This window comes from Streptomyces narbonensis, assembly GCF_014649015.1.
Classification (GTDB): domain Bacteria; phylum Actinomycetota; class Actinomycetes; order Streptomycetales; family Streptomycetaceae; genus Streptomyces; species Streptomyces narbonensis.
Map to the genome: position 1 here is coordinate 57,672 of NZ_BMSF01000021.1, position 48,031 is coordinate 105,702.

The window sequence follows — 48,031 nt, forward strand, 5'->3', positions numbered from 1 at the left end:
GCTACGACAGCCACGACGTGCACCCCGAGTGGTAGCAGCCGGCGGAAGCCGAGGGCGATGCCGATCACTGCGCCGAGCGCGGGATCCGAAGGTCGAGCAGCCGGTCCAGGACTGCCTGCCGGCCCGGCTTGTCGCGGCGCATTTCCTTCCCGCCCCTTCACCCTGTTCGTGAAGGAGGCCGCGGCCGCCGGCGCCTGGCGCGATTGACGCGAGGGAAGACCGGCCACCACGGCCCGTGCGAAGAGGCCCCCGCAGTCACGACACGCGGGGGCCACACCACCGGAAGAACCGGACCCACGATCCATACGCACCACCGGTCCATCCATCCGAACCACCCGGTGCCGGGCCTCGGCACGCCGGAACCGAAAGCCCGGGATGGGACCGCCAGGAGCACCCCGTCCGGCGGTCCTGGGGGTACGCGATCGCTGCACACGAACTCCTTCGACGAGGCGATCACACTGCCGACACCCTCTACCCGCGCTTGCTTTTATAGCGCGCCTGCAATTATTGTCGAAGCACCTAAGGAGCTCACTCAAGCAATCGTAGAAGGTCGAGCCATGCCTCTCGCACTCCTCGCACTGGCCGTCGGTGCCTTCGGAATCGGCACCACCGAATTCGTGATCATGGGGCTGCTGCCCGAGATCGCCGCCGACTACGGCGTCACCATCCCGACCGCCGGTCTCCTCGTCACCGGATACGCGCTCGGCGTCGTCCTCGGCGCGCCCCTGCTCACCGTGCTCGGCAACAAGGTCAGCCGCAAGCGGATGCTCATGCTGCTCATGGGCCTGTTCGTGCTCGGCAACGTCCTCTCCGCCGTCGCCCCGAGCTTCGGGCTGATGCTGACCGGCCGCGTCGTCGCCTCGCTCGCCCACGGCTCGTTCTTCGGCATCGGGTCCGTCGTCGCGGCCGAGCTGGTCGCCCCGGACAAGAAGGCCGGGGCCATCGCGACCATGTTCACGGGGCTCACCGTCGCCAACATCGTCGGTGTGCCGCTGGGCACCTTCATCGGGCAGGCCGTCGGCTGGCGCACCACCTTCGCGATCGTCGCCGCGCTCGGCGTCGTCGGGCTCTTCGGCATCGCCAGGCTCGTTCCCGCCACGCCGCGCCCCGCGGGCGCCCGACTGCGCCGGGAGCTGACCGCCTTCCGGAACCCGCAGGTGCTGCTCGCGATGGCGATGACCGTGCTCGGCTTCGGTGGCGTCTTCGCCGCGATCACCTACATCGCACCGATGATGACCGAGGTCGCCGGATACTCCGAGGGCGCCGTGACCTGGCTGCTCGTCCTCTTCGGCGTCGGCATGTTCCTCGGCAACCTGATCGGCGGCCGGTACGCCGACCGCGCCCTGATGCCCCTGCTGTACGTCACCCTCGGCGGGCTCGCGACCGTCCTCGCGCTGTTCACCGTCTTCGCCCACCAGAAGGTCCTCGCCGCGATCGCCATCCTGCTCGTCGGGGCGCTCGGCTTCGCCACCGTGCCGCCACTGCAGAAGCGGGTCCTCGACCAGGCCCACGGCGCTCCGACGCTGGCCTCAGCCGTCAACATCGGCGCCTTCAACCTCGGCAACGCCCTCGCCGCCTGGCTCGGCGGCCTCGTCATCGCCTCCGGCTTCGGTTACACCTCCCCGAACTGGGTCGGCGCCGTCCTCGCCGCCGCGGCCCTCGGCCTCGCCTTCTGGTCCGCCGCCCTGGAGCGCCGAGCCCCCGCCGCGTCGGCATCGCCGGCCGAGACCGCCGCCGGCGCCGACTCCGCCGCCCGTATCCCCGTACATCACTGACCTCCCCCGCTCCCCGCTCCCCTCCCTTCCCCCACTCCCCCCTCGGTCCCAGGAGAAGCACCTTGAGCACCACCATCACGACCACCGCCCCCGCCACCGCCGTCGCCCCGCTGACGACCGCCGACGCCGAGGTACTGATCACCTCCGCCCGTCGCGCCGCCGAGGCGGCCGGGGTCGCCGTCAGCGTCACCGTCCTGGATGCCGGCGGGCACCTGCTCGCCTTCCGTCGTGACGACCGGTCGGTCCTGATCTCCGGCGAGACCAGCACCCGCAAGGCCTACACCGCGCTCCAGCTGAACGCTCCGACCGCCGACCTGGTCGACCTCGTCAAGCCCGACGGGCCGTTCCACTCCCTGCCCACCGCGCTCGACCGACCGCTGCTGTTCATCGCCGGCGGCATCCCCGTCCACCGCGACGGCCGGCTGATCGGTGCGATCGGAGTCGGCGGCGGCGCCCCCGAGCAGGACCACGGCTTCGCCTCCACCGCGCTCGCCGAGCTCTCCCGATGACGACGACCCGCACCACCCCCGCCACCCGCGCCCCGCACCCTCACCCCCGCACGAAGTGAAGGAAGACCCGCACACCATGGCCCCCTCCACCACCCCCGCCGTCCCCACCGTCAAGCTCAACAACGGCGTCGAGATCCCCCAGCTCGGCTTCGGCGTCTTCCAGGTCCCCGACGACGAGACCGCCGCAGCCGTCACCACCGCGCTCGAGACCGGCTACCGCAGCATCGACACCGCCGCGATCTACGGCAACGAGACCGGCGTCGGCCGCGCGCTCGCCGCCTCCGGGCTGCCCCGCGAGGAGCTGTTCGTCACCACGAAGCTGTGGAACGCCGACCAGGGGTACGACGCCACCCTGCGCGCCTTCGACGCCGGCCTCGCCAAGCTCGGCCTCGACTACGTCGACCTCTACCTGATCCACTGGCCGACCCCCGCCCGCGACCTCTACCGCGACTCCTGGCGCGCCCTGGAGCGCCTGGCCGAGGAGGGCCGGATCCGAGCGGCCGGCGTCTCCAACTTCCAGCCCGGCCACCTCGCGCGGCTGACGGACGGCGCGAAGCTGGTCCCCGCCGTCAACCAGGTCGAGCTGCACCCCGGACTGCAGCAGGCCGAGCTGCGCGCGTTCCACGCCGAGCACGGCATCGCCACCGAGGCCTGGAGCCCGCTCGCCCAGGGCGCGGTCCTCGACGACCGGGTCATCGGTGACCTGGCCGCCCGTCACGGCAAGTCCCCCGCCCAGGTCGTCCTGCGCTGGCACCTCCAGCTGGGCAACATCGTCATCCCCAAGTCGGTGACCCCGACCCGGATCCGCGAGAACCTCGACGTCTTCGACTTCGCCCTCACGGACGAGGAGATGGGCGCGGTGGCCGCGCTCGACCGCGACCTGCGCACCGGCCCGCACCCCGACGAACTCAACTGACCCGCACCCGCGCAGCCCGTCCCACCCCACACACCCGCTCACCCTCACTCCCACCCCCACCCCCACAAAGGCACTGTCATGTCGCTCAAGGAATTGCTTCCCGGCCGTCTCGGCTTCGGCACCGCCCCGCTCGGCAACATGTTCCGCGCGATCCCCGACGAGGAGGCCCGCGCCACCGTCGAGGCCGCCTGGAGCCACGGCATCCGCTTCTACGACACGGCCCCCTTCTACGGCGCCGGGCTCGCCGAGAGCCGGCTCGGCGAGGTCCTGGCCACCAAGCCGCGCGACGCGTACATCCTGTCCACCAAGGTCGGCCGGGTCATCCTCGACGAGCACGAGAACACCACTCGCGAGCTCGGCGAGAAGGGCGGACTCTTCGAGCACGGCAACCCGAACAAGATCGTCCACGAGTGGACCGCCGAGGCCACCGAGCGCTCCGTCGAGGACAGCCTGAAGCGCCTGGGCACCGACCGGCTCGACATCGTCTGGGTCCACGACATCGCCCAGGACTTCCACGGCGACCAGTGGCTCCGGAAGTTCGAGGAGGCCCGCACCGGCGCCTTCCGTGTCCTGTCCCGTCTGCGCGACGAGGGCGTCATCAAGGCCTGGGGGCTCGGCGTCAACAGGACCGAGCCCATCGAGCTGACGCTCGCCCTCGACGAGCCGCGCCCCGACGGCTTCCTCCTCGCCGGCCGCTACACCCTCCTCGACCACGAGCACGCCCTGACCCGCCTGCTCCCCATGGCGCAGGAGCAGAACGTCGACATGGTCGTCGGCGGTCCGTACAGCTCGGGCATCCTCGCCGGCGGCACCCACTTCGAGTACCAGCAGGCGCCCGCCGAGATCGTCGAGCGCGTCGACCGGCTCAAGGCCCTATCCGAGCGGCACGGCGTGAGCATCAAGGCCGCCGCGCTGCAGTTCTCCCTGGCCCACCCGGCCGCCGCCGCGGTCATCCCCGGCGCCACGCGCCCGAGCCGGATCGCCGAGGACGCGGCCGCGCTCGCCGAACCGATCCCCACCGCCTTCTGGACCGACCTCCGCGCCGCGGGCCTGGTCAGCCGGTCCGCCCCGCTCCCCTCCCCCGACCGGCAGCTGTGACGCCGACGCACCGCACGCCCCGGACATGCGTCGAGCCTGTCCGGGTAAGCGTTTCCGTGGGGGCTCCCTACCTGTCCGGGGAGCCCCCCGCGATCGGCGCTCGCCCACCAGGATGAGCAACGGCCGGTCCACGGCTCCGCCTGGTTCCGCGGCGCCACGGACCACCCGACAATGAGCCCGCTCTCGTCCTCCTCGTCCTCCCGGGTCTCCGGGAGGCAGTCCCCGATCAGGAGCCGGATGACCAGTCGTCTGATCCTTCGATGCCGTCCCGCCCTCGTCGTCGCGGCGCTCGCCATCCTGGTCGCGGTCTCCCCGTCCGCCGCTCCGGCCTCACCCACGCCGGCACGAGCACCGGCACCACCGCCGGAGCCTCCACCCGCCCCCGGACCGCCCCCCGCGTCCCCCTTCGATCCCGCACCCGCCCGGGCCGCCCTGGAGCGCCTCCTGCCCTCCGTGGCGGCGCAGTTCGAGCTGGTCCCGCTCGAGGAACCCGCCTCCGGCGACTACTTCGCCGTCTCCGGAACGGCAGGAGCGATCCGCGTGAGCGGCACCTCGCCCGCCACCCTCCTCACCGGAGCCGGCTGGTACCTGGAGCGGATCGCGGGCGTCGACATCGGATGGCCGGGCGACAGCCTCGGCCGGCTGCCCTCCACGCTCCCCGGCGTCGCCGGCACCCTCACCCACAAGGCAGTCGTGCCGCACCGCTACGCCCTGAACGACACCGACGAGGGGTACTCCGGCGCCTACCGCGACTTCGCCTCGTACCGCCACGACATCGACCTGATGGCGCTGCACGGAGTGAACGAGGTCTTCGTACCGACGGGTGCCGAGTACGCGTACTACCGCGCGCTCCAGCGGTTCGGCTACAGCGCGGCCGAGCTGCGCGACTGGATCCCTGCCCCGGCCCATCAGGGCTGGTGGCTGCTGCAGAACATGTCGGGCTTCGCGGGACCGGTCTCGGAGCAGCTGATCGAGGCGCGCGCGACGCTGGGGAGCAGGATCGCGGGACACCTGCGCTCGCTCGGGATGACCCCGGTCCTTCCGGGCTTCTTCGGCACTGTCCCGCCGGACTTCACCGCCCGGAACCCGGGCGCGGTCACGGTCCCGCAGGGCAAGTGGGTGGGATTCGCCCGGCCGGATTGGCTGGACCCGACCGGACCCGTCTTCGAGCGGCTGGCGGCGACGTACTACCGGGAACAGCAGCGGCGGTTCGGGAACAGCGACATGTTCAAGATGGACCTCCTGCACGAGGGGGGCACCCCTGGGACGGTCGACGTGGCGGGAGCCGCCGGGGCCGTCCAGCGGGCGCTGGAGGTCGCGCACCCCGGCGCCGCCTGGGTCATGCTCGGCTGGCAGCGCAATCCCTCCCCGACTTTTCTGAGCGGGGTGGACCGGAGCCGGGTCCTCGTCGTCGACGGCCTCTCCGACCGCTACGACGGTCTGGACCGCGACACCCAGTGGGGCGGTACGCCGTACGCCTTCGGCTCGATCGGCAACTTCGGCGGCCACACCAGCCTGGGCGCCAACACCGCGGTGTGGGGCGACCGTTTCCACTCCTCGCTGTCCGCGCCCGGCAGTTCGCTGCGCGGCATCGCCTATCTCCCGGAGGGCACCGGCGGGAATCCCGCCGCGTTCGACCTGTTCACCGAACTCGCCTGGCAGCCGGGCCCCGTCGACCACCGGACGTGGTTCGCGGAGTACGCCGCCCGCCGGTACGGCGGTGCCGACCCCCACGCCGCCGCCGCGTGGGAGCAGTTGCGCCGCGGCCCGTACAGCATGCCGTCCGGCACGTGGAGCGAGCCGCAGGACGGCCTCCTCGCCGCGCGGCCGAGCCTGACGGCGGCGAAGGCGGCACGCTGGAGCCCGGCCGCGATGCGCTACGACGCCGCCACCGTGGAGCTCGCGCTCGCCGAACTGCTCCGGGTGGCACCGGAGTTGCGGACGACGGACGCGTACCGCTTCGACCTCGTGGATGTGGCACGGCAGGCGCTGACCAACCGTGGCCGCGTCCTGTTGCCGCGCATCAGGTCGGCGTACGAGGCCAAGGACCCGGCCCGGTTCCGGGAGCTGGTGGCAGAGTGGAACTCCCAGGCGGAGCTGCTCGGGCGGCTCGTCGCCTCCGACCGGCGGTTCCTGCTCGGCCCGTGGCTCGCCGAGGCCCGCGCCTGGGGGGCCGACCGCGTCGAACGCGACCGGCTGGAGTACGACGCCCGCTCGATCCTCACCACGTGGGGCGACCGGGTGCCGAGCGAGTCGGGCGGCCTGCACGACTACGCGAACCGCGAATGGGCCGGCCTCGTCCAGGACGTGTACGCGCCGCGCTGGGCCGCGTACTTCGCGAGTCTCGACACGGCGCTCACGAACCGCACGGATCCGAAGGCCATCGACTGGTTCGCGCGGGACGACGCCTGGGCCCGCGGCCACAAGAAGTACGCGACGACGCCGACCGGAGACCCCGTCGTCCTGGCCGGGGAGGTGCTGGCGGCCCTGTGGGGGTGACCGTCGGGGCACCTCCGAGAGTACGTGCCTGGGGGCACCTCCCAGCGGTAGCTGGGGGAACGCCGCGGGGCAGACGGGAATGTGACGACACCCCCTAGGGTGTGGGGGTGTTTCCCCGAACCCCCCTCGCGAGCCCGACCCTGCCGCATGCCGCCCCCCTCGCGAGCCCGACCCTGCCGCATGCCGCCCGCCTCGCGAGCCCTTCCCTCGCCGACGCCGCCCTGCTCGCCCACACCGAGCAGGACCGCGCGTGGCCCCTCCTGGTGTGGGCTCCGGGACCGGGCGTGCGGATGGTGTCGAGCGCGGTCCTCGGCGGGGGCATCGGGGAGCGGGCCTGGGTCCTGAACGCACAGGTCCCGCCCGGCTACGGCCGGCTCGACCCCGTCGACCACCTCCGGGAGCTGGCCGCGGGGGCCGGGCTCGCCGGGCCCGGGGTGGGGCTCATGACGGCGGCCTCGGTCGAGGACCGGCGGTACGCGGCGGACGGCGGCGCCGAGGCCGTGGTGACGGCCGGGATCGGGGTACGTGGCTGGGCGGCCGCACCGGGGGCCGGCGGCGTCGCGGCCCCGCGCCCGGGGACGATCAACATCATCGTGTCGCTGCCCGTGCCGCTCACGGACGCTGCCCTGGTCAACGCTGTCGCCACCGCCACCGAGGCGAAGGTGCAGGCCCTCGTCGAACTCGGCGCGGACGCCTCGGGCACCCCGACGGACGCCGTCTGTGTGGCCGCGCCCTCGCCTGCCGGATGCGACCCGGACGCGGCCGAGGCCTTCGCCGGACCGCGCTCGCTCTGGGGCGCACGGCTCGCGCGCACCGTGCACCGCGCCACGTACGAGGCCTGCGCCGGTCTGCTCACCCCGTAGGGGGGGTGCCGCCCCCCTGGAGGGCGCCCGGCGGCATCAGCCGTGCGAGAGCAGCGCCGCCGTGAGTTCCGCCGCGCGCCGGTGCCAGAAGCCGGCGCCCCGGAGCATGGCGTGGCCGCCCGTCGGCATCGGGATGCCCGCCGCGTCCGCGCCCGCGGCGCGCGCCCTGCGAACGAAGTCCCAGGACTCGCGGGCCGAGGTGACGCGGTCGGTCTCGTCGTGCAGGAGGTAGAGCCGGCGGCCGCCGAGGTGGTCGACGGGCTCGCCGGCGGGGCACCAGGGTGCGAGGGCGACGACACCGCGGACGGCCGGGTCGGCGGCGGCGCTGAGTGCGGCGCGGCCCCCCATGGAGTGGCCCAGGAGCACGACGGGCACGGGACCGACGCGTTCCCGGAGCCGTACGAGGGCGGCCTCGGCGTCCCTGGCGGCGTCGGCCCGCTCGCCGTTCCAGCCGCGGTGGCGGTAGCGCACCTCGGCGACCAGCACGTTCCGGTCCCGGACCGCGCGGGTCACGGCGCCGACGAAGGGCCGCATGCGCAGCGCGGGCAGGTTGAGGGCGGGTGGCGGCTCCGGCCCGTCGGCCCGGCCGCCGTGGAGCAACAGGACCGCCGCGGCGGGAACCGTCGGTGCGCTGCGGACGAGCAGGGTGCCGGGCTCGGTCGGCCTCGCGCGGCAGCCGGTGCCCCGGGTCACCGGAAACCCGCGCTGCTCGGGCGGAGCGCGTGTCCGGATCGCCGCCACGCCATCGGGTACCTCCAGGAGTCGACCGTGTGGGCCGCAGTCTGTCATCACGGCGTCCCTGGTGTCCCGACGGGCCCGGGTGGAGCGGGGCAGGCGACCGTGCCCGGCCTGACGGAGAGGGAGAGTTTCGGGGCGGTGAGGAGGCCCGGGATCTGGAAGTCCTGGGCGGTGCCGACGATCCGGTCGAACTTGGCGTAGCGCGCCTGGATGCCGAAGCGGTGCTGCGGGCTGTCCAGCGGGTTGGCGAGGTACGCCCCGGCGGCGTCCTTGACCGTCTTCACGTCGGCGCCGTTGACGTTGAGGTCGACGATGCCGTCCATGTCGAGGACCCCGGTGGCGCTGCGCAGGTCGAGGACGGTGTTCTTGGTCCGGATCTCCCACGAGCCGGGGTCGTCGTCGCCCAGGGTGAGCATGAGCGTGTACGTGGCTCCCGCGATCTGCCGGCGCTGGCTGATGCACAGGCCGTTGATCACGCCGTCCGCGAAGCCCATGCGGAGCACCCGGACGGTGCCGGTGGTGCCGTCGGGCCGGGCGACGGCCTGGTCGACGACCGCGGCGCCGTACTGCGTCCCGTACAGGCTGCTGGTCGTGAAGTCGACGGGGCGGTCCTGGATCCGGAGGCCGACGGCGAGCGCGCCGCTCGCCAGCGCGGACCCGAGGCCGGCCGCCACCAGGAGGGCGGGCACGGCGACGGCGAGCGAGCGGCGCCAGTGGGTACGCCCTTCCGGGAGACGCCGGTGACGGGGACGGGGACGGTCGGAGCTCACGGGACGGTCACCGTGATGGTCCCGGGGAGGTGGACGGGGTTGTCGGTGGAGTCGAGGGCGGCGTGGTCGTCGACCGTGCGGATGGCGTAGATGTCGCCGACGAAGTCCTCGGCCCCGGCGGTGAGGGGGATGAGCGAACCGAAGAAGTCGAGCAGCCCCTGCACCCCGCAGATCTTGACGAGGACCCGGACGCAGACGTTGGTGATGTTCCCCCACATCGTGGTCGTCTCGGGCTTCCCCGTGCTGTCGTAGCCGCCGAGGGAGCCCTCGTTCGGCACGTCGATGGTGACGGTGTGCCCGGCGGCGCGCTGGGTCACGTTCATGTGCGAGCGGATCTTGAGCTTGGTGAAGGTGTACTGGGTCGTGGTCCTGGTCGTGCCGTCGGAGAGCCGGATGGTGACGTTCCGGTCGACGGTCATCGAGACGGCGACCATGCTCGCGATGGTGACGTGCAGCGGGTCGGGCGCGGGAAGGAAGGGCACGCCCAGCGGCGCGGGCGCGGCGGCGGTCCGGCCGGCGGCGCTGCTCGGCTGCCCGGACCAGACGGCCGTGGCCACGGCGAGGAGGAGGGCGGTCGTCACGGCGAGGAGCTTGGTGGGTGCGCGGCGCGTCATCCTTCCACCGCCTCGCGGCGCGGGCGCTTGGCGCCCCAGCCGACCGTCATCGAACCGCCGAGGACGCCGAGGGACATGCCGAGGAGGAACCCGCCGAGGTTGGAGACGACGAGGGACACGACCGCGAGGACCACGCCGATGAGCCCGAAGGTGTAGCGCTGGCCGGGCAGGGCCAGTGGGATCAGACCGCAGAGGATCATGCCCCCGCCGACGAGGTAGCCGGCCACTCCCCCGAATCCCGTGCTCACGATCAACTGGAGGGAGCTGAGGGAGAACTTGAGGACGGTCCATCCTCCGGCGATCAGCCACAGCCCGCCCCAGAAGGGCCGGGTTCGCCGGAAGGCCCGGAACCACCGGACCCACCGCCCGCACCGCTCCCTGGCCACCCCGGCCACCTGGGCCACCTGGGCCACCTGGGCCACCTGGGCCACCCTGCCCCTCCAAGTCCCCCTGGCCACCCGAGTCGCCCTGGCCACCCTGCCTGCCCAAGTGCCCCTGGCCACCCGAGCCACCCTGCCCGTCCGAGTCACCCGGCTCAGCACGTCGTGGCCGATCCCGCGACGACCCTGATCTTCAGGTCCGGCAGCACGAGCGCCCCCGCCATCTCGGCGTCGTACGCGGTCGCGTTCAGCCCGTGCAGGGTGATCGAGCTGCCTCCCTCGCCGCCCGCCGAGCCGAGGCCGAACCCGCCGGGCAGCGCGCCCGTGAGCGGCTTCCCCGCGACGGTGACCTGGTCGGCGGACTGGCCGAGTACCGCGTTCTGGAGGGTGGTCGGCCCGTACGCCTGCAGTTCGGTCGCCTGGATGTAGAGGTTCGACGCGTCGATGTCGGTGGTGAACGTGCCGGGCGGTGCGGCCGTCACCTTCTGGCCGCCCGTCAGGAGCAGCGAGTACGGGACCCCCGCGATCGTCTGGTGGACGATGCCGCACAGTCCGGCGAGCCCTGCGCTCGCGAATCCGACGCGCGCCATCGCGGTGTTGGTGGTCGTGCTGCCGTCCGGACGCCCGACGGCAGGGGTGTTGACGATGGCCCCGAAGCCGGAGCCCTCGACCCCGTTGGAGGTCAGGGTGAAAGGCTGCCCGGTGACGCTGAAGTTGGCCGCGAGCGCGCCCTGTGCCAGCGCGGTGCCCAGCAGACCGACGGCGAGCGCCGAGGGCACGAGGGCCAGGGCGCCGCGCCCCCAGCGGGTGCCGCGCCGGGTGCCGTCGGAGGCCTCGGCGAGCATCCGGGCGTTCCACTCGGTGACGGCGCGGGTGCTTCTCGCACGCGCCCGGCCGACGGGCGGGCCGAGACGGGTCGTCAGGTGATTCATACGGATCCGCTCCCCACGGACTCGGAGGGTGAGGGCAGGCGCGTTCCGGCGCCCGTCCGCGTACGGCGGAGGAGGCCGCCGCCCCGCTTCGGGGCGGGCTTCTCCGGCAGCCAGGCGAAGGCCATGGAGCCGCCGAGGACGGACAGGAACATGCCGAGGAAGAGCCCGCCGAGGTTCGACAGCGGGAAGGAGGCGACTCCCGCGATCACCGCGATGACACCGGCGGTGTGGCGCTGACCGGGGAGCAGCAGGATGAGCAGGGCCATCGCCATGAGGACGACGCCTCCGGCCATGCCCGCGATGCCGCCGACGCCGACCTGGAGGATCTTGCCGAGCGGTGCCATCGGCAGGAAGAAGATGACGAAGCCGCCGGCCCCGGTCCAGAGGGCCGCCCAGAACGGCCGGGTACGGCGCCAGCGGCGGAAGGCCGGGCGCGCGCCACGAGCGGCGGGACGGGAGACATCGGGGACGGGAGCAGGAGCTCCGGTCGGCTCGGGCGGCGGTTCGGCGGTCATGGGCCCTCGCAGTCGGGGGTCGGGTGGGGAGGAGAGGAGGGGAGGGGAGGGATGCCGGGGATCCGCGCCCCCGAGGGACACGGACCCCCGGCGATGTCGGTCCAGCCTCAGGCCGGCCTGAGGCCGGCCTGAGGCCGGCCTGAGGCCGGCCTCAATGCCGACGTCATGCCGGCGTCAGGCCGGCGTCATGCCCGACGGAAACCGGACTCGGGCCGGACGCGGGCCGGACTCAGCAGGGCTTGTCGCCGTGGGCGACCGCGATGGCGAGGTCCGGCAGGGTGATCGCGCCGGAGATCGTCGCGCCGTTGGCGTCGGCGTTGAGGTTCTTGATGTCGGTCCGGCCGCCTGTGGCGTCCAGGCCGAACTGGCCCGGCGTGCCGTCGCTGATGCCGGTGCCCTTGATCCCGGCGCCGTCGGCGGCGGCGCCGATCACGTTCGGGGTGGTGTCGCTCGCGTTGAGCGTGGCCGTGGCCGCCTTGAGCGACTGGGCGTCGAGGACCAGCTTGTTCGCCTGGAGCCCGGCTCCGGCGACGAGCTGGTCGCTCGTGAGCGGGGTCGCCGCCGCCGGTGAGGAGATGTTGAGCGACCAGGTGCCGAGGCTGCCGATGACCGGGAGGTTGACGGACTGGACGGCATGGACGCAGATGCCGTCGAGGCCCGCCTTGGCGATGCCGACCTCGGCCGCGCCCTTGGCCCCGCCGGCGTCGATGGTGTGCATGACCGCGCCGATGCCCTGCGGAGCGGCGACGGTCTTCGAGCTGAGGGTGAAGGGGACGCTCGTCAGCGAGAGGTTCGCGGCGAGCGCGCCCTGGACCATCGCCGTGGCCATGGCGGCCACGGCCGCGGTCGCGGGCAGGGCGAGGAACACCGATCGGCGCCAGCGGGTGACGCCTCTGTTCTCGCCTCGTCTGATCTCTTCCTGCATGTGAACTCCCACCGTCGTCCCGCACCGTCGGCACGGGGATGTGAACCCGGCAGCCGTGCGTCCCGCGGCCGGAAGGCCGGGAACGAATGACACTCCGGTGCCGCCTGTTCGAGAATTGGACAGTTATAGAGGAAGTGTCAATACTCTGGACAATCCCAAGGAGAAATCCGGCTGGACTAGGCTGACCCGATGGCACGGTTCAGGGAGACGGTCCGGACACTGCTGCGCGAACGCCTCCTGGACGCCGCGTACGAGGCGGTCGCGGAGCGCGGTTTCGACAAGCTCCGGATGGCACACCTCGCCGGCGCCGTGGGCGTCAGCCGGCAGACGCTGTACTCGGAGTTCCCCTCCAAGGAGGCGGTCGGCGAGGCCCTGTTCCAGCGTGAGCTGGAGCGCTGCCTGCTCGGCATCCAGCAGGGCCTGGACGCGCACCGGGACGACCTGCGCGCCGCCGTCGAGGCGGCGGTCGGCTTCACGCTCACGCTGGCCGGACGGAATCCCCTGGTCAGGGCGGTCCTGACGAGCACCGGGGAGGACGGCCTCCTCCCCTACCTCACGACCCGGTCAGCGGCCGCGTTCGAGACCGCGACGGCGATGGCCGACGCGTACGTCGCGGAGGTCTGGCCCGGCGTGGACCCGGTCGCGCGCGAGCTGGCCGTGGACGCGGCGGTCCGGCTGACGGCCAGCCACATCGTCCAGTCCACGGCGTCACCCGAGGAGTCGGCCCGCCGCGTGGCGGACACGGTGGTACGCGTCGCGCTGAGCACCGGCCGGGAGAACCTCGCGCCCACCATCCGGTAGACCGGCTCACGGCCCCGCCCCCTCCACCAGCCCCTGCCATCGCTCCAGGACGGGCCGGTTGTCGAGCCCCGGTGAGGCCGAGACGGGGAAGGCCCGCAGACCGACCCGCCCCTCGACGCGGCCGAGTTCCCCCCAGCCGTACGCCCGGGAGTCGTCCGAGAGATCAGGGTTGTCCCCCAGGTAGAAGAACGCCCCCTCGGGCACGGCCCGCAGCTCGGCCCGCGCCGACCGCGTTCCGTCCGGACCGCAGCAGGCGCCCGTACGGTGAACCTGCGCGGCCCACTGCGAGGCCACCACCCGGTGGACGGGCCCCCGACCCCGCTCCTGCAGGAGGACCTCGAAAGGCCGTTCCGGCGAGGAGCTGATGGCGACCCGGTCGCCCGGCAACCCGATCACCCGTTTGATGAGCAGCGCGTCCCGGCCGGTAGCCCGGAGCAGGACGACGTCGAAGCGGCGCGCCTCGCCCGCCGAACGCGGCGCGACGAGCACGCGGTCCCCGTCCTGGAGGGTCGGGGCCATGCTGGTGCCGTCGACGCGGACGCCCAGGGACGTGACGGCCAGCGCCGCGAGGAGGCAGAGCAGGACGCCGGCACCGAGGACGGCCCCGGCCGCCCGGCGCGCGTTCACCGCGGGAGGGTGGCGTCCGGGGTCCGGGCGGCGCCGGACCGGTCGATTTCGGTCATGGCGGGACGGTAGGCCCGGCGACGGACGGCGGCTGTGACCGTACCGCTCACGGTTGTTGACCGCCTTCACCCACCCCTCTCTCCCCCTTCGCCCACCGCCGTCGACCGCCTTCACTCACCGCCGTCGACCAACTTCACCCACCGCCGTCGACCAACTTCACCCACCGCGCGCCCGGTAGGCCCGAGGCGTCTCGCCGGTCCAGCGCCGGAACGCCCGGTGGAACGCGCTGGGTTCCGAGAAGCCGAGCCGCCGCGAGAGCAGCTCGATGGAGACCCGGCCGCCGGCGAGTTCGGCGAGGGCGTGGTCGCGGCGCACCTGGTCGCGCAGCCGTTGGTACGTGGTCCCCTCGGCGGCCAGTCGGCGGCGGAGAGTCTGTGGGCTGACGGAGAGCCGGTCGGCGAGTTCCTCGGGCGTCGGCACCGGCCCCGCGGGCAGGGCTCCCCCCATCAGGTGCCGTACGCGGCCGGTCACCGTACTGCCGTAGTCGGCGCAGACGAACACGTCGACGGGGGCCCGGCGGAGGAAGAGCCTGAGGGCCGCCGCGTCCCGCAGGACGGGTTCGTCGAGGTCGGCCCGGTCGAAGACGGCCGCCGTCCGCCGGGCGCCGAAGACGCAGGGCGCCCCGAACAGGAGGACGTACTCCTGGGCGTGCCGGGGCTCGGGGTAGGCGAACTCGACGCGCCGCAGGCCGATCCGGCGGCGGATGAGCCAGCTCGCGAAGCGGTGGGCGACGAGGACGGTGGACTCGGCGCCGAAGTGGAGCGGGTCGTCGTACCCGGCGACGTCGAACTCCATCCGGGCCTCGTCACCCCCGCCCGGCTCGACGAGCCGGAAGCGCGGGCCGGACGGGAAGAGGGCGTAGAAGGCCTGGCTGCGCCGGAGCGCCTCGCGCAGGTCGCGGCTGCCGTGGACCACGGCGTGGCCCATCATCGCGAAGGTCCCGACCTTGCTGGGCGCTGCGCCGAAGCCGATCAACTCGTCGTCGAGGATGGCCCACAGCAGCCTCACGAGCTGCCCGAACTGTTCCGCCGGCACCCTGGCATGGGCGTCGCCGAGCAGTTCTGAGGGCAGTCCCGCCCTGGCGAGGAGCGGCGCGGGGGCGACCCCCCGCCGCTCACCTCCCAGCAGTACGGCCCGTACGTGGTGGGCGCTGACCGTTGACACTTTCACCGCAGGGTGTCCATGTTCCGACACTCTACTAAGAACTGTAAGGCTCCCGAAGGGGCAATCCTGTGAACGGGGCACAGGTCGCACCCGTACCGTCGGGTGCCAACACACCAGTACGTGAAGGAAAGAGGGGCAGCACATGAGCGGAGTGGCACGCAGGACGGTGGTCTCGGCGGCCGGTGCGGCGGGCCTGGCGGCGGCGCTCGCGGCCTGCGGTGGCGGCGGCACCGAGGACAAGGGCACGGAGGAGCAGGCGGGTGGCACCCTCGCGCGGACGGGGGACATCCCGGTGGGCGGCGGCAAGGTCATCGCCGGTCAGGGCCTGGTGATCACGCAGCCGAAGGCCGGCGAGTTCAAGGCCTTCTCGTCCAAGTGCACCCACGCGGGCTGCGCCGTCAGCGGCGTCAAGGACGGCGCGATCGTGTGCCCGTGCCACCAGAGCCACTTCGACATGTCGGACGGCAGCGTGAAGTCCGGCCCGGCGACCTCCCCGCTGCCGCCGACGCCGATCCAGGTGGTGGGCGACGAGATCAGCTTCGGCTGACGGCACCCCCGGCTGACCCGTCGGCGGACCCTCCGACAGGCCTCCCGACGGGCCTCCCGACGGCCGTCCCGGCAGACCCCTCGCGCCCGGTGCGCCGGGGGGCCTTCCAGCAGCCCAGCACCTCGTCCGTCGTCGTGATCGTGGCGACGAGCGCGAGGGTGTTCCGGATCATCGCGGGGGTGTAGTCGGCGGGCACCCCCGCGATCGCGTCCCCGGGCACGACGACCGTGTAGCCGAGGTTCACGGCGTCGAAGACCGCGTTGGGCACGGCCACGTTGGCGGAGACGCCGGTGACGATCAGCGTCCGGCAGCCGAGGTTGCGCAGGAGCGCGTCGACGTCGGTGCCCGCGAGCGGCGAGAGCCCGTGCAGGCGCCGGACCACGATGTCCTCGTCCGCGACCTCGATCGGTTCGGCGATCCGCACGGCCGTACTGCCGCTGTGCTGCTGCACCGGCAGGCGGGCGGCGGCCCGGAAGAGCCGCGCGTTGGTGTTGGCGCCGCGTCCGTCGGGGCGCCGCTCGGCGACGGCGTGGATCACCTGTACGTCGGCCCCGTGCGCGGCGGCGACGAGCCGCGCCACGTTGCGCAGGGCTCCCGACGAGCGGGCCGCGGTGGCGAGTTCGGGCAGCGCGCTCTCCGGGCCGACGACCCCCCGCTGGCACTCGACGGTGAGCAGCACGACCCCGCCGTCCGGACGGATCCACTCCCCGAGCCGCTCTTTCGCACTCTCGCCCATGGTCTCCCCTTGCCTGTGCGCCGATGACCCTCCATGCTTTCTGACGTCTCATCAGAAATCCAGAAGGGTGCGGACGATGACCGTCGCACAGCGCCATGGACGCCGGATCATGATGACCCCGGCCGAGCTCGATTCCTTCCTCGCCGAACAGCGCACCTGCCGGGTGGCGACGGTGTCGGCCGATGGCCGTCCGCACGTGAGCGCCCTCTGGTTCGCCTGGGACGGCCGGTCACTGTGGCTGTACTCGCTGACGCGCAGCCGCCGCTGGTCGGAGATGCGCGCCGATCCGAGGATCGCGGTGGTCGTGGACGACGGCGAGGAGTACGGCGAGCTGCGGGGCGTCGAGCTGTCCGGCACGGTCGAGTTCATCGGGGAGGCCCCCCGTACCGGCGAACCGTTCCCCGCGCTCGAAGCACCCGAACAGCTCTTCGCCGCCAAGAACTTCGGCCTGGACGCGATGCCGCACGACGGCCGCCACGCCTGGGCGAGACTGACCCCGGACGCCATCGCGTCCTGGGACTTCCGGAAGATCTGACGGCTGGGCTTCACACGTTCGTGCGGTAGGTCATGAACCAGTGAGTGTCGAAGTAGCGGGCCATGGTGAAGGGGTGGTCCTTCTCGACGAGGATGCGGCAGACGAACTCTGCGGTCGAACAGTCGAAGGGGACGTTCTCGCCGTCGTAGGTCTGGACGGTGACGGGCCAGAGGTCAGGATCTCCGTCGTCGATCCGCCAGCAGTACAGGTTCTTGTGCTCGGTGCCCGCCCAGACGAGCAGGCCGTCCTCCTTCCAGTCGGTCCAGGGTTCCTGGTTCAGATGGAGGTACTCGTCGAAGGCGCCCTCCCCGAACGTCTCCACCATGCGTTTGAAGTCGCGGGGAAGACGCGTGCCCGTGCGCGTCTCGACCTGCGCCCAGTCGACGTCCGGTCGCCGGGGCGGCAGGACCCAGCCGGTGATGCCGATGAGCCGCTCGACCCAGTCTTCGTCCTGGCGGGCGATCCCCGCGGACAGTGCTTGTTCCTGTCGCGGGGTGGCCGCCAGCATCGGCACGATGTCGCCCTGCGCATCCATTGCCGTACCCGCGCCGAGCCACTGTCCCCCATCGGCCCAGGCCACTACCGTCTCGGCACGGTCTTCGAGGAGGTCGAGGAGGTCGAGGAGATTCGCGCCATGAACCTCGCTCACGCCCGGGGCCATGACGCCGTCCAGGACCAGGGCCCGTGGTTCCCCGTGAAGGGAAGCCAGCTTCTCGACCAGCGCGTGCGGGTCGATGTCCTGCGAGAGGTGCAGAACCCCGCTCGGCCGGGGGACCCGGTCCAGCAGGTTGGCGAGCATCGACTGAGTCAACTCCATGGAGGACAGCAAAGCGCACCCCACTGACAAGGGCCCGCGATCCGACTCCTACGAGGATCGAACAGGCCGTGGCCGTCAGCTCCCGAGAGGCTCGGCCGCCGCCAGCAGTGCCGCGACGACCGCCCGTACGGAGGGTCGGCGGCCCGCGTCGGCGCGCCAGGTGGCGTAGATGTGGCGCCGCACCTGCTGGCGTACGGGCACGAACACGACCCCGTCCGGCACCGGGCGGCCGAGCCGGGGCGTGACGCACACGCCGAGCCCGGCCGCGACGAGCGCGAGCTGCGTGTGGTGCTCCCCCGCGAGGTGCCCGATGCGCGGCTCGATGCCCTGTGAGCGCAGCGTGAACATCAGCCAGTCGTGGCAGAACTCGCCCTCGGGCCAGGACACCCATTCCTCGTCGGCGAAGTCCTCCAGGTCCACGGCCTCCCGCCCGGCGAGCCGGTGCCCTGCGGGCAGCGCCACGTCCGCCGAATCGTCCAGGAGGTGCGCCCGCTCCAGGCCGCCCGGCACCGGTGACCGCTTGTTGCTCCAGTCCAGGACCAGCGCGAGGTCCGCGTCGCCGCGCAGCACCGCTCGCACCCCCTGCTCGGGCTCCAGCTCGGTCGTCCGGACCCGCAGGTCGGGGTGTCCCTCGCGCAGAGCGGCGAGCGCGGCCGGGAAGAGCCCCCGGGCGGCCGTCGGGAAGGCGGCGGCCCGCACCTCGCCCACCACCTGGCCCCGCTGGGCCTCGATGTCGGCCTGGGCCATCTGGACCTGGGAGAGGATGCGGGCGGCGTGCTCGGCGAGGAGCAGCCCGGCGTCGGTGAGCCGTACCCCGCGCCCGTTCTTGGCGAGCAGCTGCTGCCCCACCTCGCGCTCCAGTTTGGCGAGCTGCTGGGAGACGGCCGAGGTGGTGACGTGCAGCCCGTCGGCCGCACCGCTGACCGAACCGTGCCGGGCGACGGCGTCGAGGGTGCGCAGGCGCTCCAGATTCAACATGTAAGCGATACTAAGGGAAGGGGTCGACCAATTCTCGCTTATTCTACGAGGTCGGGCCCCTCACCCTGAGTGCATGAGCCCCGCAGCCCCGCCCTCCGCGCCCCCCTCCCCCCTCGCCCGCACCTCACGTCGGCTCGACTGGCGCGTCCGCTTCGGCGTCCTGGCCCTCATCTGGGGCTTCAGCTTCCTCTTCATCAAGGTCGGCACGGAGGGCTTCGCCCCCTTCCAGGTGACGTTCGGGCGGCTGCTGTTCGGTACGGGGGTGCTCGCCGTCGCGATGGCGGTGAAGCGCGACCGGCTGCCGCGCGGCGCCCGCGTCTGGGGCCATCTGACGGTCGCGGCCTTCCTGCTCAACGCGCTGCCGTTCTCGCTCTTCGCGTACGCGGAGCTGACGATCCCGTCGACCCTGGCGGGCATCTGCAACGCGACGACACCGCTGTGGGGCATGCTGCTCTCGCTCGTCGCACTCTCCGAGGACCGCCCGACCCGGGTCCGCGCCGCCGGCCTGGGCATCGGCTTCATGGGCGTGCTGACCGTCCTCGGCGCCTGGCAGGGCTTCTCGGGGCTCGACGTGACGGGCACGGCAATGGCCCTCCTGGCCTCCTTCAGCTATGCGGTGGGGTGGATCTACGTCCGCAGGACGCTGAGCGACACGGGCGTCTCGCACCTCTCGCTCGCCGGCTCGCAGGTGGGCCTCGCGACGCTCCAACTGGCCGTGGTCACACCCCTGTTCACCTCGATGCCGGAGTCGGTGGAGGTCGTGCCGCTGCTCGCGGTGATCGCGCTCGGCGCGCTCGGCACGGGGTACGCGATGCTGCTGCAGTACGGCGTCGTGGCGGAGGTCGGCCCGACGACGGCCTCCATGGTCACGTACTTCATCCCCGTCATCGCCACGGCCGCGGGCGTGGCCGTCCTGGACGAGCAGCTCACGTGGAACACCCCGGTCGGCGCCGTGATCGTCCTCGCGGGAGCCGCCCTCACCCAGACCAGGACGTCCCGCCGCACGCCCACGACGACACCGAAGACCCCGACCCTGGCATCGCCCGCACCCTCGGGCCCGCCTCCGGCCCCGACGCCGGCCCCGACGCCGGACCCGGCCCCCTCGACCGACTCCCGCACCACACGCCAACCGGCGACGCACTCCTGAACAAGGCCCGCCCCGAACCAGGCGACCAGGCATCCCCCTTGCCTGCCTACCCATAGCTCCGCGCGGGCGCAGGCCCCGCCGCCCGGGCGATGGCCTCGGCGATGGCCTCGACGTCACCGACGGCGAGGCCCGAGACGGTGACCCGCACGGCGGGCCCCGCGCTCATCCGGAAGCGCGCGCCCGGGGCGACGGCCCAGCCGTCGGCCACGAGGCGCGACACCGCGCCCGTCTCGTCCGCGACCGGCACCCAGACGTTCATGCCGCTGAGCCCATGGGCCTCGACGCCCCGCCGGGCGAGTGACCTCACCAGCCCGTCGCGCCGCTTCCCGTAGGAGCGGGCGACGGCGACGGGGTCGACCGCCCCGGCGGCCCACAGGTGGGCGACGGTCCGCTGGAGCAGCCGACTGACCCAGCCGGGGCCGAGCCGCTGCCGCCCGAGGACCCGGTCGACGGTCTCCGCGTCCCCCGTGAAGGCCGCGATCCGCAGGTCCGGCCCGTACGCCTTCGCGACCGAGCGCACGAGCACCCAGCGTTCGGCGACCCCGGCGAGGGGATGGAGGGGCTGGGCGACGATTCCGTGCCCGTGGTCGTCCTCCACGAGCAGGACGTCGGGGTGCGCGGCGAGGACCCGCCGCAGCTCCGCCGCCCGCTGCTCGGTCAGGCACGCGCCGGTCGGGTTCTGCGCGCGGTCGGTCACGATGACCGCCCGCGCCCCGTCGCGGCGGATCGCCCGCTCGACCTCCCCCGGCAGCGGCCCCTCGTCGTCGACGGCGACGGGCACGGGCCGCAGCCCGAGCGCCGGCACGAGGTCGAGCAGGCTGCCCCAGCCCGGGTCCTCGACGGCGACGGCGTCCCCGGGCCTGAGGTGCACGGCGAGCACGCGCTCGATGGCGTCGAGGGAGCCCGAGGCGACGCCGATCGGCCCGGCGGGCACGCCGTCGGCGTCGAAGGCGGCCCGCGCGAGCCGGCCGAACTCCTCGTCGACGGGGGCCTCTCCGTACATCCCGGGCTTCTCGGCATACCACCGCGCGACCTCGGCGAAGGCCTCGCCGAGCGGCGGGAGCAGCGCGGGGTCGGGGCTTCCGTTGCTCACGTCCCGGACCCCGGCGGGGGCGTCCACCCGGAGGGAGCCGCGCGCGGTCGTGGCGGGCCGCGGCCGCACCCGACTGCCGCGCCGCCCGTCCGTCTCGATGACCCCGCGCTCGCGCAGGGTGCGATAGGCGGCGGCGACCGTGTTCGCGTTCACGCCGAGCGTCAGCGCCAATTCCCGCATGGGTGGCAGCAGTTGGCCGGGCTCCAGGGCGCCCGTACCGACGCCGCGCTCGATGCTGGCGGCAATGTCCGATGCGCGACGACCTTCGATCCGATACTCTCCTAGCACAAACCACATTATGCACTAGTGCAATGGAGTACGCAATGACCGCCCCGGCCACCACCGACACCTACGCGCCGACCGAGCGGACCGTCCCCACCCGCTCCCGGGAGAGGGCCTCGTACGACAAGGCGCTCGTCCACTCGATACTCGACGAGGCATACGTCTGCCACCTCGGTTTCGTCCGTGACGGCGCGCCGGTCGTCCTCCCGACGCTGTACGGCCGCGTCGGCGAGCGCCTGTACGTCCACGGCTCCACCGGCTCGCGCCCGCTGCGCGCCACGGGCGACGGCGTGAAGGCCCCCGGCCTGCCCGTCTGCCTGACCGTGACCCACGTCGACGGCCTCGTGCTCGCGCGCTCCGCGTTCCACCACTCCCTCAACTACCGCTCCGTCGTCGTCCACGGCACCGCCCACCAGGTGACCGACCCGGAGGAGCTGCGCACCGCGCTCGACGCGCTCGTCGACCACGTCGTCCCGGGCCGCTCCACCGACTCGCGCCCGGCGAACGCCAAGGAGCTCGCCGCCACCGCCGTGATCCGGATCGACCTGGACGAGGTCTCGGCGAAGGTCCGCACCGGCGGCCCCAACGACGACGCGGAGGACCTCGGTCTGCCGTACTGGTCCGGCGTGGTCCCGGTCCGCACGGTCAACGGCACCCCGGTCCCGGCCGACGGCCTCGACCCGGCCGTCACCCTCCCCGACTACCTCTCCGCGCTCTGAGAGACACGGCACGACAGGAGCACCCCCGATGCTGATCCACCCCTGGGACGCGGCCCACGACGAGGGCGAGTGGCGCGACTGGCTCTCCCGCCACGACTTCGGCCAGCTCGCCGTCAACGGCCTGCCCGGCGACCCGCCGTGGGTGCAGCCGATGCACTTCCGGTACGAGGACGGGCCCGGCCCGCACGGCCGCGTCCTCGCCCACCTGGCCCGCCCCAACCCCGTCTGGCACGCCCTGGAGGCACAGCCGACGGTGCTCCTGAGTGTGGTCGACGACTACGTCTTCGCCCCGGGGACGTGGACGGCCCCCGAGGGCGCGCCGCCCTCGCACGGGACACCGACCTCGTACTACGCGGCCGTCCAGCTGCGGTGCACGGCGCGCGTGGTCGACGCCCCGGCGGAGAAGGCAGAGCTCCTCAACCGCCAGGTCGCCCACTTCCAGCCGGACGGCGCCACCGCCCTCGCGGTCCCCGGTGAGGCGCCGTTCGGCCGCCTCCTCTCCGGCATCCGCGTCCTGGACCTCGAAGTGACCGCGGTCCGGGCCAAGTTCAAGTACGCGGGCAACAAGCCCCGGGACGTGCAGGACCGGATCGCGGACCGCCTGGCGGAGCGCGCGGGCCCCGGCGACCTCGCCGCTCGGGCGCACCAGGTGCGGCGCCGCACCGCGAACTGACGGCTGCCGGGGCCGCACGGGCGCCCGGCAGCCGACGGCCCTACACGGCCACCGCTTCGCCCTCCGCCTGCGCCGGCCGCTCCACCCGCCGGCGTACCACCGCCGTCCTCGCCTCGGCGAGGGCGAGGCCCGTGACGGCGGCGAGCAGCAGCAGGGTCCCGAGGACGATCGCCGCGGTGAGCCGCTCACCGAGCAGCGAGACGGCGATCAGGGCGGCGCTCACCGGCTCCAGGAGCATGATCACGGAGACGGTGGCGGCCCGGACGACGGCCGCCCCGGCGAAGTAGAGCGCGTAGGCGAGGGCGGTCGGCACGGCCGCCACGTACAGCAGCAGGAGCACGACCCGCACCGGCGATCCGGTGTGCGGTACGAGTCCCTCCGCGACCGCGAACGGCAGGAGACCGACCGCTCCGATCGCGAAGGCCCAGGTGGTGGTCCCGAGGGCGTCCGTGGCGCCGCCGTCGCGCCCGAGCCACCGGGTGAGGAGGGTCATCGCCGCGTAGCCGGCCGCCGAGACGACCGCGAGGGCCACGCCGGCCGGCCGCACTTCGGCGGCCCCGCCCCCGAGGACGAGGACGGACAGTCCGGCGAGCGCCCCGGTGGCGGCGAGGAGCCCGCCGCGGCCGAGGCGTTCACCCATGGTCAGCCGGGCGCCGACGGCGATGAGGACCGGTCCGGCCCCCAGGGTGACGACGGTCGCGACGGCGAGGCCGGTGTGCTGGACGGCCGCGAAGTAGGTGCTCTGGAAGACGGTGAGCCCGATCCCCGTGCCGAGGATGCGGGCCGTCCGCCGGCCGCGCGGTTCCGCGGCGGTGCGCGCGACGGCGCGGCGGGGCCGCAGGGACAGCGCGCCGAGCAGCAGGACGAGCCCGCCGACACAGCGCCAGAAGGAGAGGGCCAGCGGGCCCAGGTCGCTGATCCGGTAGATCAGCGAGGCGGCGGCACCGGCCGTGCCCCAGGCGATCCCGGCGACGATCAGATAGAGCAGGCTCCGCCCGACGGGCAGGGCGGATTCCGAGGAGTTCGGCACGTGACTTCTCCGATGAGGAAGAGGGAAAGGTGGTCGCTCGGCCCCGCGCGCGGACAGCGACGAACCGCCCGGGGGCGCAGATCCGCCCACCGGGCCCGGTCCTCGTCAGGAGATGTCGCCGCGCGCTAGGAGGCGGACGGCGGCGGCGAAAGTACGGTCGCGTGCATGAGCGGCACGTTAGGAGCCGGCCCGCCCTGCCGACAACTCCTTTTCGTCCCGCCCGTCGGCTGCCTTCGCGCCGTCGCCCCCGGAGGCCGCGACGGGATCGGACGGCGGTGCCTTCGGCGTCGAGGACTGCGCGATGAAGGCGCCGACCAGGACCAGCGCTCCGCCGAGGATCTGCGGCGCGTCCAGGTGCTCGCCGAGCAGCACCCAGGCGAGGACGGTCGCGACGACGGCCTCCAGGCAGGCCACGACGCCCGCGACCTGCGGGGAGAGCCGACGGACCGAGATGACGCCGGTGACGTACGCGAGGACCGTGGCGATCAGCACGATCCAGCCGAGCAGCAGCCACGCGGGCACGCTGTTGCCGTCCATGTCGGCGCTGCCGCCCAGGATCGCCCAGTCCATGCCCCAGGGCCGGGCCACCACCGTGAGGACGAGCGCGCCGATGAGCAGCCCGTACGCGATGACGCCGAGCGGATCGGCCTGCTCGGCCTCGTCGGAGCCCTGGTCGGAGAGGACGAAGTAGCCGACCTGGCAGCAGGCGGCGGCGAGGGCGAGGAGCAGACCGACGAGGTCGAAGCTCAGCCCGGACCAGACCTGGACGACGCAGGAGAGGCCGCCGACGGCCAGGACGACACCGAGGGCGGCGGCGCGGGTGACGGGCCGGCGCTGGACGAAGCGGACCCAGCCGAGGACGAGCGCCGGGGCGAGGTATTCGATGAGCAGCGCGACGCCGACGGGGATGCGGGAGATCGAGGCGAAGTAGAAGGCCTGGACTCCGGCGACGGCGAGCAGGCCGAAGCCCACGAGGAGGGCGGGTTTGCGCCGCAGGAGGTCCCGGTGGCGCCAGGCCACGGGCAGCATGACGAGGGCGGCGCCGGCCACCCGGAGCCACACCACGTGGAGCGGGTCGAGTCCCGCCTCGATGAGCGGCTTGGCCGCCACTCCTGAACCACCGAATGCGAAGGCCGAGGCCAGGGCAAGTCCCAGGCCGGCGCTTCTCCCCTGAGACGCGTGCATCGGGCCATCATGACAGGGCGCGGTCAGGTGCGTAACCCCCGTTACACCTGTTGAGACGGCTCCCCACCGAAGGCGCCGTCTCGACCACGGATCCGGGGTTCGGCGGGGCCGCCCATCTCCCCGCCCGCGCCTGCCTCGATCCCCCCACCAGTGCACATATCGCCGCTCACACGTCCCGTCGGCGCGTCGATGCGCGCGAGCAGGGCGCCGGGATCGACACCGGCCCGCCGCAGCACCTCGACGGCCCGGTTCTCGGGGTCGGCGACGACGCCGGCGAGCAGGTCGAGCCCGCGGGCGCGTTCGTCGCCGCGCCCGGCGGCCCGCCGGAAGGCGCACTCCAGGGCGGCGGCGGCAGCCGGCGACCAGCCGAAGGCCCGACCGTCGTCACCCCGGGACGCACCCCGGGCCACACCCCCGGCATCACCGCGGGACTCGACCTCACGCGCGGCGGGCAGGAGACGCCGGGCGGCCGACTCCTCGACCGAGCGCTGCCAGCGCAGGCCGTAGCCGATGGATCGCTGGGCGAGATAGCCGAGGACGCGGGCGAGCTGGTGGCCGCTCTCGAAGACGGCGCCGACGTCCGGGTCCGACTCGACGAGCGCGTGCAGGAGGTGCGCGGTGTCGATCTGACGGTCCCCGTCCCGGAGGGCCCTGCGGCGCGCACCCGTCACGGCCGTCGCGAGCGAGGGCGTCAGGAAGGAGGCGAGTTCGGCGCGCGGGGCGGCGGGCTGCCGAGGCGGCTGCGGGAGGGGAACGGGACGGTGCACCCTTCCACCTCATCAGGCCGGGGCGACCGGAACATCACCAGGGAGAAGCATGTCCGCATCCCACCGGAGTTGGGCACACGCGCACGGTTCCTCCTCCTTACGAAGGAGATTGCCCGCGTTCGCCTCCGGGGGCGCGCGCCGCCTTGCATTGCGCCCCCTGTGCAACCGCAGGCCCGTTGCCGATCGTCCTCCGGTCGTGTTCTGGATGGTGGCCCTGCTCGCGCGCGACGGACGGCAGTACGTGTACCGGGTGTACGCACCCCGGGAGGCGCTGCCGGCCGATCTGTTCTGGGCCGCGTTCCACTGCCACGAGGAGGACGGGGGGCCGCGCGCCTCCGACTGCTTCGACTCGGCCGAGATCTGGTGGATCGGCGACGGCGCGGGGCCGACCGCCGCAGAACTGACGGTTCATCAGTATTGAATGTTCGCGCCCACCCGGCTACGTTCCGCGACACCGGAAGCAGTTGGCACGCCTGAAGGGGTGGTCGCAATGGCCGAAGTCAGCGCGGAGGCACGGATCGAGGCGCCGGCCGGGAAGGTCTGGGCGCGCCTGACGGACTTCCCCTCGTACGGCGAGTGGAACGCCACGCACACCAGCTTCCCGAGCGGCGGCCCGGAGACCCTGGAGACGGGCGCCACCTTCACGGAGAACATGAAGCTGATGGGCTTCCCCGCCGAGGTGCTCTGGACGGTCGAGGAGCTGGAGACGGACCGTGCGCTCGCCATCCGGGGCAAGGGGCCGATGGGGGTGATCGTCTCGACGCGCTACTCGCTCGCGGCGGACGGGGAGGCGACGACGGTCCGGATCGAGGGGGAGTTCACGGGCGCGGCGGTCTCCCTGATGGCGGGAAAGCTCAAGGACTCGGCGACGGCGGCACTGACGGAGTCGCTCCGCAAGCTCGCGGGCCTGGTCGCCTGACGAAGACACGAGCCGGGCCGCCCGGCCGAAGGCCTTCGCCCAGCCGCCCGACCGAGACACGAAGGGCCCCGCGGCACACGCCGCGGGGCCCTTCGTCGCCCACTCCCGCCGCTCCCCTCAGTCCTCGTCGGCGAGGATGAGGTACAGCTTCTTGCGGGCTTCGTTGATCACGCCCACGGCCTTCTGCCGCTGCTCGGGGCTGCCGGTCTTCCAGACCTGCCCGAAGGCCTCCATCAGACCGAAGCCGGCCTGCCGGATCTCGTTCACGGCATCCCAGTCGACACCGCGCCCGGCCTCCTCCCACGGGGCCTCCGGGCCCTCCTCGGCCTCGGCGCGCCCGGAGTCGGTGAGCGTGAACAGCTTCTTGCCACCCTCGCTCGCGCTGGTGATCAGCCCCTCGTCCTCCAGCATCTGGAGGGTGGGGTAGACGGAGCCGGGGCTGGGCTTCCAGGCCCCGTCACTGCGCTCGCCGATCTCGCGGATCATCTCGTAGCCGTGCATGGGGCGGTCCTTCAGCAACGCCAGGATCGACGCGCGCACGTCACCGCGCCGCGCCCTCCCCCGACCGCCACCGCGACCACGCCCGCCCCCGAAGGGGCCACCGCCGCCGAAGCCGGGCCCGAACGGCCCGAACGCGGACCGCCGCCCCTCGAAGTCCCCACGAGGTCCGGGGCCGCAGGCCCCACGCCCGGCTCCGTGTCCGTTTCCGTACTCGTGTCCATGTGAACGCATCGCAACGCTCCTTCCATCGGGTTTCCATCGTCGAACTGTCGCGATGCCTCAACGATATATCGGAACTGTTCACCGAGCAAGAGTCGATACCCGGCTCTCTTCGCAGGAGGGCCCGATGACGGCCGGGCCGGCCGCCCCGCGCCTGGCATGATCACGATCATGACGACGGCCCCGCTGAGCCCCAGCGCTCCCCTCTACGCACAGCTGACCTCCCCCGACGCGGCGAGCGACGTCCTCGTCGCGGCCCTCGCCGAGTGCTGGACCGAAGTGAGCGACGCGGGCGGCGCAGCCGGCTTCCCCTTCCCGCCGGTCGATCCCGCCGAGGTCGCCGCCGAGGTCGACCGCCTCGTCACCGGTCTCGCCCCCGCGACCAGTCGCCTCGTCGTCGCGACCCTGGACGGAGCCCTCGCGGGCTGGCTGAACCTGCGCCGCGACCCGGATCCCCTGGTCGCACACTGGGGCACGCTGCACCACGTCCAGACCCGCCTCGGGGTACGTGGACGGGGCATCGGAGCGGGCCTGGTGCGGCAGAGCCGGGTGATCGCCCGCGACGAGATGGCCCTGGAGCAGCTGAGGCTCGCGGCACGCGGCGGTGTCGGCCTGGAGGAGTTCTACGGCCGCCTCGGCTGGCGTGAGGCCGGCCGCTGGCCCGGTGCCCTCCGGCTGGCCCCCGGCGACGACCGCGACGAGGTCCTCATGGTCCTGTCACCCCTGTGACGCCGTCCGCCGCCGGCCGGCGTCGCGCGCGGACCGCTCGTACGGCCCGCACCACCCGCGTGATCCCCCACCCCAGCAGCCACGGCAGCACGGTGATGCCCAGGACGTACACGAGGACGTATCCCACGAGGTCATCGGTGCGCTTCGGCTGATCCAGCGGCAGCACCATGGCGATCGCGGAGACCGTCACCGGAAGCAGCGGCACCAGTACGGACCACAACCGCGCCCGCAGGCCGGGCCGGAAGGCGCACCACACCCCCATCCCGCCCATGACGAACGGTCCGAACGGCACCCACAGCACCACCGGAACGAAGAACAGCACCCACCACTCGTCCGAGTACCCGAACATCATCGAAGCCCCCCCGTACGCCGACGTCCCTGCTCCCCGCTCCCCGCTCCCCTCCGCCGGTCCGCACTTCCGGGGTCCACGGTTCCCTTCGGGGGACGCAGGACGGCCCGGTCCAGTTCTCCGCGATTGGCCTTGGTCCGCCTGTTCGCGCACCTTGTACGGTCGGCGGCATGCGGATCCGAATCGTCGACGCCTTCACCGACCAGCCCTTCTCCGGAAACCCGGCCGGAGTCCTGCTCCTCGACTCCTTCCCCGAGGACGCCTGGCTCCAGAAGGTCGCGGCCGAGGTCAACCTCTCCGAGACGGCCTTCGCCCACCCCCTGCCGGCCGGCGGCGAGGCGGACTGGGCGCTGCGCTGGTTCACGCCGACCACCGAGGTCGACATGTGCGGCCACGCGACCCTGGCCACGGCCCACGTCCTGCACACGACGGGCACGGCGAGCGGCACCGTCCGCTTCGCCACCCGGTCCGGCGTCCTGAGCGCCACCGCCGCGGCGGACGGCACGATCACCATGGACTTCCCGACCTCCACCCTCGCGCCCCTCCCCGTTCCCGACGGCCTGGAGAAGGCACTCGGCACCGAGGTCGTCGCCGTCCACGACACGGCCGCCCACGTCGGCGACCTCGTCGTCGAAGTCCGTGACGAGGCCACCGTGCGCGCCCTCGCGCCGGACTTCGCCGCCCTCAAGGGCCTCTCCTCGCGCGGAGTCATCGCCACCGCCGCCGCGGAGGACCCCGACCGCGGCTATGACTTCGTGTCCCGCGGCTTCTTCCCCGCCGTCGGCATCGACGAGGACCCGGTGACCGGCAGCGCCCACACCGCGCTCGCCCCCTACTGGTCGGCCCGCTTCGGCCGCGACGAGCTCACCGGCTTCCAGGGCGGCGCCCGCACGGGCCTCGTCCGCACCCGCCTGCGCGGCGACCGCACCCTGCTGACCGGCCACGCCGTGACGGTCATCGAGGGCGACCTCCAGGCCTGACGACAGCGAAGCGAGGAACGAAGGAATGAGCGGCGTACGGCACAAGCCGCACGCCCCTCACCAGTCACCGCCCCGCATCCCCGATGCCCCGGGCCGCGTCACCCCGTGGGCAGCCAGCCCACCTTCCCCGCGAGCAGCCCGTATCCGACGAAGGCCACGATGTCGAGCAGCGCGTGTGCCACGACCAGCGGCCCGACCCGCCCCCAGCGCCGGTAGAGCAGGACGAAGACGACGCCCATCACGACGTTGCCGATGAAGCCGCCGATCCCCTGGTAGAGGTGGTACGAGCCGCGCAGCACCGAACTCGCGACGAGCGCCGCCATCGGCGTCCACCCCAACTGCCCGAGTCTGCGCAGCAGGTAGCCGACGACGACGACCTCCTCCAGGACGGAGTTCTGCACCGCCGAGAGGATCAGCACCGGGTACTTCCACCACACCTCCGGCAGCGACTCCGGCACCACCGTCAGGTTGAAGCCGGTGGCCCGCGCCGCCAGGTAGAAGGCGAGGCCCGCGCTCCCGATCCCGGCCGCGACCAGCGCCCCGCGCCCCAGGTCGGGCCAGGGCCGGGTCCGGTCGAAGCCGATGGCCCGCAGCCCGGCCCCCTCCCGCAGCAGCAGGTGGGCGACGAGGACGACCGGCACGAGCGCCGAGGCGATGCCGAAGAGCTGCCAGGACAGGTCGAGCCACGGCCGCCCGGGAGCGTACGAACCGTTGAGCGTCGCCGCCTGCTCCTTCAGCGACCCGGGCCGGGTCAGCGAGCCGATGAAGCTGATGAGGGACGACAGCGCGCTCGCGCCGAGCGAGAGCGCGAGCACGATGAGGGTCTCGGAGCGCAGCAGCTTCCGGGGCAGGCCTCCGGGGGGCAGGGAAGCGTCCCTCACGTCTTGCTCCGACACCACACCTGTCTCCGCTTCCCCGTCGTGGGCCCATGCCGTTGTTCCGGCGGTCTCGCCGGCCGGGGTCGCCCCGGCCGGCCTCGACTACCTTGACATGATCACCCATGCGCGGGGGCTCCGCCCCGGACCACCACCAGACGTCAGCCGATCCCCACGGGCCAGGTGTGCACGGGCTCCCCCTCGTGCATGAGCGTCCGGTACCGGCGGGTGGTCGCGGCGAGCGCCGCCTCCCGGTCGAGGCCCGAGTCCAGCGCCTGGTGGAAGGTGTCGGCCTGCCAGGAGGCGCCGTTCACCTTCCGCAGACAGCGCTGCTCGATCACCCCGAGGTAGAAGTCCCGGTCCGCCGGCTCGATGTGCCAGGCGTCGAGCCCGGCGGCGGCGAGCGGCAGCAGTTCGTCGAGGACGAGCCGTACCGCCGGCAGGGTCGCGACGCCCCCGGCGCGCCCCGCCCGGGGCCAGCGCAGCTCCGCGTCGATGCCGTGGCGGCAGGCCGTGTCGAAGTTGGCCTCCGCGTCCTCGAAGGCCATCCGCTTCCAGACGGGCCGCGGTTCGTCGGCGAGCGAGCGGACGAGCCCGTAGTAGAAGGCCGCGTTCGCGATCACGTCGGTCACGGTCGGCCCGGCGGGCAGGACCCGGTTCTCGACCCGCAGGTGCGGGACGCCGTCGACCCAGCCGTAGACGGGCCTGTTCCAGCGGTAGACCGTGCCGTTGTGGAGGACGAGCTCCTGGAGCTTCGGGACGCCTCCCTCGTCGAGGACGAGCAGCGGGTCCTCCTCGTCGCAGATGGGCAGGAGGGCGGGGAAGTAGCGGAGGTTCTCCTCGAAGAGGTCGTAGACCGAGTCCACCCACCGCTCCCCGAACCAGGTGCGCGGCCGGACGCCCTGGGACTGCAGCTCGGGCGGCCGCGTGTCGGTGGCCTGCGTGAAGAGGGGCGGCCGGGACTCGCGCCACACCTCACGGCCGAAGACGAAGGGCGCGTTGGCGCCGAGGGCTATCTGGACGCCCGACACCGCCTGCGCGGCGTTCCAGACGGCGGCGAACCGGGCCGGTGTGACCTGGAGGTGGAGCTGGACGGAGGTGCAGGCGGCCTCCGGCACGATCGACTCCGAGGTGCACTGAAGGCTCTCGACCCCGTGGATGTCGAGGATGAAGTCCTCGCCCCTGGCGGCCAGGATCTGGTTGTTGAGGAGCGTGTAGCGGTCGGCGGCCGACAGGTTCTCGAAGACCAGGTCGCTCTGCGCGAGCGTGGGCAGTATGCCGATCATGACGACACCGGCGTCGAGTTCCGCGGCCTTGCGGTCGGCATATCCGATCCCGGTCCCGATCTCCTCGGCGAGCCGGTCGAATACCCTGCCGCCGAGCCGGTGGGGAGCGATGTTCACTTCCAGGTTGAACAATCCGAGTTCCGTCTGGAAATCGGAGCTCGCGATCCTTTCCAGGACCGGTGCGTTGAGCATCCGCGGCAGCCCGTCGGCGCCGGCGAGATTGAGTTCGATCTCCAGTCCCATGAGATTGCGGGGCCGGTCGAACCTCTTCTCCGCCAGCAGCCTCGCGAGCCCCGCGAGACACTGCTGGAGCTTGCGCCGGTACTGCTGCCGGTCGGCCGGGCCGAACCCGTCCGCGTCGACCTTCTCCCCCATCGAGCCGTCCCTCCCATGGTGGGCGGCCGCGGCGACGGCCGCGCGTCACGGACCATGATGCCCACCTCTCTGATCGACAACGCCTGCGGATCCGGGCCGTCGGCGGATAGGCTGGAAGGAGCTCTCCGAGGGCACTTACCGAAGGCATGACACGGTCGACATATACCAATGTCCTATTGTCCCTTGACAGGGGATCAGAATTCAGCCGTCCGACTCGGCGAGGACGACGCAGGTGAGCACCGCGCGGCCGTCATGATTCCGCTTGAACAGCCCATGAAATAAGGCCTGATGAGGCCTTGCCAGGAATATCGGCGCCGTCTAGCGGAAACACTCTGTGAACACGTGTCGTATAAACTCCGCGGACGAGGCAGAGTGTTGGTGCCCGGTCATGGACCCATGACCCCATGGCCCCTCTCTGGCCGCGCCGCCGACAGCGCCGTCGTACCTGCCCACGCATCACCGTGTCTCCTGAGTGAGAGGCGACCCACCATGCTCCGACCCTCCCCGGCCCCTGCGCCGGCCCTCCGCAGCGTCCTCACGGCCCTCGGCTCACCGACCGCCGTCCGCGAGGCCCGAACGCCCGCCCTGCGGGCCGCGCAGGGACCGCTGAGCCCCGAACTCCCGCTGCCCGTACACGTCCTCGGCGCCCCAGGAGCACCCGGACAGTGGCCCCGCACCCGGCTCGCCGGCTGGCGGTTCCTGATCCGGAACGGGGAGCGGGCGATCGCCGCCGCGGACACCATGCTCACCCCGGACGGCTGGACCTTCTCGCACTTCTTCGAGGGGCCGTACGTCACAGCGACGGAACGGGCCCTGCTCCAGGCCGAGGCGCTGCCCACCCCGTACCAGCCCCGGCTGCTCTCCGTACCCGAGCTCTACATGCTGACGCTCTGGCTGCACACCGAACCGGAGGCGGACGGCACGACCGACGCCCCGGCCGCGGCCGACCTCCTGGTACCCCTGGCCCCCGCACCGCCGGGGATCGCGGCCCACCGGCCCTACCAGGTCGCCGACCTCCTGCCCGTGCTCAGTACGCGTCTCGCGCCGCCGCCCCTCCTGGGCTCGGCGGCGCCCGCCTGATCCACCCTGCCCGGCCCGCCCCGTGACCCGACCGGGTCACGGGGCGAACTGCTGTCCGAGGACCATGCCCGAACGGTGTTCCCGAACAGCTCTCCCGGACGGACTAGCCCGCCTGGGCCACTCCGAACCACCCGAAGAGACCGTGCACTTGACCTGAACCGCCCCTGCGGGTGATGCGTCTTTCCCGGAGAGGACGAGCTGCCGCGAAATACCTGCGGAAGGCCGTCCGTGGAGCAAGACTGGGACCGGAACCGAACCGACCGACGGGGGCGGCGATGAGCGCGAAGAGCCGCAGGACATCCACCACGACGCAGCGAAAGAACCCACCCATGTGCCAGCACCAGCCTGCCTGTCCCACCGCCGACTCCAACGACCGGGAGGCGGCCCGACTGATGGCACACCACCCGGAACAGGGCTGGAGCCTGCTGTGCAATGGTGTCCTGCTCTTCGAGGACACCGGTGAACTGCTGCCGGACGGGCAGATCATCGCCCCTCACAGGGCACTGACGGCGGGACAGGTGACGACCGCCGCCTGAGCGCGTGCGGAGAGCCGTACGAGGGAGAGAAGCGCCGAGGGCCGGCCCGGAGGAAGATCCTCCGAACCGGCCCTCGGCCGTGCTCAGCGAGTGAAGCTCACCCTCACTGGTCGTACTCGTCCATCGGCGGGCAGGAGCAGACCAGGTTCCGGTCGCCGAAGGCGCCGTCGATGCGGCGGACCGGCGGCCAGTACTTGTCGGCGGCCGAGACACCGGTCGGGAAGACCGCCTCGTCGCGGGTGTAGGCGTGGTTCCACTCGCCGCCCAGCGCGGCCGCGGTGTGCGGGGCGTTGTGCAGCGGGTTGTCGTCGGCGGGCCACTCGCCCGCGCCGACCTTCTCGATCTCGGCGCGGATCGCGATCATGGTGTCGCAGAAGCGGTCGAGCTCGGTGATGTCCTCGGACTCGGTCGGCTCGATCATCAGCGTGCCGGCCACCGGGAAGGACATCGTCGGCGCGTGGAAGCCGTAGTCGATCAGACGCTTGGCGATGTCGTCGACCGTCACGCCCGTCTCCTTCGAGATCGGACGCAGGTCCACGATGCACTCGTGGGCGACCAGACCGGCCGGACCGGTGTAGAGCACCGGGAAGTGCGGCTCCAGGCGCTTGGCGATGTAGTTCGCCGCGAGCACGGCGACCTGCGTGGCGCGCTTGAGGCCCTCGCCGCCCATGAGGCGCACGTACGACCAGGAGATCGGCAGGATGCCGGCGGAGCCCCACGGGGCTGCCGAGATCGGGCCGACGCCCGTCTCCGGGCCGGCCGTCGGCTGCAGCGGGTGGTTCGGCAGGTACGGCGCGAGGTGCGCGCGGACGCCGACCGGGCCGACGCCCGGGCCGCCGCCGCCGTGCGGGATGCAGAAGGTCTTGTGCAGGTTCAGGTGCGAGACGTCGCCGCCGAACTTGCCCGGCTTGGCGAGACCGACCAGCGCGTTGAGGTTGGCGCCGTCGACGTACACCTGACCGCCGGCCTCGTGGACCTCGGCGCAGATGTCCGCGACGTGCTCCTCGAAGACGCCGTGCGTGGACGGGTAGGTGATCATCAGCACGGACAGCTCGTCGCGGTACTGCTCGATCTTCGCGCGCAGGTCCGCGACGTCGACCTCGCCGTCGTCGGCGGTCTTGACGACGACGACCTTCATGCCGGCCATCACCGCGGAGGCGGCGTTGGTGCCGTGCGCGGAGGAAGGGATGAGGCAGACGGTGCGCTGGAGGTCGCCGTTGGCACGGTGGTAGGCGCGGACGGCCAGCAGGCCGGCCAGCTCGCCCTGCGAACCGGCGTTGGGCTGGATCGACACCTTGTCGTAGCCGGTGACCTCGGCGAGGCGCTCCTCCAGCTCGGTGATGAGCGTGAGGTAGCCCTGCGCCTGGTCGACAGGGGCGAAGGGGTGGATCTGGCCGAACTCGGGCCAGGTCACCGGCTCCATCTCGGTCGTCGCGTTCAGCTTCATCGTGCAGGAGCCGAGCGGGATCATGCCGCGGTCGAGCGCGTAGTCGCGGTCGGCGAGCTTGCGCAGGTAGCGCAGCATCGACGTCTCGGAGCGGTGCGCGTGGAAGACCGGGTGGGTCAGGTACGCGTCGGAGCGCAGCAGACCGCTGGGCAGCGTGTCCTCGGCGGCGGCGTCCAGGGCCTCGACGTCGCCGTCGACACCGAAGGCGCCCCAGACGGCGACGATCTGCTCGCGACCGGTGGTCTCGTCACAGGAGATCGAGACGAGGTCGGCGTCGACGCGGTGGAGGTTCACGCCGGCCTCGCGGGCGGCGGCGACGACCTGGTCGGCCTTGCCGGGCACACGGACGGTGAGGGTGTCGAAGTACGAGCCGTGGACGACGTCGACGCCGCCGGCGGTGAGACCCGCGGCGAGGATCGTGGCGTAGCGGTGGGTGCGGAGCGCGATGCCCTTCAGCCCGTCCGGACCGTGGTACACGGCGTACATGCCGGCCATCACGGCGAGGAGCACCTGCGCGGTGCAGATGTTGCTGGTGGCCTTCTCGCGGCGGATGTGCTGCTCGCGGGTCTGGAGGGCCAGGCGGTAGGCGCGGTTGCCGTCGGCGTCGACGGACACGCCCACCAGGCGGCCGGGCAGGGAGCGGGCGTGCTTGTCCTGGACGGCCATGTAACCGGCGTGGGGGCCACCGAAGCCCATGGGCACGCCGAAGCGCTGGGTCGTACCGACGGCGATGTCGGCCCCGAGCTCACCGGGCGAGGTGAGCAGCGTCAGCGCGAGCAGGTCGGCGGCGACGGTGACGATCGCGCCGAGCTCGTGAGCGGCGTCGATCAGCGGCTTGATGTCCCGCACGGCACCGGAGGCACCGGGGTACTGGATGAGCACACCGAAGACACCGCGCTCGGCGATCTCGGCGGGGATGCCATCGCTGAGGTCGGCGACGACGACCTCGACACCGGTCGGCTCGGCGCGGGTCTCGATGACGGCGATCGTCTGCGGCAGGGCGTCGGCGTCGATGAGGAAGACGCCGTTCTTGACCTTGCCGACGCGCCGGGCGAGCGCCATGGCCTCGGCGGCGGCGGTTCCCTCGTCGAGCAGGGAGGCACCGGAGGTGGGCAGACCGGTCAGGTCGGCGACCATGGTCTGGAAGTTCAGGAGGGCCTCGAGGCGCCCCTGCGAGATCTCCGGCTGGTACGGCGTGTACGCGGTGTACCAGGCCGGGTTCTCCATGACGTTGCGGAGGATCACCGGCGGGGTGAAGGTCCCGTAGTAGCCGAGGCCGATCATCGGGGCGAGGACCTGGTTGCGGTCGGCGAGCGTGCGCAGCTCGGCCAGCACCTCGGCCTCGGTCCGCGCGGCCGGCAGGCCCAGCGCCTCGGCGTTCTTGATCACGTCCGGCACCGCGGCGGCCGTGAGCTCGTCGAGCGAGCCGTAGCCGACCTGGGCGAGCATCTTGGCCCGCGCCTCGGCGTCGGGCCCGATGTGCCGCTGCTCGAACGGGATGCCCTGCTCGAGCTCGGAGAGCGGAATGCGGTTGGCGGTCATGTACGGAGGCCTCCTGGTCGTCACGACCTGCGAGGGGCACCACGGCGCGGGTACCCGGACGGCCTCCCCCTCTGTCATCTCAACCTGAGAGTTTCACCGGCACGCCTTGCGGCACGCCGGCTTTCACCGTCGGTGAGAGCGCATGCCGTCGGACACCGCTCTGCTTTCCAGAGTGACCTCGTCCGCGCGGTACAGGGGCCTGAGAGATTCCGGGGAGGATTTGCTCCTTCGGCGCCCTCCGAAAGGTTTCTCCGGGGGACTCTCCCGCACAGGGTCGACAGCCACAGCCAGCCTACCAGCGCGGTTGCGGCTCCTGTCGCTCAAGTGGCCGACATCCCACTTGTGCACTTTGGTAGAGGTGTAGAGCAGTTGCGACCAGTTGGAGGGACCGTGCAGACCGACATCGATCCGCGCAGCCTGATCGGCCGCAAGGCGTTCGACCGGAACGGAAACAAGATCGGAACCGTGGACGAGGTGTACCTGGACGACGCGACCGGCATCCCGGAATGGGCCGCGGTCCGCACCGGCCTGTTCAGTCGGGACGCCTTCGTCCCCCTGGCACCGAGCGACCTGCTCGCGGACGGCCTCCACATCCCCTTCGAACGCGCACTCATCAAGGACGCCCCTGACTTCGGAGTGGGCCGACATCTCTCCCCGGAACAGGAACTCCAGCTCTACCGCCACTACAGCCTCACGCTTCCGCCCCCGACCCCCCAGGACACCGACTTCGGCCGCCTGGCAGGCCAGGAAGGCACCTGAAGCCCAAAGCCCTCTCCGCGGCACGGGAGCGCGACCACACCCTGCCCCCTCGGGCCGGGCACGCCCGCAGCCGGCGCGGCACCCCACCACGGAAAGCCCGCACCTCCGCCCACTGCGGGCAGGAACCCCAGCCCGGCCGCAAGGCCGGGCACACCCACCACCCCGCACCGGCCCACCGCCCCGTCAGGCCCCCGCCGGGCACTCCTTGCGCACCAGGGGCAACGGCTCCGAAGGCTCCAGTTCCGGATCGTCCACCGAGAACGTCCGCACGCGCCCAGGCGCCGACCAGGGCTCCTCGAACCGCACGGTGACGCGCCCGACCCCGCTCCCCTGCACCCACCCCGCCCCGTGCACCGCGTGCCGCACGTCGTGCCCGGGCGCCCACCGCCGCTCCACGGCGAGCTCCACGGCCCCACCGGGTTCGGGCTCGCCCGCACCACCACCGCCCTCCACCGGCTCCCCCGCGCCGGCCTCCGCGCCCGCCGCCCGCTCCTCCTCCGCCTGCGCGAAGAGGTCCTCCTGCGTGTAGTCCGCGAGCCCGCTCACGCCCACCCCGAGCAGCCGGACGCCTCCGGTCGTGTCGACCGCCTCCAGGAGCCGCCCAGCGGCCTCCCGGACGACCATCGGGTCGTCCGTGGGCCCCCGCAGCGTCTCGGACCGGGTCAGCGTCGAGAAGTCGTACCGCCGCACCTTGAGGACGATCGTCCGCCCCGAGTGCCCCGAGGCCCGCAGCCGGGCCACGCACCGGTCGGCGATCCGCTCCACCTCGGTCCGGATCCGCACGCGGTCGTGCAGGTCGACGTCGAAGGTGTCCTCGACCGACACCGATTTGGCGTCCCGCTCGGCCACCACGGCCCGATCGTCGTACCCCTGGGCCATCCGGTACAGCGAGGCCCCGTGCGCCCGCCCCAGCAGCCGCACGAGCTCGTCCTCGCCCGCCTCGGTCAGGTCGGAGACCGTGGTCATACCGGCACGCCGCAGATGCTCACCGGTCGCCGGCCCGACCCCGGGCAGGATCCGCACCGACCGAGGCCCGAGCAGCTCCCGCTCGGTCCCCGGCTCGATGAGCACGAGGCCGTCCGGTTTGGCCTCCTCGGAAGCGATCTTCGCGATCATCTTGGACCCCGCGAGCCCCACCGACCCCGTCAGCGCCGTGGTCGCGAGGATGTCGGCCCGCAGCCGCTCCCCGACGCCCCGCGCGCCCGCGCTGTCGTCGGCGAGGCCGCCGGCCTCCAGGTCCACGAAGGCCTCGTCGAGGCTGAGCGGCTCCACGAGCGGCGAGAGCCGGCCGAGCAGCTCCATGACCTGTTCGCTGATCGACCGGTAGAAGGCGAACCGCGGGACGAGATACGCGGCGTTCGGCGCGAGCCTCCGCGCCTGCCCCATCGGCATGGCCGAGTGCACTCCGAAACGGCGCGCCTCGTACGAGGCGGTGGCGACCACTCCACGCGGCCCGAGACCGCCGACGACCACGGGCTTTCCGCGCAGGCTGGGTTTCGCCGCCTGCTCGGCGGCGGCGAAGAACGCATCCATGTCGAGATGCAGGATCGTCGGCGCGGCTCTCACACTTCCGATGCTGCCCCATGCCACTGACAACGGGACCGGCAACCACCCGAAGAACCCCGAGAACCCCGGAAACCCCAGCAGCCGGAAGAGCCGCTCACCCCGCCCCGGTGCGAGCGACAGCAAGCAGCGCCCTCTCAGGGGCACCCCGAAGAGGCCCCCTCAGGAGCGCCCTCAGACCGCCTTGTCCCGCCGCCGCCTGGCCAGCTCGTCCCCCGGGTTGTGCCGGACGAGCGTCTCGCCGGTGTCGACCCGCTCCCCGTGCAGCTGGGAGAGCGCTGCCTCCACGTCCCGCCAGACGACCCCGACGGCGATGCCGAAGACGCCCTGGCCGCCCTGGAGGAGGTCGACGACCTCGTCGGGCGAGGAGCACTCGTAGACCGTGGCGCCGTCGCTCATGAGCGTCATCCGCTCCAGATCCCGGAAGCCCCGGGCACGCAGGTGCTGCACGGCCGCACGGATGTTCTGCAGGGCCACCCCGGTGTCGAGGAAGCGCTTGACGATCTTCAGGACGACGACGTCGCGAAAGCTGTAGAGCCGCTGGGTCCCCGACCCGTACGCGGGCCGCACGCTCGGCTCCACGAGCCCGGTGCGCGCCCAGTAGTCCAGCTGGCGGTAGGTGATGCCGGCGGCCGCGCAGGCCGTGGGGCCGCGGTAGCCGATCACGTCACCCGCCGGGCCGGTACTCGCGTCCGCTCCGAAGTCGCCCACACTGCCGTGAAGCGGATACGGACCGGACTCCCCGGACACGCGTCCGAGCGAGCTCCCTGCCGTACCGTCCGCGCTGCTCATCACGCCGACCCTCCGTCCTTGACCTGCCCACACGAAGGTAGGCAGTCACTCGGGGTGCGTCAACGATCGCCACACTCGGCACGCCGAGTGATAATCACCCTGAGAGTGGTTTGCCGTGTCTCTCCCCGGGGAAAGGCTACTCGAATGCTCTGACGGCACCCCGCGAACGGCTCGTACGGCCGACCGGACGGCCGGCCGCGCGAACGGCCTCGCAAGCGGCCTTCGGCCGCACGACTCACTGACTGTTGGTCCCGAAGTCCTCCGGTGAGATCTGGTCGAGAAACTCGCGGAACTTCTCCACCTCGTCCTCCTGCTCGTCCGGAATCGCGATACCGGCGTCGTCCAGCACACCGTCACTGCCGTAGATCGGCGTTCCGGTACGCAGGGCGAGTGCTATCGCGTCGGACGGCCGGGCGCTCACCTCGACGCCGCTGGCGAAGACCAGCTCGGCGTAGAAGACCCCGTCACGCAGATCCGTGATGCGGACCTCGGTGAGCTCCTGCCCCACGGCCTCCAGCACGTCCTTGAACAGGTCGTGCGTCAGCGGCCGCGGAGGGGCCATCCCCTGCTGGGCGAAGGCGATCGCGGTCGCCTCACCCGGTCCGATCCAGATGGGGAGGTACCGATCGCCTCCCACTTCCCGCAGGAGCACGATCGGCTGGTTGGAGGGCATTTCCACCCGGACACCCACAACGTCGAGCTCGTTCACACAGCAACCCTAGGACGTGCCCGACCTGTTTGGATAGTCGGGGCCCGTCCAAGATCACTGGAGCCGGATGCCCAGAGCCGTCTGCACGAAGGCCGCGTGGAGTCTCACGGAAAGCTCGGCGAGCTCCTTCGCGGTGGCCTCCGCATGCGCTCTGGTCTGCGGATTGCGGTGCCGGCGCAGCGGCGCGACCATCTGTTCAAGGAGCCCGGCCTCACGGTCCGCGGCCGCCTTGACGCCCCTCAGGTGACGGGGTTCGAGACCGAATCTCCCCAGATCCGCGACAAGTCTGGCGACGGTGACGGCCTCCGCGTCGTAGCCGCCGCCCCGCACCTCGGCGAGGAGACCGAAGGACTCCCACTCGGTGAGCTCGGCCTCGGTCACCTCGGCTGCGGCAAGCAGCTCGGCCCGGCCGATCCGGGCAGCGGTGGGCCGCTCCCCGTCCTGCTCCCAGGGTCCGTCGAGCAGCTCCCCGCGGCGCCCCGGCGCCGGAAGACTGACCTGCTCGCCCCGGGCGAGAGCGTCGAGATGCTCACGGATGACCTTCAGCGGAAGATAGTGGTCCCGCTGCATCCGCAGGATCTGAGCGAGCCGCTCCACATCCTGCGGGCTGAACTTCCGGTACCCGGACGCCGTCCGCCGGGGCTCCACGAGACCCTCGGCCTCCAGGAACCGGATCTTGGAGATCGTCACTTCGGGAAACTCGTCGCGCAGCTGGTTCAGCACCGTGCCGATGCTGACCAGCCGGTCGCCCTCGGTGGCGGTGCCGGATCCGGCACCGCCCGTCGGTGTTCGCAGCATGGACCTTCCCTGAAGGCTCCTCCGAGGCGTCACACGCCCCGCTGGCTCGAATAGAAGACCAGCCGGTACTTGCCGATCTGCACCTCGTCGCCGTTGGACAGCACGACCGACTCGATCGGCTCACGGTTGACGTACGTGCCGTTGAGGCTGCCGACATCGGCGACGGTGAAGCTGCCGTCCTGCGCCCGCCGGAACTCGACATGACGCCGGGAGACGGTGAAGTCGTCCAGGAAGATGTCGCTCTGCGGGTGACGGCCGGCCGTCGTCAGCTCTCCGTCGAGCAGGAACCGGCTGCCGGAGTTCGGACCCCGGCGCACCACGAGGAGCGCGGAGCCGAGAGGCAGGGCCTCCACGGCCGCGAGCGCCTCCGGGGACAGCGACGGGAGCGCGTTCTGGCCGGTGACCTCCGCGTCGTACGCCTCGAGCCCCGAGATGGAGATCGTCGACGTCGTCTCGGACGCACGCTCGGCGGCGACCCCGCCCCGAAGCGGCGTGCCGCAGTGGGAGCAGAAGCGGCTGTCGGCCGCGTTGCGGTGACCGCACCTCGTACACACCGGCATGGACGCATCCTCCTGCCGCGGCATCCCCGCGGAGGTCTGTGTCGCGTACGGGTCGGGCGTGAACCCTCCACCCGTACTTGAGGTTGATGGTTCCCCGAAACCTATGCGTGCGGCCCCGGCAGGGTCAACAGACGACGCGCCCTGCGCGCCCGAAATGTCACCGCCCTGACCGCCGACCTCATCGCGGAAGAGCGGACGCTCGCCGCTCTGCTCCTCGCTCTGGGCGTGGCGCGACGCGCGGTGCTTGGCGTTGCCACCGTCCTCGCGTCCGCTCTTGCCGAACAACTTCGAAAAAAAACTCACGGGCGATTCCCCTTGACCGAAACAGACCCGCCCGTGGGGCAGGACGAACCGAAATCCCTCACACCTGCCGACCCGGACACCTTCACAACGTCCGTATCCTCCGGACAGTTTCCACCACGCACCACCGTTGTGGTGCGCCGACCCCCCGCAACGTCATGCCCTTGTCGCGGGACCCTCTCGTCCCCCGTCTCACTGCGAGGACGACTGAGCGTAGTCAGGCCGCTTCGCGGGTCGCAAGGCATCGACGACGATCTTCGCCGACCGCTCCACCGTGGCTGTGGCCTGCTCCTTCTCCAGGGTCTGCACGACACCGCCGGGGATGTTGAGCGCGGGCTCGAGATCCTCCGGCTTGCCGATGACCTTGAAGACGTACGGAGCGGCCACCTTCGTTCCATCGATCCGCATGTCATCACCGCCACCGGTGAAATAACTGTCCGCCACCACACGCACACCGTTGACCTGGATCGCCTCGGCACCCGCCGCGCGCAGCTCCTGGATGGCGTCGAGCAGCATGTCGGACTCGACGGCCCCCGTGGGGTCACCGACTGTCAGGGTGATTCCCGGCCCCTCGGCGGCGACCGTTCCGGCCAGGACCCCGAGCTGCCCCTCCTTCTCCTGGGTCTGCTTCCGGGCCTCCTCGGCCTGGTCCGAGCTGGACTCCAGCTCGGTGCGCTGCTTCTCCAGACGCGCCTTCTCGTCCTCGAGGCGCTGCGTGCGGTCGTCGAGCTCGTCGAGGATCCGTACGAGGTCCTCCTGCCGCGCCCCTCGCAGCGCGCTGTTCTCGCTGGTCGAGGAGACCTGGATGGCCAGGCCCAGACCGAGGACGAACAGCAGCAGCGCGACGATGAGTTGGGCCCGGGTGACCCGCGGCGGCCACACGGCGTCCGCGAGCCGGCGCCGCCCACTCGGCTCGACCCCGCCGGCAGCGGCAGGCGCGGCGGGAACGGCAGCAGTCGCGGGCGCGTCCACGGCCTCGCCCTGCTCCGAGCTTCCGGCACGCTGCGAGCTCTCGGGCGTACGAGGCTGCTCGACGCCCTCACCCGGACGAGCCCGACCGGACTCCTGCGATCCCTCCGCGCTCTCCGGGCTCTGCGGGCTCAGAGGCCCCTGCGAACCCTCCGGGCTCTTCGGATCCCGCGGGCTCCGGGACTTGTCGGGGTTCTCGGCGTTCTCGTGGTCATCCGGGTTCTCGGACATCTGAGGGCCCTGGTCCTCGTTCATCGGCCTCACGCCCGGAAGACGTGACGCCGGATGGCGGCCGCGTTGGAGAAGATCCGGATACCGAGCACGACGACCACACCGGTCGAGAGCTGCGCGCCCACGCCCAGCTTGTCGCCGAGGAAGACGATCAGCGCGGCCACGACCACGTTCGAAAGGAACGACACCACGAAGACCTTGTCGACGAAGATCCCGTCGAGCATGGCCCGCAGCCCGCCGAAGACCGCGTCCAGGGCGGCGACCACGGCGATCGGAAGATAGGGCTCGACCACCGCCGGCACCTCGGGTCGGACCAACAGTCCGACCACGACTCCGACGATCAGGCCCAGTACGGCGATCACGATGTGCCCTTCCCTGTGTCGGCCGTGGCCCGACCGGACGGCGTCGCCGCCCCGGCCCCCCTCGGCTCTGCTGTACGTACGGTCAGGCTCGGCGCGGCCGGCAGGCGTACGTCGCCCTCGGCCGAGATGCTGCTCCTGATCCCGAAGTTCTCCACCAGCGCGTGCAGATACTGCCCGTCGGCGCTGTCCTGGAACGCTGTGCTCAGCCGCTGCCCGTCCCCGATCGCGAGGACGGTGTACGGCGGCACCAGCGGCTTATTGTCGACCAGTATGGCGTCGCCGGCGGCCCCGGATCGCGGAGAGCGACGTCAGCCGCTGACCGTTGATCGAGACGGCCTCGGCACCGGACTCCCACAGACCGTTGACGACCCGCTGCATGTCCCGGTCCCGGACCCGGCCCGTGTCGGAGAACCCGCTGCTCTCCCGCGGTCCCCCGCCACCGGTGTCGGTGCCCTTGGCATCGTCGACGACGAGCTTCACCCCGGGACCGTGCACCGGGGTCGCGCCCGAGAGCAGGGCGACGAGCTCGGCCTGGTCCCCGCCGTGCTGCTCCAGCGCCTGGCGCTGCCGCTGCCCGACCTCGGACCTGATGCGCTCGACCTCACGCTCCAGCCCGTCGGCCGCCGAGGTCTCCCCCTCGATCCGGTCGATCAGGTCCTGCCGCTCCTTGGCGACGACCGGCGCCGAGATCCGCGCCTCCGCGGCGCCCACGGTCACCACGGCGGCGGCGAGCACCAGGCCCGCGGCGACACCGAGCTTGGCACGCAGGCTACGGGGCAGACCGCCGCCCTCGGCCTCGCGCCGGGCCGTGGCCTCCGCATAACCGTCGTCGAGGGCGTGGTCGATCACGTTGTTCAGCAGCGACATCGACGCGTCCGGGCGCGGCGGCGGTGATCCGGTGCTCCGAACGGGGGGCTGCTGCGACATGCCGCACATCGTCGCACGTCGCACGGCCTACCACCGAATGGCCCCCGGAAAGCACCGGGAGGCACCCCGAAGGGCGCCTCCCGGCTTCACGGTCCACCGCGTCAGCGACCGGCGCTGTCGACCACTTCGGTCCACTCGTCGAGCAGGGCCTGCGCGGAGGCGTCGTCGGGCCCCTCCGCCCACAGATGGGTGACGGCCTCCGCCGGGTCGGGAAGCACCATCACCCAGCGCCCGTCGGCCTCGACCACCCGCACACCGTCGGTGGTGTCCACGGACCGGCTGCCCGCCGCCTCCACCACCCGACGCATGACAAGCCCCTTCACGGCCCACGGGGTCGCGATGTCCTTCTTCAGGACATGCGCACGCGGAATCCGGGCGTCGATCTGGCTCAGCGTGAGCTGCGTCCGCGCCACGAGACCGATGAGCCGCACGAACGCGGCGGCACCGTCGAAGACGCTGCTGAACTCGGGCACGATGAAACCGCCGCGCCCGTCACCCCCGAAGATCGTCGACTCCTCCCGGCCGACCCGCGTGAGGTCGTCGGGCGAGGTCGTCGTCCACTCCACCTGCGTCCCGTGGTACGCGGCGACCTGCTCGGCGATCCTCGTGGTCGTCACGGGCAGAGCGACCCGCCCCGACCGCCGCTCCGCCGCCACCAGGTCCAGCATCACCAGGAGCGCCCGGTCGTCCTCGATGATCCGCCCCCGCTCGTCGACGAGCGAGAGCCGTTCGCCCACGGGGTCGAACCGCACCCCGAACGCCGCCCGCGCCGACGCCACGATCTCCCCCAGCCGCACGAGCCCGGCCCGCCGACTGTCGGCCGACTCGGTGGGCCGGGACTCGTCGAGACCGGGGTTGATCGTCAGCGAGTCGACCTGGAGCCGGCCGAGGAGGCTCGGCAGGACGAGCCCCGCACTGCCGTTGGAGGCGTCCACGACCACCTTGAGCCCCGCCTCGGCGATCCCCGAGGTATCGACGTTCCGCAGCAGCGATCCGGTGTACGAGTCGAAGACGCTCGCCGGGAAGGACAGGTCACCGATCTCCCCCGGGAACGCCCGCCGGTACTCCTGCCGCGCGAACACCCGGTCGAGCTTCCGCTGCCCGGCCTGCGAGAGGTCCGCCCCTCGTTCGTCGAAGAACATGATGTCCACGGAGTCCGGCACACCGGGCGAGGTCCGGACCATGATCCCGCCGGCACTGCCGCGCGCGGTCTGCTGCCGGGCCACGGGCAGGGGTACGTTCTCCAGGTCCCGCACGTCGATGGCGCTGGCCTGCAAGGCCGAGATCACCGCCCGCTTCAGCGCCCGGGCACCCCTGGAGTGATCGCGGGCCGTGGTGACGGTCGCACCCTTCTTGAGCGTCGTCGCGTACGCCCCGGCGAGCCGCACGGCGAGCTCCGGAGTGATCTCCACGTTGAGGATGCCGGACACCCCGCGCGCCCCGAAAAGATGCGCCTGCCCCCGGGACTCCCAGATGACCGAGGTGTTGACGAAGGCGCCGGCCTCGATCGTCTTGAACGGATAGACCCGGACGTTCCCCTGCACGATCGATTCTTCGCCGACGAGGCACTCGTCCCCGATGACGGCCCCGTCCTCGATCCGGGCGGCCCGCATGATGTCGGTGTTCTTTCCGATGACACAGCCGCGCAGATTGCTCTGCTGCCCGATGTAGACGTTGTCGTGCACGACGGCCTTGTGCAGGAAGGCCCCGCTCTTGATGACCACGTTCGAACCGATGACGGTGTGCTCACGGATCTCGGCGCCGGCCTCGACCTTGGCGTAGTCCCCGATGTAGAGCGGCCCGCGCAGCACGGCGTCCGGATGCACCTCCGCGCCTTCGGCCACCCAGACACCGGGTGAGATCTCGAAGCCGTCGATGTCGACCTGGACCTTGCCTTCGAGCACATCGGCCTGGGCCTTCACATAGCTCTCGTGAGTGCCCACGTCCTCCCAGTAGCCCTCGGCGACATAGCCGTAGATCGGCTTGCCGTCCTTCATGAGCTGAGGGAAGACATCGCCCGACCAGTCCACCGACGTGTCAGCCGCGACGTAGTCGAAGACCTCGGGCTCCATCACGTAGATACCCGTGTTCACGGTGTCCGAGAAGACCTGGCCCCAGGTGGGCTTTTCCAGGAAACGTTCGACCTTTCCCTCTTCGTCCACGATCGTGATCCCGAATTCCAGGGGGTTCGGGACCCTGGTGAGACAGACGGTGACGAGAGCGCCCTTCTCCTTGTGGAAGGCGATGAGATCGGTCAGATCGAAATCTGTGAGCGCGTCCCCCGAGATGACGAGAAAAGCGTCGTCCTTCAACGCTTCTTCGGCATTCTTCACGCTGCCCGCTGTGCCGAGCGGCTTCTCCTCGTTGGCGTATGTGAGCTCCATACCCAGCTCTTCGCCGTCGCCGAAATAGTTCCTGACGAGTGAGGCGAGAAACTGCACGGTGACGACGGTCTCGTTGAGACCGTGCCTCTTGAGCAGTCGCAGGACGTGCTCCATGATCGGCCGGTTTGCCACCGGCAGAAGAGGCTTGGGCATGCTCGAGGTCATGGGGCGAAGTCGGGTTCCTTCGCCACCGGCCATCACGACGGCCTTCATGTCGGAAGCGTCCTCCTTGAAGAGACGACGGTCCTGCCGACTTCACCTGTCCGCTCGGTGGCCCTTCGGCGTCCTCGATCCTGCCGGCGACGTTGCTCGGCACGGGACGGACGGGCTCAATCGGCCGCGGTATCCGCCTTCACGAGTCGACGGACCTGGACCACGTAGAGGATCCCTGCCCACCAATACAGAGTTGTACCCCATCCGGCGAAGGCCCACCCGAAAACTTCAGCGAGTGACGAGAGCCATCCCGTTCCGTCACTGAGAAGCAGCAGCGGGAAGGCGTACATCAAGTTGAATGTCGCCGCTTTCCCGAGGAAGTTCACCTGCGGCGGCGGGTAGCCGTGCCGGCGGAGGATTCCCACCATGACCAGCAGCATCGCCTCACGCGCCAGAAGGGCGGCGGTCAGCCACAGCGGCAAGATCTCGCGCCAGGTGAGCCCCACGAGCGTCGACAGGATGTACAACCGGTCGGCGGCAGGGTCGAGCAGCCGGCCGAGGTTGCTGATCTGGTTCCAGCGCCGGGCGAGCTTGCCGTCGAGATAGTCGCTGACACCACTGAGCATCAGGACGAGCAGAGCCCACCCGTCGCTGTTGGGGCCGCCGAACTCGGGACGGAGAATGAGCCACAGAAACAGCGGCACGCCGAGAAGACGCGCCATGCTGAGAATGTTGGGGATGGTGAGGACCCGGTCGGTCTGAACGCGAGTCTCCTGGACCTCCACCCGGGGGCCTCCTGCTGGGATGATGCCGACGTTGCCCCCTGACCCTACCCGCAGCCAGGACGCGGCCGTGCACGGGGTCCCGGGCTGCCGGCAGAACGCCAAAATGCCTCAACCCCCGGACAGAAGTCCGGGGGTTGAGGCTAAAAATTGTTCGGCGGCGTCCTACTCTCCCACAGGGTCCCCCCTGCAGTACCATCGGCGCTGAAAGG

The 48,031-nt window shown here is 72.0% G+C and carries 50 protein-coding genes, 1 pseudogene and 1 riboswitch (1 of these 52 running past the window's edge); of the genes and pseudogenes, 20 read left to right on the forward strand and 31 right to left on the reverse strand.

Features of this window, described 5'->3' with window-relative positions; all coding sequences use genetic code 11:
- The 7 genes from IE124_RS29990 to IE124_RS30020 form a co-directional block, all read left to right on the forward strand.
- A protein-coding gene (locus tag IE124_RS29990) for a hypothetical protein (protein WP_189512378.1) crosses the window boundary here: on the forward strand, nucleotides 1–35 show its end. It extends 187 nt beyond the left edge of the window; the window shows 35 of its 222 coding nt (coding positions 188–222); its start codon lies off the left edge, out of view; it ends in the stop codon at nucleotides 33–35.
- A gap of 522 nt (nucleotides 36–557) precedes the next feature.
- Entirely contained in the window at nucleotides 558–1,775 is a 1,218-nt protein-coding gene (locus IE124_RS29995) for an MFS transporter (RefSeq protein ID WP_189512380.1), read from the forward strand.
- A gap of 62 nt (nucleotides 1,776–1,837) precedes the next feature.
- A complete protein-coding gene (locus IE124_RS30000; protein ID WP_229833009.1) occupies nucleotides 1,838–2,284 on the forward strand; it encodes a GlcG/HbpS family heme-binding protein in 447 nt (148 codons plus the stop codon).
- Between the two features lie 76 nt (nucleotides 2,285–2,360).
- Nucleotides 2,361–3,200 carry an aldo/keto reductase gene (locus IE124_RS30005; RefSeq protein ID WP_189512382.1) on the forward strand — a complete coding sequence of 280 codons (840 nt, stop codon included), beginning with the start codon at nucleotides 2,361–2,363 and terminating at the stop codon, nucleotides 3,198–3,200.
- A 78-nt stretch (nucleotides 3,201–3,278) separates the two neighbouring features.
- On the forward strand, nucleotides 3,279–4,298 hold the full coding sequence (locus IE124_RS30010) for an aldo/keto reductase (protein ID WP_189512384.1): 1,020 nt from the start codon (nucleotides 3,279–3,281) through the stop codon (nucleotides 4,296–4,298).
- 237 nt (nucleotides 4,299–4,535) lie between these two features.
- Nucleotides 4,536–6,797, forward strand: coding sequence for an alpha-N-acetylglucosaminidase (locus IE124_RS30015; protein WP_189512386.1), 2,262 nt, complete (start codon nucleotides 4,536–4,538; stop codon nucleotides 6,795–6,797).
- A 221-nt stretch (nucleotides 6,798–7,018) separates the two neighbouring features.
- Nucleotides 7,019–7,660, forward strand: a complete 642-nt coding sequence (locus tag IE124_RS30020) for an adenosylcobinamide amidohydrolase (RefSeq protein WP_229833016.1) — start codon at nucleotides 7,019–7,021, stop codon at nucleotides 7,658–7,660.
- Nucleotides 7,661–7,696: 36 nt separating this feature from the next.
- Here the strand turns inward: IE124_RS30020 and IE124_RS30025 are convergent, their stop codons facing one another.
- The 7 genes from IE124_RS30025 to IE124_RS30055 all read right to left on the reverse strand — a co-directional run bounded on the left by IE124_RS30025 (nucleotide 7,697) and on the right by IE124_RS30055 (nucleotide 12,534).
- On the reverse strand, nucleotides 7,697–8,305 hold the full coding sequence (locus IE124_RS30025) for an alpha/beta fold hydrolase (protein ID WP_229833018.1): 609 nt from the start codon (nucleotides 8,303–8,305) through the stop codon (nucleotides 7,697–7,699).
- Nucleotides 8,306–8,448: 143 nt separating this feature from the next.
- Nucleotides 8,449–9,168: a DUF6230 family protein gene (locus tag IE124_RS30030; protein ID WP_189512390.1), complete on the reverse strand. Its 720-nt coding sequence runs from the start codon at nucleotides 9,166–9,168 to the stop codon at nucleotides 8,449–8,451.
- Entirely contained in the window at nucleotides 9,165–9,782 is a 618-nt protein-coding gene (locus IE124_RS30035) for a hypothetical protein (protein ID WP_189512392.1), read from the reverse strand. Before IE124_RS30035 ends, IE124_RS30030 begins: the two co-directional genes overlap by 4 nt.
- On the reverse strand, nucleotides 9,779–10,213 hold the full coding sequence (locus IE124_RS30040; RefSeq protein WP_268246765.1) for a DUF6114 domain-containing protein: 435 nt from the start codon (nucleotides 10,211–10,213) through the stop codon (nucleotides 9,779–9,781). The genes IE124_RS30035 and IE124_RS30040 overlap by 4 nt, the downstream gene beginning before the upstream one ends.
- Before the next feature lie 104 nt (nucleotides 10,214–10,317).
- The gene (locus IE124_RS30045) at nucleotides 10,318–11,094 is read right to left on the reverse strand and encodes a DUF6230 family protein (RefSeq protein WP_189512394.1); all 777 of its coding nucleotides are present in this window, start codon (nucleotides 11,092–11,094) and stop codon (nucleotides 10,318–10,320) included.
- Nucleotides 11,091–11,609, reverse strand: a complete 519-nt coding sequence (locus tag IE124_RS30050; RefSeq protein WP_189512397.1) for a DUF6114 domain-containing protein — start codon at nucleotides 11,607–11,609, stop codon at nucleotides 11,091–11,093. Before IE124_RS30050 ends, IE124_RS30045 begins: the two co-directional genes overlap by 4 nt.
- A 229-nt stretch (nucleotides 11,610–11,838) precedes the next feature.
- Complete coding sequence (locus IE124_RS30055; RefSeq protein ID WP_229833011.1) at nucleotides 11,839–12,534, reverse strand: DUF6230 family protein; 696 nt, start codon at nucleotides 12,532–12,534, stop codon at nucleotides 11,839–11,841.
- 189 nt (nucleotides 12,535–12,723) lie between these two features.
- Here IE124_RS30055 and IE124_RS30060 point away from each other — a divergent pair, with 189 nt between their 5' ends.
- A complete protein-coding gene (locus IE124_RS30060) occupies nucleotides 12,724–13,335 on the forward strand; it encodes a TetR/AcrR family transcriptional regulator (protein WP_189512399.1) in 612 nt (203 codons plus the stop codon).
- A gap of 6 nt (nucleotides 13,336–13,341) precedes the next feature.
- Here the strand turns inward: IE124_RS30060 and lepB are convergent, their stop codons facing one another.
- Complete coding sequence (lepB, locus tag IE124_RS30065) at nucleotides 13,342–13,962, reverse strand: signal peptidase I (RefSeq protein ID WP_189512401.1); 621 nt, start codon at nucleotides 13,960–13,962, stop codon at nucleotides 13,342–13,344.
- Nucleotides 13,963–14,175: 213 nt separating this feature from the next.
- Complete coding sequence (locus IE124_RS30070; protein ID WP_189512403.1) at nucleotides 14,176–15,189, reverse strand: AraC family transcriptional regulator; 1,014 nt, start codon at nucleotides 15,187–15,189, stop codon at nucleotides 14,176–14,178.
- A gap of 136 nt (nucleotides 15,190–15,325) precedes the next feature.
- On the opposite strand from IE124_RS30070, the gene IE124_RS30075 reads away from it, so the two are divergent.
- On the forward strand, nucleotides 15,326–15,730 hold the full coding sequence (locus tag IE124_RS30075; RefSeq protein ID WP_189512405.1) for a Rieske (2Fe-2S) protein: 405 nt from the start codon (nucleotides 15,326–15,328) through the stop codon (nucleotides 15,728–15,730).
- Here the strand turns inward: IE124_RS30075 and IE124_RS30080 are convergent.
- The gene (locus IE124_RS30080) at nucleotides 15,717–16,466 is read right to left on the reverse strand and encodes a cysteine hydrolase family protein (RefSeq protein ID WP_189512407.1); all 750 of its coding nucleotides are present in this window, start codon (nucleotides 16,464–16,466) and stop codon (nucleotides 15,717–15,719) included. The genes IE124_RS30075 and IE124_RS30080 overlap by 14 nt on opposite strands.
- Nucleotides 16,467–16,542: 76 nt before the next feature.
- Here IE124_RS30080 and IE124_RS30085 point away from each other — a divergent pair, with 76 nt between their 5' ends.
- Nucleotides 16,543–17,001 carry a pyridoxamine 5'-phosphate oxidase family protein gene (locus IE124_RS30085; protein ID WP_189512409.1) on the forward strand — a complete coding sequence of 153 codons (459 nt, stop codon included), beginning with the start codon at nucleotides 16,543–16,545 and terminating at the stop codon, nucleotides 16,999–17,001.
- 10 nt (nucleotides 17,002–17,011) lie between these two features.
- Here the strand turns inward: IE124_RS30085 and IE124_RS30090 are convergent, their stop codons facing one another.
- Together IE124_RS30090 and IE124_RS30095 are read right to left on the reverse strand one after the other, a co-directional pair.
- A complete protein-coding gene (locus IE124_RS30090) occupies nucleotides 17,012–17,818 on the reverse strand; it encodes a hypothetical protein (RefSeq protein ID WP_229833012.1) in 807 nt (268 codons plus the stop codon).
- A 75-nt stretch (nucleotides 17,819–17,893) separates the two neighbouring features.
- The gene (locus tag IE124_RS30095; protein ID WP_189512411.1) at nucleotides 17,894–18,796 is read right to left on the reverse strand and encodes a LysR family transcriptional regulator; all 903 of its coding nucleotides are present in this window, start codon (nucleotides 18,794–18,796) and stop codon (nucleotides 17,894–17,896) included.
- Nucleotides 18,797–18,869: 73 nt separating this feature from the next.
- Between IE124_RS30095 and IE124_RS30100 the strand changes: the two genes are divergently transcribed.
- Nucleotides 18,870–19,943 carry a DMT family transporter gene (locus IE124_RS30100; protein WP_229833013.1) on the forward strand — a complete coding sequence of 358 codons (1,074 nt, stop codon included), beginning with the start codon at nucleotides 18,870–18,872 and terminating at the stop codon, nucleotides 19,941–19,943.
- A gap of 46 nt (nucleotides 19,944–19,989) precedes the next feature.
- Here the strand turns inward: IE124_RS30100 and IE124_RS30105 are convergent, their stop codons facing one another.
- Nucleotides 19,990–21,324, reverse strand: a complete 1,335-nt coding sequence (locus IE124_RS30105; RefSeq protein ID WP_189512413.1) for an aminotransferase class I/II-fold pyridoxal phosphate-dependent enzyme — start codon at nucleotides 21,322–21,324, stop codon at nucleotides 19,990–19,992.
- A 23-nt stretch (nucleotides 21,325–21,347) separates the two neighbouring features.
- Between IE124_RS30105 and IE124_RS30110 the strand changes: the two genes are divergently transcribed.
- Both IE124_RS30110 and IE124_RS30115 read left to right on the forward strand, forming a co-directional pair.
- On the forward strand, nucleotides 21,348–22,037 hold the full coding sequence (locus IE124_RS30110) for a pyridoxamine 5'-phosphate oxidase family protein (RefSeq protein ID WP_189512415.1): 690 nt from the start codon (nucleotides 21,348–21,350) through the stop codon (nucleotides 22,035–22,037).
- 28 nt (nucleotides 22,038–22,065) lie between these two features.
- Nucleotides 22,066–22,710 carry an FMN-binding negative transcriptional regulator gene (locus IE124_RS30115; protein WP_189512417.1) on the forward strand — a complete coding sequence of 215 codons (645 nt, stop codon included), beginning with the start codon at nucleotides 22,066–22,068 and terminating at the stop codon, nucleotides 22,708–22,710.
- Nucleotides 22,711–22,750: 40 nt separating this feature from the next.
- Here the strand turns inward: IE124_RS30115 and IE124_RS30120 are convergent, their stop codons facing one another.
- The 3 genes from IE124_RS30120 to IE124_RS30130 form a co-directional block, all read right to left on the reverse strand.
- The gene (locus IE124_RS30120) at nucleotides 22,751–23,740 is read right to left on the reverse strand and encodes a DMT family transporter (protein WP_189512419.1); all 990 of its coding nucleotides are present in this window, start codon (nucleotides 23,738–23,740) and stop codon (nucleotides 22,751–22,753) included.
- A gap of 177 nt (nucleotides 23,741–23,917) precedes the next feature.
- Nucleotides 23,918–24,925 carry an EamA family transporter gene (locus tag IE124_RS30125; RefSeq protein WP_189512421.1) on the reverse strand — a complete coding sequence of 336 codons (1,008 nt, stop codon included), beginning with the start codon at nucleotides 24,923–24,925 and terminating at the stop codon, nucleotides 23,918–23,920.
- A 41-nt stretch (nucleotides 24,926–24,966) separates the two neighbouring features.
- Nucleotides 24,967–25,692, reverse strand: a complete 726-nt coding sequence (locus tag IE124_RS30130) for a Clp protease N-terminal domain-containing protein (protein ID WP_189512423.1) — start codon at nucleotides 25,690–25,692, stop codon at nucleotides 24,967–24,969.
- A 196-nt stretch (nucleotides 25,693–25,888) separates the two neighbouring features.
- Between IE124_RS30130 and IE124_RS30135 the strand changes: the two genes are divergently transcribed.
- Both IE124_RS30135 and IE124_RS30140 read left to right on the forward strand, forming a co-directional pair.
- Nucleotides 25,889–26,113, forward strand: coding sequence for a hypothetical protein (locus tag IE124_RS30135; RefSeq protein WP_189512425.1), 225 nt, complete (start codon nucleotides 25,889–25,891; stop codon nucleotides 26,111–26,113).
- Nucleotides 26,114–26,182: 69 nt separating this feature from the next.
- On the forward strand, nucleotides 26,183–26,611 hold the full coding sequence (locus tag IE124_RS30140) for a type II toxin-antitoxin system Rv0910 family toxin (RefSeq protein WP_189512427.1): 429 nt from the start codon (nucleotides 26,183–26,185) through the stop codon (nucleotides 26,609–26,611).
- A 117-nt stretch (nucleotides 26,612–26,728) separates the two neighbouring features.
- On the opposite strand, the gene IE124_RS30145 is transcribed toward IE124_RS30140, so the two are convergent.
- Nucleotides 26,729–27,343 carry a PadR family transcriptional regulator gene (locus IE124_RS30145; RefSeq protein WP_189512429.1) on the reverse strand — a complete coding sequence of 205 codons (615 nt, stop codon included), beginning with the start codon at nucleotides 27,341–27,343 and terminating at the stop codon, nucleotides 26,729–26,731.
- A 159-nt stretch (nucleotides 27,344–27,502) separates the two neighbouring features.
- On the opposite strand from IE124_RS30145, the gene IE124_RS30150 reads away from it, so the two are divergent.
- Nucleotides 27,503–28,060, forward strand: a complete 558-nt coding sequence (locus IE124_RS30150) for a GNAT family N-acetyltransferase (RefSeq protein WP_189512431.1) — start codon at nucleotides 27,503–27,505, stop codon at nucleotides 28,058–28,060.
- Here IE124_RS30150 and IE124_RS30155 read toward each other — a convergent pair.
- Nucleotides 28,038–28,412, reverse strand: coding sequence for a hypothetical protein (locus IE124_RS30155; protein ID WP_189512433.1), 375 nt, complete (start codon nucleotides 28,410–28,412; stop codon nucleotides 28,038–28,040). The genes IE124_RS30150 and IE124_RS30155 overlap by 23 nt on opposite strands.
- A gap of 167 nt (nucleotides 28,413–28,579) precedes the next feature.
- Here IE124_RS30155 and IE124_RS30160 point away from each other — a divergent pair, with 167 nt between their 5' ends.
- Nucleotides 28,580–29,389 (forward strand): PhzF family phenazine biosynthesis protein, encoded by an 810-nt coding sequence (locus tag IE124_RS30160; protein WP_189512435.1) that lies wholly within the window; start codon nucleotides 28,580–28,582, stop codon nucleotides 29,387–29,389.
- A gap of 98 nt (nucleotides 29,390–29,487) precedes the next feature.
- Here the strand turns inward: IE124_RS30160 and IE124_RS30165 are convergent, their stop codons facing one another.
- Together IE124_RS30165 and IE124_RS30170 are read right to left on the reverse strand one after the other, a co-directional pair.
- Complete coding sequence (locus IE124_RS30165; protein ID WP_189512437.1) at nucleotides 29,488–30,270, reverse strand: CPBP family intramembrane glutamic endopeptidase; 783 nt, start codon at nucleotides 30,268–30,270, stop codon at nucleotides 29,488–29,490.
- Between the two features lie 155 nt (nucleotides 30,271–30,425).
- Nucleotides 30,426–31,925 (reverse strand): glutamate-cysteine ligase family protein, encoded by a 1,500-nt coding sequence (locus IE124_RS30170; RefSeq protein WP_189512439.1) that lies wholly within the window; start codon nucleotides 31,923–31,925, stop codon nucleotides 30,426–30,428.
- A gap of 489 nt (nucleotides 31,926–32,414) precedes the next feature.
- On the opposite strand from IE124_RS30170, the gene IE124_RS30175 reads away from it, so the two are divergent.
- Nucleotides 32,415–33,005: a hypothetical protein gene (locus IE124_RS30175; protein ID WP_189512441.1), complete on the forward strand. Its 591-nt coding sequence runs from the start codon at nucleotides 32,415–32,417 to the stop codon at nucleotides 33,003–33,005.
- Nucleotides 33,006–33,334: 329 nt separating this feature from the next.
- The gene (locus IE124_RS30180; protein ID WP_150272292.1) at nucleotides 33,335–33,541 is read left to right on the forward strand and encodes a DUF5999 family protein; all 207 of its coding nucleotides are present in this window, start codon (nucleotides 33,335–33,337) and stop codon (nucleotides 33,539–33,541) included.
- 103 nt (nucleotides 33,542–33,644) lie between these two features.
- On the opposite strand, the gene gcvP is transcribed toward IE124_RS30180, so the two are convergent.
- Nucleotides 33,645–36,530: an aminomethyl-transferring glycine dehydrogenase gene (gene gcvP / locus IE124_RS30185; RefSeq protein ID WP_189512443.1), complete on the reverse strand. Its 2,886-nt coding sequence runs from the start codon at nucleotides 36,528–36,530 to the stop codon at nucleotides 33,645–33,647.
- 177 nt (nucleotides 36,531–36,707) lie between these two features.
- Nucleotides 36,708–36,807: riboswitch (glycine riboswitch) on the reverse strand.
- A 113-nt stretch (nucleotides 36,808–36,920) separates the two neighbouring features.
- Between gcvP and IE124_RS30190 the strand changes: the two genes are divergently transcribed.
- On the forward strand, nucleotides 36,921–37,289 hold the full coding sequence (locus IE124_RS30190) for a PRC-barrel domain-containing protein (RefSeq protein WP_189512445.1): 369 nt from the start codon (nucleotides 36,921–36,923) through the stop codon (nucleotides 37,287–37,289).
- Nucleotides 37,290–37,472: 183 nt separating this feature from the next.
- On the opposite strand, the gene IE124_RS30195 is transcribed toward IE124_RS30190, so the two are convergent.
- The 10 genes and pseudogenes from IE124_RS30195 to clsA all read right to left on the reverse strand — a co-directional run bounded on the left by IE124_RS30195 (nucleotide 37,473) and on the right by clsA (nucleotide 47,822).
- Nucleotides 37,473–38,855, reverse strand: coding sequence for a DNA polymerase IV (locus IE124_RS30195; RefSeq protein ID WP_189512448.1), 1,383 nt, complete (start codon nucleotides 38,853–38,855; stop codon nucleotides 37,473–37,475).
- A 171-nt stretch (nucleotides 38,856–39,026) separates the two neighbouring features.
- Nucleotides 39,027–39,644: a MerR family transcriptional regulator gene (locus tag IE124_RS30200; RefSeq protein WP_189512450.1), complete on the reverse strand. Its 618-nt coding sequence runs from the start codon at nucleotides 39,642–39,644 to the stop codon at nucleotides 39,027–39,029.
- A 235-nt stretch (nucleotides 39,645–39,879) separates the two neighbouring features.
- Nucleotides 39,880–40,353: a bifunctional nuclease family protein gene (locus IE124_RS30205; protein ID WP_015032172.1), complete on the reverse strand. Its 474-nt coding sequence runs from the start codon at nucleotides 40,351–40,353 to the stop codon at nucleotides 39,880–39,882.
- 54 nt (nucleotides 40,354–40,407) lie between these two features.
- Complete coding sequence (gene ftsR / locus IE124_RS30210; protein ID WP_189512453.1) at nucleotides 40,408–41,151, reverse strand: transcriptional regulator FtsR; 744 nt, start codon at nucleotides 41,149–41,151, stop codon at nucleotides 40,408–40,410.
- 29 nt (nucleotides 41,152–41,180) lie between these two features.
- Entirely contained in the window at nucleotides 41,181–42,122 is a 942-nt protein-coding gene (locus IE124_RS30215) for an FHA domain-containing protein (protein WP_189512479.1), read from the reverse strand.
- Between the two features lie 81 nt (nucleotides 42,123–42,203).
- Nucleotides 42,204–43,211, reverse strand: coding sequence for a DUF881 domain-containing protein (locus tag IE124_RS30220; protein WP_229833024.1), 1,008 nt, complete (start codon nucleotides 43,209–43,211; stop codon nucleotides 42,204–42,206).
- A gap of 29 nt (nucleotides 43,212–43,240) precedes the next feature.
- Nucleotides 43,241–43,573: a small basic family protein gene (locus IE124_RS30225; protein WP_015032176.1), complete on the reverse strand. Its 333-nt coding sequence runs from the start codon at nucleotides 43,571–43,573 to the stop codon at nucleotides 43,241–43,243.
- Nucleotides 43,570–44,500, reverse strand: a pseudogene (locus IE124_RS30230) (DUF881 domain-containing protein). The gene IE124_RS30225 and the pseudogene IE124_RS30230 overlap by 4 nt, the downstream one beginning before the upstream one ends.
- 101 nt (nucleotides 44,501–44,601) lie before the next feature.
- Nucleotides 44,602–47,097, reverse strand: a complete 2,496-nt coding sequence (locus tag IE124_RS30235) for a mannose-1-phosphate guanyltransferase (protein ID WP_189512455.1) — start codon at nucleotides 47,095–47,097, stop codon at nucleotides 44,602–44,604.
- A gap of 116 nt (nucleotides 47,098–47,213) precedes the next feature.
- Nucleotides 47,214–47,822 carry a cardiolipin synthase ClsA gene (gene clsA / locus IE124_RS30240; RefSeq protein ID WP_024756906.1) on the reverse strand — a complete coding sequence of 203 codons (609 nt, stop codon included), beginning with the start codon at nucleotides 47,820–47,822 and terminating at the stop codon, nucleotides 47,214–47,216.
- Between the last annotated feature and the right edge of the window lie 209 nt (nucleotides 47,823–48,031).

What these genes read in the sequence shown, in the direction of transcription:
- IE124_RS30110 (WP_189512415.1), top strand. Translation starts at nt 21,348, where the DNA reads ATGGAGTACGCAATGACCGCCCCGGCCACCACCGACACCTACGCGCCG.
- IE124_RS30045 (WP_189512394.1), bottom strand. Translation starts at nt 11,094, where the DNA reads ATGAATCACCTGACGACCCGTCTCGGCCCGCCCGTCGGCCGGGCGCGT.
- IE124_RS30095 (WP_189512411.1), bottom strand. Translation starts at nt 18,796, where the DNA reads ATGTTGAATCTGGAGCGCCTGCGCACCCTCGACGCCGTCGCCCGGCAC.
- IE124_RS30075 (WP_189512405.1), top strand. Translation starts at nt 15,326, where the DNA reads ATGAGCGGAGTGGCACGCAGGACGGTGGTCTCGGCGGCCGGTGCGGCG.
- IE124_RS30155 (WP_189512433.1), bottom strand. Translation starts at nt 28,412, where the DNA reads ATGATGTTCGGGTACTCGGACGAGTGGTGGGTGCTGTTCTTCGTTCCG.
- IE124_RS30100 (WP_229833013.1), top strand. Translation starts at nt 18,870, where the DNA reads ATGAGCCCCGCAGCCCCGCCCTCCGCGCCCCCCTCCCCCCTCGCCCGC.
- IE124_RS30055 (WP_229833011.1), bottom strand. Translation starts at nt 12,534, where the DNA reads ATGCAGGAAGAGATCAGACGAGGCGAGAACAGAGGCGTCACCCGCTGG.
- IE124_RS30080 (WP_189512407.1), bottom strand. Translation starts at nt 16,466, where the DNA reads ATGGGCGAGAGTGCGAAAGAGCGGCTCGGGGAGTGGATCCGTCCGGAC.
- IE124_RS30180 (WP_150272292.1), top strand. Translation starts at nt 33,335, where the DNA reads ATGTGCCAGCACCAGCCTGCCTGTCCCACCGCCGACTCCAACGACCGG.
- gcvP (WP_189512443.1), bottom strand. Translation starts at nt 36,530, where the DNA reads ATGACCGCCAACCGCATTCCGCTCTCCGAGCTCGAGCAGGGCATCCCG.
- IE124_RS30035 (WP_189512392.1), bottom strand. Translation starts at nt 9,782, where the DNA reads ATGACGCGCCGCGCACCCACCAAGCTCCTCGCCGTGACGACCGCCCTC.
- IE124_RS30090 (WP_229833012.1), bottom strand. Translation starts at nt 17,818, where the DNA reads ATGGAGTTGACTCAGTCGATGCTCGCCAACCTGCTGGACCGGGTCCCC.
- IE124_RS30085 (WP_189512409.1), top strand. Translation starts at nt 16,543, where the DNA reads ATGACCGTCGCACAGCGCCATGGACGCCGGATCATGATGACCCCGGCC.
- IE124_RS30050 (WP_189512397.1), bottom strand. Translation starts at nt 11,609, where the DNA reads ATGACCGCCGAACCGCCGCCCGAGCCGACCGGAGCTCCTGCTCCCGTC.
- IE124_RS30005 (WP_189512382.1), top strand. Translation starts at nt 2,361, where the DNA reads ATGGCCCCCTCCACCACCCCCGCCGTCCCCACCGTCAAGCTCAACAAC.
- IE124_RS30115 (WP_189512417.1), top strand. Translation starts at nt 22,066, where the DNA reads ATGCTGATCCACCCCTGGGACGCGGCCCACGACGAGGGCGAGTGGCGC.
- IE124_RS30010 (WP_189512384.1), top strand. Translation starts at nt 3,279, where the DNA reads ATGTCGCTCAAGGAATTGCTTCCCGGCCGTCTCGGCTTCGGCACCGCC.
- IE124_RS30220 (WP_229833024.1), bottom strand. Translation starts at nt 43,211, where the DNA reads ATGTCCGAGAACCCGGATGACCACGAGAACGCCGAGAACCCCGACAAG.
- IE124_RS30125 (WP_189512421.1), bottom strand. Translation starts at nt 24,925, where the DNA reads ATGCACGCGTCTCAGGGGAGAAGCGCCGGCCTGGGACTTGCCCTGGCC.
- IE124_RS30170 (WP_189512439.1), bottom strand. Translation starts at nt 31,925, where the DNA reads ATGGGGGAGAAGGTCGACGCGGACGGGTTCGGCCCGGCCGACCGGCAG.
- IE124_RS29995 (WP_189512380.1), top strand. Translation starts at nt 558, where the DNA reads ATGCCTCTCGCACTCCTCGCACTGGCCGTCGGTGCCTTCGGAATCGGC.
- IE124_RS30160 (WP_189512435.1), top strand. Translation starts at nt 28,580, where the DNA reads ATGCGGATCCGAATCGTCGACGCCTTCACCGACCAGCCCTTCTCCGGA.
- IE124_RS30060 (WP_189512399.1), top strand. Translation starts at nt 12,724, where the DNA reads ATGGCACGGTTCAGGGAGACGGTCCGGACACTGCTGCGCGAACGCCTC.
- IE124_RS30235 (WP_189512455.1), bottom strand. Translation starts at nt 47,097, where the DNA reads ATGAAGGCCGTCGTGATGGCCGGTGGCGAAGGAACCCGACTTCGCCCC.
- IE124_RS30200 (WP_189512450.1), bottom strand. Translation starts at nt 39,644, where the DNA reads ATGAGCAGCGCGGACGGTACGGCAGGGAGCTCGCTCGGACGCGTGTCC.
- ftsR (WP_189512453.1), bottom strand. Translation starts at nt 41,151, where the DNA reads ATGCTGCGAACACCGACGGGCGGTGCCGGATCCGGCACCGCCACCGAG.
- IE124_RS30150 (WP_189512431.1), top strand. Translation starts at nt 27,503, where the DNA reads ATGACGACGGCCCCGCTGAGCCCCAGCGCTCCCCTCTACGCACAGCTG.
- IE124_RS30140 (WP_189512427.1), top strand. Translation starts at nt 26,183, where the DNA reads ATGGCCGAAGTCAGCGCGGAGGCACGGATCGAGGCGCCGGCCGGGAAG.
- IE124_RS30175 (WP_189512441.1), top strand. Translation starts at nt 32,415, where the DNA reads ATGCTCCGACCCTCCCCGGCCCCTGCGCCGGCCCTCCGCAGCGTCCTC.
- IE124_RS30145 (WP_189512429.1), bottom strand. Translation starts at nt 27,343, where the DNA reads ATGCGTTCACATGGACACGAGTACGGAAACGGACACGGAGCCGGGCGT.
- IE124_RS30015 (WP_189512386.1), top strand. Translation starts at nt 4,536, where the DNA reads ATGACCAGTCGTCTGATCCTTCGATGCCGTCCCGCCCTCGTCGTCGCG.